Origin of the sequence: Alcanivorax sp. 24 (assembly GCF_004360225.1) — a bacterium.
Taxonomy (GTDB): domain Bacteria; phylum Pseudomonadota; class Gammaproteobacteria; order Pseudomonadales; family Alcanivoracaceae; genus Alloalcanivorax; species Alloalcanivorax xiamenensis.
The window spans coordinates 115,343-173,013 of the sequence record NZ_SNUA01000010.1 but is presented as its reverse complement, the minus strand read 5'-3'; the positions used below and the strand labels follow the sequence as shown (position 1 = coordinate 173,013).

Below are 57,671 nucleotides of genomic sequence, written 5' to 3'. Positions count from 1 at the left end.
ACCAGTTGCTGCTTTTTCACCGGCATCAGGCCTTCGAAGGCATCGGACACCACGCGGATCAGGAAGCGGTCACCGCCGCCGTCCACCGCCACCTCGGCATCGTCGAAGCCGGCTTCCACCAGCGCCTTCACGTCTTCCGGATTCATGGGAGCTCCTCATTCGAATGAACCGGCAATAATACGCGACGGCGCGGGGCCTTGCCATGCCGGCCCCGCGGCGGAAGACAATCAGAAAGGCGGGAATCAGTTGACGTTGGCCTTGTTCTCGACCTCGTCGGCCACATCGGCGGCGGACCAGTTGGCGATGACCGTGTCCATATCCTTGTGCTGTTGCATGGACTGGGCGAACTGCTGCTTGTAGACCTGGCTCAGATCAAGCCCATTGACATAAACATTGACCACACGCCACTGGCCACCGTCCAGGAACAGGGTAAAGAAGATCGGCACCACCTGGCCTGAGTTGGTGGAGAACTCCATGCGCACGCGCGCATAGTTGCCACGGCGGTCTTCCTCGCGCAAAGGCAGGACTTTCATCTTCTGGCCGTCGTACAGTGTTACCCCGGAGGCGTAAGTGTTCACCAGACTGTTCTCGAACACCTCCAGGAAACGGTACTTCTGATCCCGGGAGGCCTGGTCGAAATAATCCCCCATCACCACTCGGGTAATCCGCTTGAAGTCCACCAGATCGCCCAGTTCCTCGCGCACCAGTTCGCGGGCGTACTGGGGGTCGTTGTTGAGCTTCTGGCGCTCCCCATCGATGCGCTTGGTCATGCGCTCGACGGTCTGTTCCACCAGCTGGCGCGGATCCTGTTCCGCTTGCGCGAGACCGGCGGTCAACAGCAGCAATACGGCCGCCATGAAGGAAAACAGCTGTTTCGGATAAGTCATGCACTCGCTCCCTGGTCGTTCGATGATCCGGTGTTGATGGTTCCGGCAAACTCACCGCATCCTACACGCGCGGGTTCCGCGCGCGCCACGGCTCTTGCACGATTTGACGGCTTTTGACAACGGAGGTTCCATGCTTGCTGCCCTTCTGGCCAGCCTGATCGCCCTGGCAGTACTTTCCTGGAGCGCCGACCGTTTTGTCACCGGCGCCGCCGGCCTGGCCCAGGATTTCGGGCTGTCCCGGGCACTGGTGGGTCTGACGCTGGTCGCCTTCGGCACCTCGGCGCCGGAAGTCCTGGTCTCCGCCACCGCCGCCCTGAGCGGAAGTTCCGCCCTTGGCGTGGCCAATGCGCTGGGTTCAAACATCGCCAATCTGGGACTGGTGCTCGCACTGACTCTGCTGTGGCGCCCCGTGCCCTGCCCCGACCACAGCCGCCGGCAGGTGCTGAGCGCTTGCTTGCTGGTCACGGCCCTGGCCGGAGTGGTGCTGATCGACGGCCACCTGACCCGCACCGACGGCGTGGTCCTGCTCCTTGGCCTGGCGACGCTGGCACTGATAACGTGGCACCGCAAAACATCACCACCACAGCCGCCACCGTCACAACGGGATCGGAGCCGGCGTCACGACCTGCTGCTGTTTCTTGGTGGTTTGGTGCTGCTTCTGATCAGCGCCCGGACACTGGTCTGGGGCGCCACGGAAGTAGCCCGGCATATGGGTGTCGGCGAAGCCCTGATCGGCCTGACCCTGGTGGCGCTTGGCACCAGCCTGCCGGAACTGGCCACCTGCCTGGCGGCCACCCGTCGCGGGCACGGCGATCTGGCCCTGGGCAATGTGCTCGGCTCCAACATTCTCAATTTGCTGATGGTACTGCCGATGCCCGCCCTGCTTGGCCCCGGCGCACTGGCCGATCCCGCTCTGCTGGATCGCGACTACACGACACTGGTACTGCTGACCCTGATCATGGCCTTCGGCATGGCGCTGGCGGTGCGCCGCCCTCTGGGGCGTGGCACCGGTCTGGCACTGTTCGGCGGATACGCGGTCTATTTGACGGTGCTCTGGCGCAGCCTGATGGATGCCGGTGTATAATCGGCGGCTTCATCAGGCTCCGCCGACAAATCCTGGCAGCGGACCGGGCCGCGACCGTGAAGGGAGATTCCATGCCTTACAACTTCATCGCCACCGCGCGCCGTGTACTGGACGAGGAAGCCCAGGCGGTGGCCGCGCTCAGTGCGCGCGTGGATAAGGATTTCGAAAACGCCTGCGAGCGCCTGCTCGCCTGCACCGGTCGCATCATCGTCACCGGCATGGGCAAAAGTGGCCATATCGGCACCAAGCTGGCGGCCACCCTGGCCAGCACTGGCAGCCCGTCGTTTTTCGTGCATCCGGGCGAAGCATCCCATGGCGATCTGGGCATGATCACCAGTGAAGACGTGGTGCTGGCACTCTCCAACTCCGGCGAGACCCAGGAAGTGCTGACCATCATCCCGGTGATCAAGCGCAAAGGCAGCGGGCTGATCAGCATGACCGGCCGCCCGGAATCCTCCCTGGCCCAGTTATCCGATGTTCATTTGAACGTGGCGGTTAAGGAAGAGGCCTGCCCGCACAATCTGGCGCCCACCTCCTCCACCACCGCCGCTCTTGCCATGGGCGATGCCCTGGCCATAGCGCTGCTGGAGGCGCGCGGGTTCACCCCGGAGGATTTCGCCCTCAGCCATCCCGGCGGCAGCCTGGGACGCCGGTTGCTGCTCAAAGTGGACGATGTCATGCACGGCGAGGAACAGTTGCCGGTGGTCAACGCCAGCACCCCACTGACCGATGCGCTGCTGGAAATGACCCGCAAGGGCCTGGGCATGACCACGGTGGTGAACGACGACGGCAAACTGATTGGCATCTTTACCGATGGCGATCTGCGCCGCACTCTGGAGAATGGCGTCGATGTCCGTGTCGCCGGCATTCGCGACGTCATGTCACCACGCCCGGTCACCATCCAGCCTGGCCGTCTGGCGGCGGAGGCATTGCAACTGATGGAGACGCGCAAGGTGAACGGTCTGATCATTTGTGATGACCAGCAGCGTCCGATCGGCGCACTCAACACCCAGGATCTGCTGCGCGCGGGGGTAATGTAATGACGCTCGGGGTAAAACCGGAACAGGCTCTGCGCCTGCGCCTGATGGCTTTCGACGTGGATGGCGTGATGACCGATGGCCGCCTCTATTACGGTCCGGATGGCGAGATACTGAAAACCTTCAGCACCCTGGATGGCCATGGGCTGAAAAAACTGGCGGCCAGTGGCGTGACCCTGGCCATCATCACCGGCCGCGACTCCGCCATGGTGGCCCGCCGCGCCCGGGACCTGGGCATCAAGCACGTGATCCAGGGCCGCGAGGACAAAGGCGTGGCCCTGTCCGCGCTGGCACAACAGCTCGGCCTGAGCGCCGCCGAGATCGGTTACATGGGCGACGATGAACCCGACGTGCCGGCACTGGAATGGGCCGGACTGGGCTTCGCCCCGGCCAACGCCCACGCGGTGGCCCGCAGCGCCGCCGGCCATGTCACCGAAGCCCGTGGTGGCGAAGGGGCGGTGCGGGAAGTGTGTGACAGCCTGCTGCGGCTGCGGGAGGGGCAGTGAGACGGCCCGGCCTGCTCAGCGCCAGCGGCGTCATTCTGCTGGGATTGATCGTGATGATGACGCTGCATGAGTGGGGCAACCCGCTGGAGGGCGACAACGAAGCGTTCCTCAGCGCGCCGGCCATCACCGCCGAAAACATCGTTGCCCGCCAGTTCAATCGCGACAGCGGCGAGGTGGAATACCGGCTTCTCGCCGACAACCTGGAACAATACGAACGTGAAGCGCTGACGCTGCTCACCGGCCCGGACCTGAGTCTGAACAACGGCAACAACCAGTGGACCATCCAGGCGGACAATGGTGAAGTACGCGACAACGGTGACCTGATCGTGTTCGAAAACAATGTCGAGGCGGTCAGCAAGAACAACGGCGTCACCCTCGACACCCGGGAGCTGCACTACCTGAGCCGCGATCGCCAGGTTTCCGCCCCGGACACCGTCACCATGCGACACAGCGAAGGCAGCACCCGGGCGGGCAGCATGGACGCGGATCTGGATACCGGGCGCATGACTCTCAAGCAAGGAGTAGTAAGTGAATTCAAAGGACCCAAGCCCTAACGGTCCGGTGCACGGCCCACTGCGCCGCCTGCGCGTGGTCATGGCCGCCGCCCTCCTGGTCCCGGCACTGGCCGTGGCCCAGTCCGGCGCCGAAGGCCCGGTGGAGGTCAGTGCCAACCAGGCCGTGTTCGAACGGGACGCCGGCACTGGCGTATACCGGGGCGACGCCGAACTGATTCAGGGCAACCGCAAACTCAACGCCGACGTCTTGCGCCTGTTCACCGAGAATGAGCAACTGGTGCGAGTGGAAGCCACCGGCAGTCCAGTGCGCATGCGCGAAGGCAAGGACCTGAACGCCCACGCCGACAAGCTGGTTTACGACCTCAAACGCCGCCGCCTGATCCTCACTGGCAACGCCTATGTGCAGCATCAGGGCAATACCTTCGAGGGCGCACGGGTGGAATACGACCTCAACTCCCGGCGCATGGACGCCAGCAGCGAGGGCGACAAACGGGTGCGGCTGGTGATTCCGGCCACGAACGCCTCCCAGGCACAGAATGGCGACGACGAAACGTCGCAAAGCAAGCAGACCGGCCAGGATCAGGGCGATGACAATACCCAATCGCCCACCAGCGAAACCCCGGCCTCCACGCCGGCGAGCCCCCCCAGCAACACGGAGAGCCCCTGACCATGGCGAAACTGAATGCCCGCCAACTGGCCAAAAGCTACAAGGGGCGCCGGGTCATCGAGGACGTCTCCCTGGAGGTGGAAGCGGGCCAGATCGTCGGCCTGCTGGGCCCAAACGGTGCCGGCAAGACTACCTGTTTCTATATGATCGTCGGGCTGGTGGAAGCGGACGCCGGGCGCATCGAGATCAATGGTGAGGACATCACCCACCTGCCCATGCACGGACGCGCCAAGCGTGGCATCGGCTATCTGCCCCAGGAGGCGAGCATCTTCCGCCGCCTGACCGTCGAGCAGAACATCATGGCGATCCTCGAAACCCGCAAGGAACTGAGCAAAACCGAGCGCGAGCAGGAACTGAACAACCTGCTCGAGGAATTTCACATTACCCATATCCGCGACAGCATGGGCATGAGCCTGTCCGGCGGTGAGCGGCGGCGGGCGGAAATCGCCCGTGGCCTGGCCACGGACCCGGCGTTCATTTTGCTGGATGAGCCGTTCGCCGGGGTGGACCCGATCTCGGTGAATGACATCAAGGGCATTATCCGCCACCTCAAGGATCGCGGCATCGGCGTGCTGATCACCGACCACAACGTGCGCGAAACGCTGGATATCTGTGATACCGCCTACATCTGCAGCGCCGGCCACATCATCGCCGAGGGCGATTCCCAGACCATCCTCGGCAACCAGCAGGTCCGCGACGTCTATCTGGGTGCGGACTTCCGGCTTTGACTTATCAGGAGAGCCGCTGGCGCCCCATAAATTGCTGGCACGCTTACACGCAACACGCTGGCACGCCAAGTCCAAGACCTGAAAATGTCATGCCGGACTTGATCCGGCATCGCCCTCCGGCAACACCCGGCATTTGGAGCCGCCATCCATGGCGGCCGCCCCCACAATCGCGGGACACCAGTGACTCTCTTCATACTGGAAGGAACCACGATTCTCCTTACTCTTTTTCAATTGCAATTTCAACATTGGCATACATATTGCTTAAATGGATTGCTAAGCGTTGAAAGACGCTGCTATTCTGCCGCCTTGGCGATTCACCAGACCACCAAGGCAGTATGAAACCGAGTCTACAACTCCAGATCGGCCAGCAACTCACCATGACGCCGCAGCTGCAACAGGCGATTCGCTTGCTGCAGCTGTCGACGCTGGACCTGCGCCAGGAAATCCAGCAGGCCGTGGAAACCAACCCCCTGCTGGAACTCGAGGAGGGAGGCGAAACCTATACCGAGGATGACTCCCCCGCCGACGAGGATTGGGAAGCGGAGGAAATGGACCTCGAACGGGACCAGGCCCTGGACGATCTGGTGGAAGGGCCGGTGGAGAGCGACAGCGAATGGGACGACCTCTATGTGGGGCAGTCCGGTTCCGGCTCGGGCAGCGGCGAAGACGATGACGCCGACGCCTGGCAGCAGCGCCACGTCGCTCCGGTCACCCTGCAGGACCATCTGCTCTGGCAACTCAATCTCAGCCCGATGAGCGACCGGGACCGCGTCATCGCCGGTATCCTCATCGACGCCCTCGACCACCGCGGCTACCTGTCCCTGCCCCTGGATGATGTGATCGGCACCGCCGAGCGGCAAATCGCCGACGCCGATGATCCGGTGGAGGAAGACGAAGTGATGGCGGTCCTGCATCGGCTGCAACAATTCGACCCGGTCGGTGTGGCCTGCCGTGACCTGGCCGAGTGCCTGGGCGTGCAACTGCGACAGCAGGCCGCCGACACGCCACACCTGGACACCGCCACTGCCCTGCTTGAGCACCTCACGCTATTGGAGAAGCACGACTATGCCGGGCTACGCCGGGCCATGGGGGTGACGGAAGGCGAACTCCTCGATGCCCTGGCGCTGCTGCGCACCCTGGACCCCGCCCCGGGCGAACACATCGGCGGCGAAGTGGCGGAATACGCGGTGCCCGACGTGGTGGTGCGCCCTTTCCGTGGCGGCTGGCGGGTGGAACTGAACGAGGAGGTACTGCCCAAGGTCAACCTGAACGCCCAATACGCCCGTCTGGCCCGCCGCACCGAGGGCGAGGACGGCCAGTACCTGCGCAACTGCATGCAGGAGGCACGCTGGTTCCTGAAAAGCCTGCAGAGCCGTAACGACACTTTGCTGAAGGTGGCGCGCCGCATCGTCGAGGTGCAGCAGGACTTCTTCCACTATGGCGAGGAAGCCATGAAACCGCTGGTGCTGGCCGATATCGCCGAGGCGGTGGAAATGCACGAATCCACCATCAGCCGGGTCACCAATCAGAAGTTCATGCTCACCCCCCGCGGGGTGTTCGAGCTTAAATATTTCTTTTCCAGTCACGTGGACACGGAAGGCGGCGGTGAATGTTCTTCCACCGCCATTCGTGCCATCATTAAGAAGCTGGTCGCCGCCGAGAACCCTCGCAAGCCGCTCAGTGACAATAAGCTGGCCAGTTTGCTTAATGAGCAAGGGATCAAGGTGGCGCGCCGGACCGTCGCCAAGTATCGAGAGGCGATGCGAATCCCGTCTTCCAGCGCTCGCAAACGCCTGGTTTGACGACGCGGGAAACGGCTTGTAACCCGGGCCTGGGGCCAGGGTTAAATAACGAGGCAAAGGAGCCAGCTATGCAAATCAACATCAGTGGCCATCACCTGGATATCACCGAAGCCCTTCGTGACTATGTGGACGACAAGTTTTCCAAGTTGGAACGGCACTTCGACCAGATCACCAGTATTCAGGTGATTCTGTCTCCGGAGCCGAAGACCCACAAGGCGGAATCCACCATCCACATTTCCGGCGCCGAAGTCTTCGCCACCGCCGAGGCTGGTGACATGTACGCGGCTATTGATGCCCTGACCAGCAAGCTGGATCGTCAGATTCTCAAACACAAGGAGAAGACCGTGAGCCGCAAGCACGGTCACTAAGCGGATCTATGCGAGTACGAGAACTCCTCACCGAGGACCGCACCCATAACGGTATCGAGGTGGGTAGCAAAAAACGTCTTCTGGATCAGGTTGCCGAACTGGCCGCGGCCAGTTGCGGCGACCTCGGAGCCCAGGAGGTGTTCGATGCACTGGTGGCCCGGGAGCGCCTGGGCTCCACCGGTATCGGTGAAGGTATCGCCATTCCCCACTGCCGACTCGGACGCTGCGAGCAGGCGGTGGGCCTGCTGCTGAAACTGGCCGAACCGGTGGACTTCGATGCCGTGGACGGCCGACCGGTGGATCTGGTGTTCGTTCTGCTGGTGCCTGAACAAAATCCCGAGCAGCACCTCAAGACCCTGAGCCACCTGGCCAACCTGTTCAACGACGAGGATTATCGGCGTGAACTGCGCCAGGCACTGGACGATCACCAGCTTTACATTACCGCCGTGGAGTCCGAGGCCGAATTGCGCCTGGCTTCATAAGCTACGACAGGGCCCGCGCGGCCGGTTTTCCCCGGCCCGGGCGTCTTTTGGGGGGAAGAAAGCGGCAATCGCCATGAAACTGACCATTCTCAGCGGCCGGTCCGGATCCGGTAAAACCACAGCCCTACAGGCACTGGAAGACCATGGCTATTATTGCGTGGACAATCTGCCATTGGGTCTGCTGCCGCAACTGGCCGGGCAGTTGGATGATGAAGACCGGGTACTGGAGCGGGTCGCCGTCGGGGTCGATGCCCGCAACCTGCCGAGACAACTGCTGGCGTTCCCCTCCACCCTGGCGGAGTTACGCAAGCTGCAGGTGGAAACGGAAATCATCTTTCTCGACGCCGATCACGGCACCCTGCTCAAACGCTTCAGCGCCACTCGCCGCCCCCACCCGCTCAGCGGCGATGATCGCACCCTGGCCGACGCCATCGCCTATGAAGCCGAACTGCTCGCCGACATCCGTATGCGCGCGGACCTGGTGATCGACACCAGCACCCTGGATGTCCATTCCCTGCGCAACCAGATCCGTCAGCGGGTCGCCGGCCGCAATGTCCGCCTCTCGTTGCTGATCCAGTCGTTCGGTTTTAAGAATGGCTTACCCAACGACGCCGATTTGGTCTATGACGTGCGCATGCTGCCCAATCCCCACTGGCACGGTGATCTGCGCGCTCTGACCGGTCGCGACGACGAGGTGGCGGCCTTCCTGCAATCTCATCAGGAAACCGAAGATTTGATCGACGATATTTTCCAGTTCCTGGTTCGCTGGCTGCCCAGCTACGCCGCCAACGACCGCAGTTACGTTACCGTTGCCATCGGCTGCACCGGTGGCCGCCATCGCTCCGTGTATCTGGCCGAACAGCTGGCCCAGCGCCTGCGCAATAAAGCCATTCCCTTGCATGTGCGGCATCGGGAGTTGGAGGGATGATCGAGAAGGAACTCACCATCATCAACAAACTGGGGCTGCATGCGCGCGCCGCCGCCAAGGTGGTCAGTGTGGCGTCACGTTACAGCTGCACCATTCAAGTGCTTCATAACGAACGCCGGATCGATGCCAAGAGCATCATGGGCCTGCTCACCCTCGGCGCCGCCAAGGGCACCAGCCTCAGGGTGCGGGTGGACGGCGATGATGAACAGCCGGCCATGGAGGAACTGACCGACCTGTTCGCCCGCCGCTTTGACGAAGCGGAATAAGTTCGCGGGAGCGGTCCACAGACCAGTGGCGTGCCATCTATTGGTCTTGGAGATATGAAATCGCGCTGTATTCGCTGCCAAGGCAGCTTCCCACAGAGAGCGCGACGGAGTTGCTGTGGGAAGCTGCCTTGGCAGCGAACAGGACGTCATTTCGCGTCTTTCTCCTCCCTCTGACTGCGCGCCCAGTTGATGACATAACTGCGGCTGACGCGATCGTGCAGAAGGTATCCTTTCAGGAACAGGTTCACCAGGATCACCACCTTGCTGGTCAGCGCATTGACCACCACGAACGCTATGACCCGCCATAAATTGTGCAGGAAGGGCAGCCGCTGAAACTCCCGATTCGTCACCCTGAGCCCGAGCATCCGTTTCCCCGGCGTCGCCTGCCTGGGCCCGGCCTCCATTACCAGCGCCATCAGCAAATAGGCCGGCACGGCGAGCACCAGAAAGAAGCTCATGAACGACTCAATACGGATATCACCACCTGTTCCGTTGAAATCCGCCACCATGATGCTCACCACCCATATCGGCATGACCAGAAGCGCCGCCAGGACCAGCAGGTCGATGACGAGGGCGACCATGCGTAAGGTCATGCCGGTGAAATAAAGGGTTTCGGGTTTCGGCTCGGCGTTTGCCTGACGCGCCGGCGGCACCGTCTCCTTGCCGCCACGCAGCCCCCGCAATAACGCCTGATCGCCGGAAGAGCTCGCGTCCAGGGGCGCCAACACCCGCTCCATGGCGGCATCACCAAAACGGGCCGCCAACAAACCACGACGCCCCTCCCAATCGAACAGGCTGTTCAAATAACCGAGAGTGGCCGCATCCAGAGGAGGTGTGCCCTCTTGCTGCCGCGACCGCTCCACCAGCCGGGCCATCAGGGCATCGCCCAAACCATGATGAAAGGCGCTGTCCAACATCCAGGGATTGCTGGCCAGAAAACGCCATTCCGTTTCCGCCGCCGGCTGCCCCTCCCGGTCCAGAAGAGCCTGGCACTGAATCAGCAGCCGTTCGTGCTCACGACTGGCCGCCAGCCGCTCGTCTTCTTCCGGCTCCCGTTCTTCCAGCTCCCGTGCCGCGGTCCAGGCCGGCTCCGGGTCCCGCGCCGGCGGGGGAGGCTGATCCAGGAACGCCGGCTCGGATTCCTCCGGTGCCACCAGCGGATCATCTGGAACCACCGACGCTGGCCATTCCGGCCTCTCTGGCGAAGGCGGCAGAGTCTCGGCGGCGGTGGCAACGGGCTTCCTTTCCGCTTGCTCCCCGGTTGCCGTTTCCGGCCCCGCATCAGCGGCACGGGCATGTTGCTCGGCAAGGCTCAGGGCACGTTTGTAGGCGGCGTGCAAAGCCTGGAATTGCCGTGGATGCTCATCCGGGCGCGTACTTTTCAGCAAGCGCGCGTAGGCACGCTTGATCGCCCGGGTATCCCCGGTGGCCTCGAGCCCCAGGACATGCCAGGGACCCATCAGAACCAGTCCTCACCTTCCAGACTGTCCAAGGCCTCCCTGAACTTCTTTTGAGCCCGGGCAATGTCCAGCGGATTCTGCCGATCCAGCACCTGCTCGAATCGGCCCATCAAGTCGGCGACCCACTCCCTGCGCTCCCCGAGGCTGGACTCATAAAGCCGCTCGCCACGGGCCAGCAGCGCCCGGTTCTCCTCACCGTCTCGAGGGTGGAACTTCAAGGCGGCCAGACGTTCCAGGGATCTCGCCTTGTCGTCCTCGCTCAAGGCTCCGGGCGTATGTTCGATCAACTGATAATAGGTCTTGCCGGTGGATTCAACTTTCACGTCCACCTCCAGAAGACCATTCATGTCGTAGCTGTAGCGGACGGTCACGCTTTCCTGTCCTCGTGGTCCTTTCGGCACGGCGACGCCCAACTCTCCCAGGTAGACATTCTTCTCCACCAGACGATTTTCGCCTTGATAGATGAGAATCTTCATCTTGGTCTGGTTGTCGGATGCGGTGGACAACTGCCGCTCGACGCTGATCGGTACCACGCTATTGCGTTCGATGATCGGCAGAAAGTAATCCCCCAGCTTGGGGTTGTCCTCGTTGACCACCCCCGTGCCGAGCGTGTAGGGGCAGACATCGGTAAGCACCACGTCATCCAGGCCCTCTCCCCGCTCCAGCAGACCGGCCTGAATAGCCGCCCCCATCGCCACGACCGTATCCGGGTCCAGATGACAGGATGGCAGCCGGCCGAACATCTTGCCGACGGTGGAGCGGAACAGGGCCAGGCGGGTGGACCCGCCCACCAGGACCACATCATCCACCTTGTCCGGGTGCAGACTGGCATCACGCAACGCCCGCTCAATCGGGTGCTTCACCCTCAGCAGCAGTGGCGTGACCACACCGGCGAACCATTCCGGCGTGACCTCATGAATCACTTCCCGGTCCCCCAGCTTGAGAGTGAGCGTCTGGGTATTACCCAGCCGGCGCTTGGCGCCTTCCATCTGCAAATACAGATTCTGCATGACACTGGCGGGCAGGCTGTCCCGACTCAGTTCATGCCGGGCCAGCACATCGTCGATCATGGCATCGACGAAATCCTCTCCGCCGAGAAAGTTGTCACCGGCGCTGGCGTGCACTTCCATCACACCATCGAAGAATTCCAGCAACGATACATCGAAAGTGCCGCCGCCCAGGTCGAGAATCAAAAACAGGCCTTCCTGCTTCTCGTGCAGGCCATAGGCCATGGCCGCGGCGGTGGGCTCATTGATCAGCCGTCGCACCGTCAACCCCGCCAGCTCCGCCGCCTGTTTGGTGGCGTGGCGCTGATTGTCGTTGAAATAGGCCGGCACACTGATCACTGCTTCCGTCACCGGCTCCCCCAAGTGCGCCTCGGCGTCTTCCTTGAGCGAACGCAATACCAGGGAAGACAGCTCCGTCGCACTGAAACGCTGATTGCCGAGAGTCACCTTGTGGTCGGTGCCCATGAGGCGTTTGAACGCGGCCACCGTTCGGTCGCTATGATGAATCAGCCGCTGACGGGCGGTGCGACCAACCATGATCTCTCCACTGGCATCCACGCCCACCACGGACGGTGTCAGCACGTCCCCCAGCCGATTGGATATCAACTCCACGCCTTGTCCGGTCCACACACCGCAGGCGCTGTTGGTGGTACCCAGATCAATTCCGACGATCGCCATGGCTGCTCCTTTCGCCATTCACGGCCTCAAACGAACGCCGGGCGGTATCAAACCGCCCGGCGAGAATCCCGATGGCCAGCACCGGGCAATGTCATGCAGAGCGAATCAGACAGCGTCAGGCTGCCGCGGCGTGGCTTCGCCCAGTTCGAAGATATCGCGGAACGAACAGTAGATGGTGGCGGAATACAGCGCCATCAGTACCAACATCACCAACAGCATCACCACACCAAAGACGAACATCAGGATACCGCTGATCACGCCTTGTCCGAGCACTCCGGTAATCACTCCGACAATAATCGCCACCGCGATACCCAGCACCAGGAAAATCAGGAAGCCGATGATGCCGTACCACAGCAGGGGCAAAAAGTTGCGGAATACCGCGGTGAAGCTTTCCACCATGGCCGCGAACGCATTGCGGTGCCCGAAGAACACCAAAGGCACCTGGAACCAGATCGCCGCCATGTAGGGGATGATCAACAACAGAGAGACCAGGCCGAACAGAATCATCTTGGCGAAGCCAAAGGCCGGGTTCATCATGGGCGCGGCGTAGGGGTCGGAGAAGGAACTGAACATCATCATCAGTTCACTGCCATAGAACAGTGCGCCAAGAATGCCAATCAAAACAACGAAGACCAGCATCGCCACGATCTGCGCCAGACCGGCCATGAACAGCGGCCCGGTCTGATTGGAAAAGCCGACGAAAAGATCGCCGAAGGAAAACGTGTTTTGCTCAAGTACCCTGTGGGCAATGAAATACAAACCGACGATGAATACCGGCGCGAACAGGGTGGGAATGAACGTGCCGATAAACGGAATGAACGCGGTAATCAGACCAATGGCCATGAAAATCAGCATGAAGACAAAGGTGGCCAGTGCCCACATCAGCTTGTTCTGACTCACGATCCCCCAAGCCTGCGCCCACCAGGCGCCGCCGTTCCCCACCGGCCGCTTCCGTGCCTGCCCTACCGTTCCCGATCCCGCCTGCGTCACCAGCACGTCCGCGCTGGGTCCCTGGTATGGATTATTGGATTCCATAATGTATGCTCCTTGTCCTTGGTTAAGCCAAACAGTCAATAGTCATTCTGAAAGACGAAAAACTAGCGCCCGGCAACTTTCATGGGCGACAACAGTAACGAACCACAGTGGATATTCCCCCTTCGATCCACATCCGTGCCACTGCCCAGAATACCTCCGAACATGTCCTTCAGATTTCCGGCAATAGTAAACTCTTGCAGTGGTCTCTGTATAACACCGTTTTCCACCCAAAAACCCGCGGCGCCACGAGAATAGTCTCCTGTGACGAGGTTCACACCTTGTCCCATCACCTCGGTGATCAGAATTCCCGTTCCCAAACGGCGCAACAAGGCTTCCCGGCTTTCCCCGGTGTCGCTCAGAATGACGTTATGTACTCCTCCTCCGTTACCGGTAGGTGACATTCCCAGCCGGCGGGCCGCATACAGCCCCAGCGCATAGCCTTTAAGCTCACCGTCCTCGATGAAATCCTGATCCCGGGTGGGCAGACCGTCGCCGTCGAAGGGGGTGGAACCATTACCCGCCGGCATCAACGGCCGTTCTCCCAAACGGAATCCTTCCGGCAGCACCCGGGAACCGAGCGCGTCACACAGAAAAGAGGCGCGCCGATACAGCGAGCCTCCGCTGATAGCGCCAATTAAATGGCTGATCAGGCCACTGGCCATTTCCGGAGAGAACAGCAGCGGGAATTCCCCGGTGGCGGGCACATCGGCTCCCAGACGGGCCAGCGTGCGCTCACGGGCCTTTGCCCCCACTTGCTCCGGGCTTGCCAGCAACTCCGCCCGGCGGCCGCTATCGTACCAGAATTGCCGCTGCATGCCGGCCTCGTCCTGAGCCACCACCGCGCAGCTGCGGCTGTGATGGGTGCCGGCGAACCCATCCAGAAAGCCCGCGCTGGTCCCCAATACATACAAGCTGGCGCCGGTATTGAGCGAAGCGCCCTCTGAATTGACGATACGCGCGTCGTCGCGAGCCACCGCCTCACACTGCTGAGCCTGTTCAATGGCCTGGTCGGTGGTCAGCGCCCAGGGATGATACAGGTCCAGATCCGGCACCCGCGGCGCCAACAAACCGGCATCGGCGATCCCGGCATGAGGATCCTCCTCGGTATGACGGGCAATGGCGCAGGCCGCGCGTACCGCGTCGCGGAGGCTTTCGCGGCGGTCATCCGAAGTGCTGGCCTGCCCCTTGCGCTGGCCGAAGTACACCGTCACCGAGACACCCCGGTCACGGTGGAACTCGACTGTTTCCACCTCGCCAAGGCGCACATCCACCGACAACCCCTGGGACAGGGACAAGCCGACTTCCGCATTGCTGGCGCCCTGCCGGCGCGCTTCTTCCAGTACAAAAGCCACGGTGTCCTTGGCCGCATTCAGCTGGTTTGGGCCGAGATCGGCTGACGGACGGGGGTGATCGGACATAAACTAGGGTTTCCTTCAGCTTGATGGCGGAGCGTTCGTGTCGTGGCGGACCGGCTCCCATAAACAATGACCGAGTATAACGAGCCCTTACCTCCCAGCAAAACGCAGCTCAAACAGGAAATGACGGACCTGCAGCAGACCGGGCTGGACATCATGGCGTTGAAACCGGCGCAACAGGCGCGGCTGCCGCTCAACGATCCATTGCGGCGGGCGCTGGAAGAAGCCCGCCGCATCACCAATGCCGACGCTCAACGCCGCCACGCCCTGTACGTCGGACGTTTGATTCGCGATGCCGAAACCGATGCCATTCTCTCCGCCCTGGCCGCGCTCAAGGATCCGTTACGCCAGCAGCGCCTGCAGCAGTGGACCGAACGGATCGTGACCGCCGCTTCAGCCAAGGAAGTGGAGCCTGTGATTCAGCAAATTCTTGAGTTCTATCCGCAGGCGGATCGTCAGGCCCTGCGTAATCAGGCGCGCAATCTGATCAAGGCTCGCCTGGACGATCCCGGCGCCGCTGAACAGGAGCAACGTGAACGCTTCAAGCGCGAGCGCAAGCGCTTTCTCGGCGTGCTCAACGATCTGGAAAGAAACGCGCCTTTGTATTGATTGGCTACACTGATTCGCTGCCAAGGCAGCTTCCCACAGCGGCTGCGTAGCTACTTTTGTGGGAAGCTGCCTTGGCAGCGAACGGTTGAGGCCAACGCTAGCCGATCGGATCGCCGTCAGCGGACAGCACACCGGCAATAAACTGCACCAGCAGCAAGGCCGACAACAGCGCCAGCGGTATTCGCCAGTTACCGGCGGCATCATGAAGCAGTCCCAGGGTCACCGGCCCCAGGGCCGCCAGCAGATAGCCGACGGACTGGCACAATCCCGAAAGGCCAGCAGCGGCCCGGGCATCCGCGCCACGCAGGGCAATCAGCGTCAAACCGGTACTGATCATCGAACCTTGCCCGAGGCCGAGCAGCACCACCCACAGTACCGACTGGCTGGTTGGCGCGATCATTAACGCCGGAACACTGATCAGCAGCGGCACGTGTAATAACATCATGGCCAGACGCCGGTTAGGCATCCGGGCAAAAAACAGCGGCGCGCAAAAATTGGCGGGCATGCCGGACAGATTGAACAGCGTCAGCAGTTCCCCCGCCCGGGCCTCGCTCATGCCGGCATCGACGAACACCGTCGCCAGCCACGCGGTGAGGCTGTAATACAACAGGCTTTGCAAACCGAAGAAGACACTGAACACCCAGGCGCGGGGATTGCGCCACAATCCCAATGACGGCGCTTTGCCGGATGCGGCGGGAGTCCGGTATGGCAGCATGAAGCACCAGCCGATGCCACCGGCCAGGGCCACCAGAGCGCAGCCCGCCAATGGATAACGCCAGTCGCCGCCGAAGGCATCCCGTACCGGCACCGCCATGCCAGCGGCGGAAGCCGCCCCCAGAGTCATGGTGACCGAATAGAGCGCGGTCAGCGCCGCCACTTTGTGGGGAAACCGGCCGCGCACCAGGCTCGGAATCAGCACATTCATCACCGCGATGGCGGCACCCAGTAACACCGTGCCCGCCAGCAGCCAGAAGTAGCTGCCGAACAGCCGCAACACCAACCCCAGGAACAGCAGCCACAGCGCGGTCAGCAGCACCGTCTCCAGCCCCCAGCGCTCGGCAAAACGAGGCGAGAAGATCGACAGCACGCCAAAGCACAGCAACGGCAACGTGGTCAGTAGTCCCAAAGCACCACCACTGAGCGCCAGGTCTTCCCCCATGCCATTGGCCAGGGGCCCGATCACGACGATGCCCACGCGCAGATTCAGCGCGATCAGCAACAGGGCGATGAGAAACAACGGTAACGGCAAACGCCGCGCCTGCGGGGTATTCAGCACGCTCCTAACCCAATGGCGGCATGAAGCGCGCCAGCCGGGACGAGGTCTGACGCAGATGAGTGCACAGCACCAAGGCGATGTTCTCCATGACCACCGCCGCCGCCCGGGGGCGTCGGCGGCGCAGTTGTTCAAACCCTTTGCGGGTCAGCACCACCAAAGCGGCGTTCTCCACCGCCCGCACGGTGGCGGAGCGGGGTTGTTGATCCACCAGGGCCATCTCACCCAGCGAATCACCGGGCTTGAGCCGTGCGATGACCACCTCGCCCTGCTCCGCGTGATGCTTGATGATGTCGAGATGACCGCTGGCGACGAAGCAGACAAAGTCGCTGTGATCTCCTTCCCGGCAGGCGGTTTCCCCCGCCTTGACCCGATTCACGAACACCAGTTTTTCCACCACGGCCAGTTCTTCGGCTTCCAGACCATCGAACAGCCGCATATGAGACAGCAATTGCGACAACGGAATGCTCCGCATTCCCGTCCTCCCTGCAATACAACTCCACCAGCCCGGACGGGCTTCCCCCTCGTTTTTTCTCTCAGGCGGTCCCGCCGACCGTCAGGGAGTCCACCCGCAAGGTCGGCTGCCCCACGCCCACCGGCACCGACTGGCCCTCCTTGCCACAAACGCCGATGCCCGTGTCCAGAGCCAGATCGTTGCCCACCATGGAAATCCGGCTCATGACCTCCGCGCCACTGCCAATCAACGTGGCCCCCTTCACCGGGCAAACGATTTTTCCTTTTTCCACCAGGTACGCCTCGCTGGTGGAGAACACAAACCGGCCGGAAGTGATGTCCACCTGACCGCCGCCGAAGTTCACCGCGTAAATGCCGCGGTCCAGGCTGGCCAGTATTTCCTCGGGATCGGATTCACCCGGCAGCATATAGGTGTTGGTCATGCGCGGCATCGGCAGATGAGCGTAGGATTCCCGGCGGCCGTTGCCGGTGGGCGCCACACCCATCAGACGGGCGTTGGTTTTATCCTGCATGTAGCCGGTGAGCACCCCTTTCTCGATCAGTACGTTATAGCCGCTGGGCGTGCCTTCGTCGTCCACGGTGAGCGAGCCGCGGCGATCCGGCAAAGTACCATCATCCACCACCGTACACAGATCCGACGCCACTTTTTGTCCCATTTGGCTGGCGAACATGGACGTTCCCTTACGGTTGAAATCCCCTTCCAAACCGTGCCCCACCGCCTCGTGCAGCAACACTCCGGGCCAGCCAGGACCCAGCACCACCGGCATGGCGCCAGCCGGCGCCGGCGCCGCTTCCAAATTGACCAGCGCCTGCCGTACCGCGTCACGAGTCCAGGACTCCATACGACCGTCCTGTTCCAGCCATTGGTAGGACACCCGGCCACCGCCGCCGGCGCTGCCCCGTTCGCGCCGGCCGTTGCGCTCGGCAATCACGGAAATATTGAAACGTACCAGCGGCCGGACATCGGCAGCCAGGGTGCCATCGGTGGCGGCCACCAGAATCACATCCTGAACACCGCTGAGACTGACCGTGACTTCCTTCACCGCCGGGTCCAGCGACCGCGCCAGCCGATCCATCTCCTGCAATACCGCCACCTTGCGTTCACTGCTCCATACCGGCAACGGATCCAGCGGTGCGTAACGTTCAGGCATGGCCCGGCCGCCTTGCACACGCACCGCCTTGCTGCTGCCTTGGCGTCCTATCGCGGCGGCGGCGTTGCCCGCCTGGGTCAGGGTATCCAGGGAAATGTCGTCGCTATAGGCGAAGCCGGTTTTATCGCCACTGACGATACGCACGCCAGCACCACGCTCCAGGTTGAAACTGGCGTCGCGTACCAGCCCGTCCTCCAGCACCCAAGCCTCATGACGGCTGTGCTGAAAGTAGATGTCGGCGTAATCCGCCTGTCCGGCCAGCTTGCCGCCCAACAGGGTCTGCAACTGGTCCGGGGCCAGCTCCGCCGGCGTCAGCAGAATATCCGCCGCCAGAGTAAAGCGCTCATCGGAGATCATAGAAACTGTCCACTGTGAATCGTTGATGCTGGTGCACCGGCAACGCGGAACGCACCTGCGTAAGGGTCGCGCGGTCCACGTCACCGAGAACCACCGAAGGCTCGCCGCCAGCCTGGGCGACCACCCTACCCCATGGGTCCACCAGCATGGAATGACCAAAACTCGCCCGTTTCTCGCTGTGTTGTCCGCATTGATTAGCGCCCAGCACGTAGCAACCGTTTTGCACCGCGCAAGCGCGCATCAGCAATTCCCAGTGCGCGGCACCGGTGGTGGCGGTGAACGCACTGGGGTAAATCAATAATTCGGCGCCGCGTGCCACCAGGGCACGGGCCAGAAGCGGGAAGCGCAGGTCGTAACAGATCGCCATGCCCAGGGTCAGACCGGCCGCTGGCGCGGTGACCACGGCATCGCCGGGCTCGAATACCGCCGACTCCCGATACCGTCCCTGGCTGTCCTGCACATCCACATCGAAAAGGTGCAGCTTGTCGTAACCGGCGAGCACCTCGCCCTCCGGATCCAGCAACACGCTGCGGGTGCGCACCCGCGGTGCCGGCACTTCACTGCCGTCCGGGCGGTAACGCGCCGGTAGACTGCCGGCCACCAGATACAATTGATACCGCCGCGCCTGATCCGCCAGCCACGCCAGCAGGTCATCATATCGTGCCGCCAGTTCACGGTAATCCACGCCATAACCAGCGAAGTTTTCCGGCAGCAGCGCCAGCCGGGCGCCGCCCGCGGCGGCCCGCTCCAGGCCGGCTTCCGCTTCACGCAGGTTGTCCGCCAACACCTTGCCGCTGGTCATCTGTACCGCGGCCACGGTGATCAGGTCGCTCATCACCTCACTCCGCTTCCGTCACCCGGGGTTCCTTCCACGGCCCCGAGACCTGGTATTCCATGGTGGTGGTCTTGTCCAGCTTATCACCCCATAGCCGCTCCACCACGAAAACCCCGGCACAAACCGCCGGACCGGCCAGGCAACCGGCATACAGATTGCTGGAAATAGGCAAGGTCATGGCGACCCGGTTGTTCAACGTCTGCTCAGCCAGGTTCACCTGACCGGATACCTGAAACGCGGCTGATGGAGAATCGATATGCAAATTCTGGGTTGTAACCCGGGCCCCCTGGAACTGGAAGTCGCCCGTCAGGGCGTCGCAGCTGAGGCCCTTTTTATAGAGGTCGGAGAAATCCAGCCGCAGACGGCGCTGCAGCGTACCGATATTCAGAATACCCAGCACACGCAAAATAGAGGTGCGCGAATCGGTGTCCGGGATCCGGCATTCACCGATATCGAGGTTCACCTGGCCTTGCAGCCCCAGCAGCGGCGGAGCCAACGGCCAGCCGTTCCAGGACAGGTTCAGCGAAGCGCGGGCGTCCTTACTCTCCACCAGTGGCGGCAGCCCCCAGGCGGACAACGCCTTACCCAGGTCCTCTGAAGCCAACGCACCCTGGAAGCGCGTGTGCTGAGTACGGTCATCGCCGGTCCAGGTCAGGGCACCGTCCAGGCTGATACGGCGCCAACCGCCGCGCAAACCGCTGATGTGCACGCCGCCGTCCACCGGGCGCAGGTTGCCGCTCCATTCGCCCAGTTGCTGATCCCCGAGCCGCAAATCGCTGATCGTGGCGTCCAGCGGTGGCAGCACGGAAGGAACAATCGGGGCCTTGTCCGTGCCCCCCTCACTTCCACCGGCGGCGCCCTCGGGAAGGTACAGACGGGATACCGTCAGCAGCAGCGGTCTCTGCCCGCGCGCCTGAAAGCCGCCGGGAACCTGCAGCGATGCCGCCACCTGATCCCCCAGTAACCCCAGTTCCCAGCCGGAACCCGCGGGCATGGCGGAAAAACGTACCCGCTGGAAGCGCTGCCCCGCCAACGTCAACTCGCCCACATTGAACACCGCCCGGTTGACCAGAGCATTCTGATCACCGCCGGAGCCATTACCCGAGAGGCCACCGATGAACGCCATCCAGGCATTGGCGTCCGCCCGGTCCACATGCCCGAGAAACGTCAGCCCCCTGGATGGCATGTTGGGCAGATCCCCCTCGCCCAGCCGGATCACGCCGGCCACCGGATCACCGATGCGGACCCGCCCTCGACCAACACCGGCGTATTCCAGGCGCAGGTCCTGCCGGTCCGGATCCAGACTCAGCCATAGCCGGCGGCGGCTATCCGCCGATTTACCCAACGGCGCCGGTGCGTTCACGGCCACCCCCTGCAACGACGACGACGCCTCCAGGTGGAAACTCCGCCCGCGCCAGGGCATGCTCATGGTGATATCCACCGGCACGGTTCCGGATACCGGAGAGAGCCAGTCGAATCCGAGCCATTGTCGTAACCGCGACGCCGGTACCCCGCCACTCAATACCAGACGGCTGTCGGCATCACGGGTGGTCCAGGCGCCAGTGAAGCGCCCCCCCAACCCTTCTCCCTTGAGGTCCGGCAGATTCAAGCCATTGCGGCTGTGAAAATGCACCGGCGAGGCCACCCCGGTCAGGGTCAGCCGGCGCGCCTCATTGGCCACGGTGACGCCACTCGCACTGCCATCCGCGACCACCGTTACCTGCCGCCCTTTGTCTTTTCCGAGCGGCACATCCAGCAGCAGATGCCCTTGCATCCGGCCCTCACGGAAACGCCAATCCAGCAGTTCCTTCGGCAGGGTTCCGGCCAGCGGCGTGTCATGAAAAATGCGATCCACATCCGCGGCCGGCCCGCTGACCTTGCCCTGCACCACCAGTTGACCGCCCTGCTCGGGAATATCCACCGCGACCTGGCTGATCTGGCTGTCGAGCAGAGTACCGCTGCCGGCGGTGGCCACGAGGCGCCGCCCGTCCACCAGCACATCCGCGTCCGCGGCGGTGGCCACCGGCCAGTCAGGCAGGAATGACAGAGCCACATCGTGAGCCTGATAGCGCATTTGGAAGGTGCGGTCCTGTTGGCGTTCGCGATCGATTTTCACCGGCCCCTGATAAAGGAACTGCCCATGATCCAGATGGCCGCCCTGGAACGCCTGGCCCAGCCAGTCACCAAGACCGTCGGGCAGGCGCCTGAGCGGTATATAATGACTGGCGCGCGCACCGTCCCCATCGAATAGATCCGCCAGCAGACGCAACTCCGGGATTTGCTCCGCCCCGCCCCGCACCCGGGCCATGGCCACGCCCCGGGCATCCGGATTGCGGGCACGTATCGCGCCGCTATCCAGCGTCCAGGACTGACCGTCCAGCGACCAGCGCACCGCGCCGGTAAAAGCCGCTTCCAGGGCATGGTCGTAGAATTCCGGCAGCACCAGGGCAAGCGTCTCTCCCCGCAAGTCCGCCAGCCCACCCTCCGGCGTGGCCGCCAGCCAACCGTTGAGGCCCGAGACACCCGGCAGCTTGCCCTCCGGCTGAACCGCCAGATCACTGAAACGGGCCTGGAGCGAACGCCAGTCCGCCCCCTCGCCGGTCAGATACAGGCTCCGTAACTGGCCGTGGGGTTGAAATACCTCGAGCTTCTGCTGAATCGGCGAGATCGATGCCGGCCACGCGAATGGCCATTGCGCCAGTTGCCGGGCCAACGCCTGTAAACGCAGCCGCTCGCCCCGGGCCGCCCACAACAGCGCCTGGCCCTCTCCGGGCTCGTGCCAGGACGCCGCCAGAGGCCCCGGGGCCAGATCGCCGGCCGGCGTTTGCCCCCGCACATTGGACAGCACCACCTCCCCGCCCTTTTCCGGGTCATAACGGAAGCGCGCGTCCAGATTCAGGTCACTGATCGCCCAGGGCGTTTCCCCATCTGTGAGCACCACCCGTGGCGCCGTCAGGCGGGCGCTACCGCTGGTGGGGCGGCCGTCCCTGACATCCAGCCACAGTTGTGTCCTGCCCTTCAGGTTCTCCAGGTCCAGCGGCCATTCACGGGTATCCGGCAGCCACTCTTCCAGTCGCTCTCCATCCAGTGACACATAGGCACCGGCATTCACCTGCTCCCAGCGCAACGGGTTGCCGTCCAGACGCAGCCGTCCGTCCACGGAAAACGGCCGGTCGCGGGCTTCCAGCTTCACCGCCAGACGATGCTGGTCGCCGTGATTCACCAGCGCCAACCGCAAGGACGACGCCAGCGGCGGCAAATCCGGCCATTCCAGGGAGAAGCGGGCGTCGTCAATGACGATACGGTATTGGTGATAGAGCAAGGACAGCCAGCGATCCCATTGCGGTTCGCCACCCTCAAACGCCTCCAGGCCGCGCAGGTGAATCCGCCCCTGCTCGTCGCGAACCAGATGCAGATCCACGCCTTCGACACGCAGTTCGTTGAGGCGGGGTTCACGGGTCAGTAGCGAAGCCAGGACCCGAACGCTGACTTCCACCCGACCCAGGGTCAGCGGGGAGTCACCCTCCACCGTGGGCAGACTCAGCCCGGACAGGCGGATGCGCGGCGACAGCCCCTCCATCTCGCCTTCGAGCCGGTCAATCTCGATGTCGGTGCCGAAGCGCTCCGCCACCAGCGTTTCCAGTTGTGCCCGGTATTCCGGCAGTACCGCCATGAACTGCCGCATGGCGACCACGTACACCGCCAGCAATACCAATGGGATGGCCACCAGCCACCATAACCGGTCGCGCCAGAAGGCATGTCCGTGCCTGTCGTTTTTTCTGCTCACCTTGGCCTCGTCACCCACCTGCGCACCCTATTCAGCGGGCACGAAGATACCGTAGGGAACCCCTGCCCATTCCAGCAGAGGAAGGGTCTGCTCCAGGGGCAGCCCCACCACCCCACTGTAACTGCCGGCCAGGGACGCCACCAGAGCGGCGCCCAGGCCTTGTATGCCATAAGCGCCGGCCTTGTCCCGGCCTTCTCCACAAGCCACATAGGCACGCCGCTGGGCCGCGGTGAGTGCCCGGAACCTTACCCGGGTCGTCGACATGGCTGTGCGTGCCTCCTGCTGATACAAGACGCAGACCCCGCTGAGCACCCGGTGTTCCCGAGCGCACAGGGCATCGATCATGGCCAGGGCATCCTCATCGTCCACCGGCTTGCCAAGAATGCGCCCCTCCAGCACCACCGCGGTATCCGCTCCCAGGACGGCGCCGGGAGAGGGCCGCTGACCCTCACCGGCGGCGGCCTTGGCGCGGGCCAGGCGGATCACGTATTGCTCGGGGGATTCCCCAGACAAAGGCGTTTCATCCACGCCAGGAGCCGGCAGGCGGGTGAAGCCAGCGCCCACCTGGGTCAAAAGTTCGGCCCGCCGGGGTGAACCGGAAGCGAGAAACAGCGGCGTCCCCCGCTGAGGTAAAACAACGTCCGTCATGTCGTTCCGCCATCGGTCTGATCGGTCAGAGTGCCGTTTTCATGAGGTCCCGGACAGGGTCCGGAACCTCAACCGCTTTCAGCGCACCAGAAAACGCAATTGCACCCAACGCAGCGCCGCCACAACCGGGCGCCATAGCACCGCGCTGGCCAGCGTGCCGTAAAGGATCGTATAGGGAGGATAGTAAGTGCGCCCCACGGATTCCTGCACCAGATAGGCTAGCAGATTCGAGGAACCGACCAACAGGAACACCACCGCGGTTTGCTGCAATGCCGGAAAAACACGCATGCGTTTGTAGGCGGCCAGCATGAAGTAAGCCCCCAGGCTATAGGCCAGTGCCCATTGTCCCAGCGTGGTCCCCACCAGCACGTCATGATACAAACCGACCACGAAGCCCCACAGCACACCAACCCGATGCGGCAACGCCAGCACCCAGTACATCAGCACCAGCAGCAGCCAGTCCGGACGCAACCAGTTGAGGTCCTCGGGCAGCGGCACCACTTCCAGCAGACCGGCAAGGAACAACGTCACCAGAATCACGCCGGTGCCAGCCGGTTTTTCCTTGCTCATTGGCCGTCCTCCTCCGTCACATCCGGCGACGCTTGCCCTGTTTCGCCCTCATCGACGGCGGCGGACTCCACCGATTCGGATTCCACCAGCAGCACGTGACTGGCACGATCGATCTGCGCCTTGGGTCGGGCCACGATATCGGCGAAGGCGGCGCCGGACCGGTGATCCACACTGACCACCTCGGCCACCGGGTAGCCACGGGGATAGAGCTGGCCCAGGCCGGTACTCACCAACAGGTCTCCCTGCTGCACGTCGGCGGTATCCGGCACGTACAGCAGGCGCAGGGTGTTACCCTGGCCGGTACCAGCCAGAATCGCGCGCACCCCGTTGCGGTTGACCTGCACACTCATGGCGTGGCTGGCGTCGGTGATCAGCAGCACCCGGGAAGCCAGCGGCCCCACTTCCACCACCTGGCCGATCAGGCCCTGGGCCTCCAGCACGCCCTGACCTCGGCGCACGCCCTCGCGAGCCCCCTTGTTGATCACGATTTCCTGGCGGTTGGGGTCCGGATCCAGACCGATGATCTCCGCCACCAGCACCGATCCTTCCAGGCTCGCCGAGGAGTTCAGCAGCTCACGCAAGCGGGTGTTTTCCGCCTCCAGCACCGCCAGCTTCTGCACCCGCTGTTCCAGGATCAGCACCTGGCGGTTGAGACGTTCCTGATCTTCCAGCAACTCACCGCGGCTCTGGGTCTGGCGCGAAACAAAACGGGCGGTGTCCACTGGCAAGTGGGCCAGATACTGAGCCGGCGCGGTGAGGTAGCCGAACACATAACGGATCGGCTGCGCCCAGGGGGTGCGCTGGTCGAGCACCATCAGCACCACGGCGAGGACCAGCGCGATGAGAAGACGGTAAGTGGGATTGGAAGATGACATGGCCGTCGGTTACCAGGACACTGGCGCCTTGGCGGCGCCGGTCGATTAACCCATGGCCAGCATATCAAGCCCGTGGGTATCCATCATTTCCAGGGCCTTGCCGCCGCCACGCGCCACGCAGGTCAGCGGATCGTCGGCGATGATCACCGGAAGGCCGGTTTCCTCGCTCAGCAGCCGGTCAATGTCACGCAGCAGCGCACCGCCGCCGGTGATCACCAGGCCCCGTTCAGCGATATCGGAAGCCAGTTCAGGAGGCGACGCCTCCAGGGCATTGCGCACCACATTGACGATGGCGGCCAGCGGTTCCTTGAGCGCTTCCAGGATTTCCTCGGAGTTGAGGGTGAACTGTCGCGGCACCCCTTCCGCCAGATTGCGCCCGCGAACGTCAATTTCCAGCACTTCGCCACCGGGGTAGGCGGTGCCGATTTCGTGCTTGATGCGTTCCGCGGTGGATTCGCCGATCAGGGACCCGTATTCCTTGCGCACGTAGGCGACGATGGCTTCGTCGAAGCGGTCACCGCCAATACGCACGGACTCGGAATAAACCACACCATTCAGGGAGATAAGAGCGATTTCGGTGGTGCCCCCGCCGATATCCACCACCATGGAACCACGCGCTTCTTCCACCGGCAGGCCGGCACCGATGGCGGCGGCCATCGGCTCTTCGATCAGGAACACGTCGCGGGCCCCGGCGCCATAGGCGGAATCCTGGATTGCCCGGCGTTCCACTTGCGTGGATTTGCAAGGCACACACACCAGTACCCGGGGCGCCGGCGGGAAAAAGCCGGTGTCATGTACCTTCTTGATAAAGTACTGGAGCATTTTCTCGGTGACGTCGAAATCGGCGATCACCCCGTCCTTCATCGGACGAATAGCGGTAATGTTGCCGGGAGTACGACCCAACATCCGTTTTGCGTCGGCGCCAACCGCGGCCACGCTCTTTTGGGCACCGTGATGGCGGATCGCCACCACCGAGGGCTCATCGAGGACAATACCCCGACCACGCACATAGATCAGCGTGTTGGCGGTCCCCAAATCAATGGAAAGATCGGTGGAAAACATCCCCCGAATACGTTTGATAACGGACATCCTGGCCAGTTTCCTGAAGTCTCGTCGAGAGGAAGGCGCCGTCCTGATCCCGTTTTCACAGGCGACGGCAAGATGGCGCAACTCTAGCAACGGCGGGCCCATCCGGCAAGGCCGGCGGAGCAGCGGCAACGCTCCCGGAGCCTCTCTTTTTCCCGTACCGGGAAGCGATCCTTCATAATCCCCCGGGGAAGCGCCCGGATTTGCCCATCTCCGATGCTGGTTCAGTGGCTCCCGGAGGCCGGTCTGTGGTACTTTTTGCGCCTTCCTGAAGCCGATTTCCGATCCCGTGCCGACGCCACGGCGTACTGACGTCACGGGGCGTGCCGATTCTTGCGGAGAGAACTACGGAGAGAACCATGGCTATTGATTCCAAGGTGGTCGCTCAAGTCGCCCACCTGGCGTGTCTGCAAGTGGACGACAACGAGACCGCGGCGTTGAGCGAACGGCTCAACGATATTCTCGCCATGGTGGACCAGTTGCAGCAGGCCGATGTGGACGGCGTAGCGCCCCTGGCCCATCCCCTGGATGTGAGTCAGCCGCTACGCGACGACCAAGTTACCGAACCGGACGTGCGTGAACGGGTCATGCCCATCGCCCCGGCCACCGAAGCGGGCTGTTTCCTGGTCCCCCGAGTCATTGAATAAGACGCCATGCATACCAAGACCCTGACCGAACTCAGAGCCGGCCTGGCCGCCCGGGAATTCTCCTCCCGCGAGCTGACCGAGCACTTTCTGCGCCGCATCCGGCAATTCGACGGCGAGATCAACAGCCTGATCACCGTTACCGAGGAGCAGGCCCTGGCCCAGGCCGATGCCGCCGACGCCACCCTCGCCCGGGGCGAGGGCGGCCTGCTTACCGGCCTGCCCGTGGCCCACAAGGACATCTTCTGTACCGAAGGCGTCCGCACCAGTTGCGGTTCACGCATGCTGGACAACTTCATCGCCCCCTACACCGCCACCGTGGTGGAAAAGATGGCGGCGCAAGGCGCGGTGATGCTGGGCAAGACCAATATGGACGAGTTCGCCATGGGCTCCTCCAACGAAACCAGCTTTTATGGCCCGGTGAAGAACCCCTGGGACCAGGAGCGGGTGCCCGGCGGTTCCTCCGGCGGCGCCGCCGCCACTCTGGCCGCGCGCCTGGCTCCGGCCGCTACCGGTACCGACACCGGCGGTTCCATCCGCCAGCCGGCGGCACTGAACGGCGTCACCGGTCTGAAGCCCACTTATGGCCGGGTATCGCGCTGGGGCATGATCGCTTTCGCCTCCAGCCTCGACCAGGCCGGCCCGATGGGGCTGAGCGCCGCCGACTGCGCGCTGATGCTGGCCGCCATGGCTGGCCATGACGACAAGGATTCCACCAGCCTGGACGAGCCGGTGGGCGACTATCTCAGCGACCTGAACCAGAATCTGGAGGGTCTCAGGATCGGCGTTCCGGAAGAATTTTTCCCGGACACCCTGGATGGCGCCATCGCCGACAGCAGCCGCGACGCGCTGCGTGAGCTGGAAAAGCAAGGCGCTAAGCTGGTGCCGCTATCGCTGCCGAGTATCAACCTGTCGGTGCCGGCCTACTACGTGATCGCACCGGCGGAGGCCAGTTCCAACCTGTCCCGCTTTGATGGCGTGCGCTACGGCCACCGCTGCGATGATCCGGTGGATCTGCTGGATCTGTACAAACGTTCCCGTTCCGAAGGCTTTGGTGAGGAGGTCAAACGCCGCATTCTGGTCGGCACTTACGCCCTGTCCGCCGGCTACTACGACGCCTATTACCGCCGCGCCCAGCAGGTCCGCCGCCTGATCCGTGACGATTTCGCCCGTGCCTTCGCCGAGGTGGACGTGATCATGGGGCCGACCAGCCCGGAAACCGCGTTCAAGATCGGCGCCAAGGTGGATGACCCGATCAACATGTACATGGCCGACGTCTTCACCATCGCCGTCAACCTGGCGGGACTGCCGGCGCTGTCCATGCCCAGCGGTTTCGTTAACGGCTTGCCGGTGGGCACTCAGGTTATCGGTAACTACTTCCAGGAGGGCCGCATCCTCAACGTGGCCCATCGTTATCAACTGGCCACCGACTGGCATCAACGGATTCCGGGAGCGTTCGCATGAGTTGGGAAACCGTTATCGGCCTGGAAGTGCACGTGCAACTGGCCACCGCCTCCAAACTGTTCTCCGCCAGCAGCACCCGCACCGGCGACGAACCGAACAGCAACGCCAGTCTGATTGATCTGGCCATGCCCGGCACTCTGCCGGTGGTTAACCGTGAAGCCATCCGTCACGCAATCCGTTTCGGTCTGGCTATCGATGCGGAAATCGGCCGCCGTTCCGTGTTCGAGCGGAAGAATTATTTTTACCCGGATTTGCCCAAGGGCTATCAGACCACCCAACTGGCCGAGCCCATCGTCGGCGCTGGCGTGGTCGAGCTGCAACTGGAGGACGGTACTCGCAAGAGCGTGCGCATCCACCACGCTCACCTGGAGGAAGACGCCGGCAAATCCCTGCATGAAGCGTTCTCCGACGACATGGGACGGGCCATGACCGGCATCGACCTGAACCGGGCCGGCACGCCGCTGATCGAAATCGTCTCCGAACCGGACATGAGCAACGCGGAAGAGGCCGTGGCCTTCGCCCGCAAGCTGCATGCCATCGTCACCTCCCTGGGCATCAGCGACGGTGATATGTCCCAGGGCAACATGCGCTTTGATGTGAACATCTCCGTGCGTCGCCCGGGCGAGCCGTTGGGCACGCGCACCGAAACCAAGAACCTGAACTCGTTCCGGTTCATGGAAAAAGCCATCAAGCTGGAAGTGGAACGGCAGATCGATGTGCTTGAGGACGGCGGCGAAGTGGTACAGGAAACCCGCCTGTTCAACGGCGACACCAACACCGCCCGCGCCATGCGCAGCAAGGAAGACGCCAACGATTACCGCTACTTCCCCTGCCCCGACCTGCTGCCGGTACTGGTCAGTGAAGAGGAAATCAACGAACTGCGCGATGCGCTGCCGGAGCTGCCGGACGCCCGCAAGGCGCGCTTCGTTGAGGCCTATGCTCTGTCCGAGTACGACGCCGACCTGCTCTCCGCCGACCTCGCCACCGCCGCCTACTTCGAAGCGGCGGCCAAACAGGGCAGCGATGCCAAGCTGGCGGCCAACTGGGTCATGGGCGAACTGACCGCGCGCCTCAACGCGGACGATATCGGTATCGCGCGAAGCCCGGTGAGCGCCGAACATCTTGGCGAGTTGATCCTGCGCATCAAGGACGGCACCATCAGTTCCAAGATCGCCAAACAGGTCTTCGACGCCTGCTGGGCCGGCGAGGGCAGTCCGGATCAAATCATCCAGAGCAAGGGTCTCAAGCAGATGAGCGACACCGGCGAGCTGGAAAAGATCGTCGACGACATCATCGCCAACCACCCGGCTCAGGTAGAGGACTATCGCGGCTCCGATGACGCCAAACGGAAGAAAAAGATTGGTTTCTTTGTCGGCCAGGCGATGAAGGCCACCCAGGGCAAGGCCAATCCGCAGCAACTGAACCAACTGCTGCAACAAAAGCTGAACGGCTAGGGAACCGCTGAAAAACGTCATGCCGGACTCGATCCGGCATCTCCCTCCACGAAGCCATGCACCCTGTAGAGGGAAATCCCGGGGTAGAGAGTTCCATGGTCTTAAGCCATGGAACTCTCTACCCCGGGATGACGGAGTGTTTTTCAGAGGTTCCTTAATCAAACCGTCACGGGAACCGGCTTACGCTGCGGCCTGGGAAGGACCGCCCCGGCGCCCGAACAACAACGCGATAACAAGGAAATTACCATGGATGGTTTTCGCCACACCCTGCTCCTGTCCGCCCTCGCCCTTCTCTGCGCATGCGGTGGGGGCGGGGGTGGCGGCTCAAGTACTCCCGCGCCCACCTGGCAAGCCGGGCAGTTCGCCGACGCCGGGCAATTCGCCAATCAGTGCCTGAGACCACGCACTGGCAGCCAGTACCCCGATGTGGCGGGCTCGGTGCTGGATGAAAACAACTGGCTACGCTCCTGGAGCCACGAAACCTACCTCTGGTACGACGAGATCCAGGATCGCAATCCCGCCAACCATGATGAGTCGCTCGCTTACTTCGACCTGCTGAAAACCGAAGCCATCACCGCCAGCGGTGCGCCGAAGGACCAATTCCATTTCGCCATGCCCAGCGGCGAATGGAACGCGCAATCCCAATCCGGCGTGGCCGTGGGTTACGGCCTGCAATGGGTGATCATCGAGTCTCTCCCGCCCCGGGACGTGCGGGTGGCCTATCATGACCAGCAAGACCGCTCCGATTTGCCACCACGTGGCACCCGGCTTTTGTCCGTCGACGGCGTCAGCATGGTGTCGAGCAACGACATCGATACGCTGAACGCCGGGCTTTACCCTGGCGAGAACGGCGAGCAACACAGGTTGGAGTTCGAATATCCGGGTGGCACGCGGCAGACCCTCACTCTCAGCGCGGGAACCGTCACCTCCGAACCGGTGCAGCGGGTACGGGTCCTGACCAGCACTGGCGGCACACAGGTGGGCTACATGCTGTTCAACGACCATATCGCCACCGCGGAGGGGGCCCTGCGGGACGCCGTGGCGCAGCTCAGCCAAGGCAATGGTATCGACGACCTGGTTTTGGATCTGCGCTACAACGGCGGTGGTTACCTGGCGCTGGCCAGTCAACTGGCTTACATGATCGCCGGCCCTGAACGGACCGCCGGTCAGAGCTTCGAGATCGCCCGGTTTAACGATCAGCACCCGACGACCAACCCGGTCACCGGTCAGCCCCTGGCTCCGACGCCATTCTACAACACCACGCTGGGCTTCTCGGTTCCGGCCAACGAACCGTTGCCCAATCTGAACCTTTCTCGGGTGTTTGTGCTTACCGGCGCCACCACCTGCTCCGCCAGTGAGTCCATCATCAACGGGTTACGCGGCATCGGTGTGGAAGTGATCCAGATTGGCAACCGCACCTGTGGCAAGCCCTACGGCTTCTATCCCACGGACAATTGCGGCACCACCTATTTCACAATCCAGTTCCAGGGCGTCAATGCCCAGGGGTTCGGCGATTACCCGGACGGCTTCGTTCCCGGCACCGACGACGGCCAGGCCGGCGTGCGGGGCTGTCAGGTGGCGGACGATTACGATCATGATCTGGGCGACGTCGATGAAGCACGCTTGTCCTCGGCTCTGCACTACATCGACAATGGATACTGCCCACCGTCGACAAGCCGCCATACCTTACACCGCCGATCGTTGGCCGCGCCGCCCGCCGTTGATGGCCGCGTCCACAAAGCCCCATGGCGGGAAAACCGCATAATGACCCCGACCCGGTGACACCATGAGCCCGGCAAAAACAGCAGCAACGCTCGGCCTTCTGGTACTGCTCGGCGCCTGCCAGTCGCAACCGGCGGACGGCGATACCCCGGCGCTGCTGTCCGGCACGGAAGCGGGCCGGCTGGAACTGCGGGAAAAAATCCGTACCGCCCTGTCCGCCAACGGCCCCGTTCTGCTGGCCGATGACGCGCTCACGCGGGACAGTCTGCTGGTGATCGAGCGCGCCCAACACCGGGACCTGAGACGTCCACCGCTCAATGGCCGGGACCCGCGACGGCCGGAGACTTTCCGGCTGTTGCTCAATAACCAACGCTGCTGGTTGGAACGGCTTGGCGATGGCAAACGATGGGAGATGATGGAAGCCTCCTGCATCCCTGCCCCCGGCCACTGACCCGCGACAGGAGAGCACTATCATGACTGACACTTTTCGGGATCGTCTGACCCTTGATATCGCCGATCACATCGCCACCGTCACCCTGACACGGGCGGAAAAATACAACGGCCTGGATCTGGAAATGCTTCAGGCGCTGGTCGATTGCGCGAAAAAACTGAGGAAGAACCGCCAGGTGCGGGTGGTGATTCTGAAGGGGGATGGCAAAGCGTTCTGCGCCGGCCTGGATTTTGGCCGCGTCACCAAGACCCCGATGAAGATGCTGCTTGCCTTCACCCGCTTCGGCATCAAGAAAACCAATCTGTTCCAGCAAGCCTGCTGGGCCTGGCGGCAATTACCCATGCCGGTCATCGCGGTAACGCATGGCTACTGCTACGGCGGCGGCCTGCAACTGGCGCTGGCCGCGGACTTCCGTATCGCCACGCCGGATTGCGAATTCTCGGTAATGGAAATCAAATGGGGACTGATCCCGGACATGACCGGCACCGTTACGCTGCGCGAATTGCTACCTCTGGACGTGGCCAAGGAACTGACCATGACCGGCCGCCGCTTCGACGCCCGTGAAGCGGAACGTTTGCACCTGGTCACCCGGGTGTCCGAAACGCCCGAGCAAGCCGCCCGGGAACTGGCTGGCTCACTGCTGGAACGCTCCCCGGACGCCATCAGTGCCGCCAAGGCCTTGTTCCATGACACCTGGAATGCTCCGGAAGAGCAGGCCTTTCTGCGCGAATCCCGGCTGCAGTTCAAACTGTTGCGCAGCCGTAACCAACGCACGGCGATGAACGCCAATTTCAAAAAGGAAGCACCGCGGTTCGGGCCGCGGCAGCGGGATTACTGAGTTTTATATACCATAAAAACCAACAACAAATGTCGGGTCGGCTAGGATTCATCCTTTTGCTGGCCCATGACCGTGCCCACCACAAACGATCCCACAGCCATGAACATCGCAAAGAAAGCCATGAGCTTTTCACCGCTGAGCAGGCTCAATGTCGCGACCACCAAGAAGATCACGGAGTTGATCAAGTTCTTTTTCGCCACTTCGTCACGAGAGAGCTCCGCCGGCCGATACGCCTCACCCGAGTCGTATTCCCGCGATAATCCCTCCCCCGCAAAGATCCACTTCACATAATGCCAGGCCACCAGATCACGGTATGCGAACCATCCAATGCCCCCGACCAGAGCGGGCACTAGGAACAACAGCCAAGCCCCTTCGCCGCCTCGGCTCATAGCATACAATCCCAGAGCAGAAAGCGACGCCAACGAGATCCAGGCCGTCACGAACAGCCATCGCCAGCCCCGCTGGGTTGCCCGAGACCCCAGAATCATTCCCGCACTCATCAATACGCCACTCAATCCAAAGACAGCATAAAGAAGCAGGAAATCTTTGCTCGAAGTGGCTATACCGAGAAATCGCACCAGAAAAAAAAGTGTTCCCACCACAAACGCCACTGCCCACTGGGGAGGACTGGGGAAACGAGTGGCGGCATTGCGGTCAAGTGTTATGAGAATTCCTTTAAGCAGCGCCCTGGTCGAGGGAGAGACGTGCACATATAAACACTCCCCCTGATACTCGAGCAGTGGCTTCTCTTTCCAGGTAAACAAATTCACGTTGTCACCATCACCGCTACGCTGCCAATCCTCCCCATGTCGCGATAACACTTCTTCGATGAGAGGAAGACTGCTCTCTTTTACTTTATTCAGTTTAAAAGTGTAATTTTTCACAAACACTCCAAGAGAAAGTCGGACTAACCTGCTCCCCCCCAATCATCTTTGATAGGCTTCGTTTTCTCTGAAGGCCATTCTTTGGCCTCAGCCATCAGCTCATCAACACCATGACTTCCAGAAATCGGCCGACCATGGTTATCAACGTATTCATAACCATTAAAGCCGGCAAATCGATAGTACATATCTGTACGCGCTGATATAGGTTGGTGGTCGAATGCCGCAACATCAGCACCCGAAGCACACAGCTCTTCCACCTCTTCGGGCCATTCAAACCCATCCCGTGCCTTCTCTACGGCAGCAGCCTTGCGATCCAGCCAGGCCCCAAAAGTCAGTATGTACCCCAAACGTTCCAAGGGATGAAATACAAGGGCATAGATAGGCCCCAGCTCTCTGGTAGGAGCCGGTTCCGCACCTGGCAAATACAGCAAGCCGTCTCGTTCCAGATCTGGATCTGGTTGAATCGCCTCCAGCCCCTTTTCCATATAACGTCTAATGAATTCCCAACGACGCAGTATTCCGGGAATACTCCGATCACCTCCGGTCCAGAATCCATAGGGTAAGGAGAACAGTACCTTGCGTGGTTTTCCTTGCGGCGAGAGACGATCCAGTTCATCCAACACCCACGGGCGCGGAGCTGTCAGAACCAACCCAGTGCCACCTAAACCACCCGGCATCACACTGAATTCGACCAACGCTCTTACGTGACGCCAAGGCACATGCAGGACCTTACTCCCCCCGCAAGAAATATGAACAAGCTGGGCTTGTCGATTATAGCGGGCGGACCCTTTCTTCTCTGCATAGCGCATCAGCGGCGAGAAGGGAGACAGGAAATAAAAGAACAAAAAGGGAATTCCGCCAGCACAAAGATAACCTGCAAACAGCCCTAGCGCCGACCACGCATCAAGTTTCTCATCCACGAAAGCTGCCACATAAAGCCCAAGAAACAAAAGCAACGACAGGTTATGGAACAACAGGAAAAGGCGCGGCAACCAGTGCAGCTTTCCGTTTCCCCCAACGGTTTCAACAGTCGGCAGCTCAATGTAGCGCTCGTTAAACAAACGCGGGTTTTTAATATCCAAATCGTTTGGTTTCAAGGCATCCCCTGACCAAAGAGCCATATCCAACGGGGGAAGCGCCGCGAAGGTCTTTTTCTTCTTTTCCTCTTTCAACAACACGAAAAACTCAGCCAGTCCATAATCAGGCTGTCGGCGGACCCGCTCAAGCGACTGTTCCCAGATAGACCTCCGTTGATCTGGGGATGCATCCAACTCCTGCTTGGATCGGGCCATTAACTTTCCACTTCGTACATCAGTTCCGGATCACTAAAGCCGTTAATGTAATACCGCACTTTCACACTGACGTAGGGATTATTGGTATCAATCATCATAATACCCAAACCTCGCTCCACCGATACCGAAGCATTCTCTTCGGTGTAGATTTGATCTTCCGCCGGAGGAATTGTCTGTGGCGCCGATACGGTAACACGAACACTGCTAACCTGCGCCTGCCAACCTGGCAGAAGAATAGCGATCTGTTCAACACCCTCTGGATATGGACTTCCCGTCGTCCAACGGCGATAGGAGCTGACTAGTGGCAGATTCCCTGACAACCACTTCAAAGTATCCGTATTGGTCTCGATGGAAGGCTCACGGAACATCCGGTAGAACTCCTTCAATTCAGCAGCGGCATCCAACGTGGTCACTTCCTCGTCACTGAGGCCAAACCAGGCGGGGATAGTGCCATTTCCCCATACACTACCGGCCATCCAGCGTAAAACCTTGTTCTCCTCCACGGTTGTGTCGTGCCAATGGCGCACCGCCACATAACTGGCTTCAACCGCTAGCATAACCCAACCCACCCAATTGCTTGCCCGGGCAAATCGGCCAAGCCCACGTAATGCCGCACCTCCAGATTCCAAACGGGACATGACCTGAGTCGCGCTTTGAGCGATTCTGCCACGGGCCGCGGTGGCCCCCATTTTCTCTGCCTGATCCGCCAGACGGGCGGTCAAATGCAGCATGCCCAGAGAGGCGTTACCCAGCTGCAATATCCCCCCCGTCATGCTGATTGCTGCTTCGTTGCCATCTTCGTTGAAGATAGGAGTAACCACGGCATCTTTGATAAATGTTACCAGCGCCGCGCCCGCGGCGAGACCTAGAGCCCAATTACCAAGCAGATCAACTTGCTTATCCATCGACTGTTCCAAGGCTTGGTCAGCCGCTATCTTCGCCTGGTTACGTCGGATATCGAGTACTGCTTGCACACCACCAGTCACACCAGCACTAGTCGCCAGCATGGCGCTGCCTAGATTAAGCGAGTTCGCCAACACCATACCGTCGTCACGGCCTAGCTTCTTTATCGTCGTGGCTGCGTTCTCCAGAGACCACCATATCCCAAGCCCGGAAATTCCCAGCTTGGTGCCGTGCCAGAAATGCATTCTCTGTGACAATCCACGCTGATCCGCCTCTATTTGGGCCTGAACTTGCCGGCTCTCATACAGTTCCACCACCTCATTGGCCGCACGGGCCACAGTGATCGGCCGGAAGCCATTCACCCCACGACCTCCGGTGCGGTCCCGCAACCATGCTCCAGCCTCGCTCAGCGGCACTTGGTGTTTAACGCCGGTCTCGCCACTGAGAATCTCTAAAGCTGGTCCATATGGAGTGCGCCACAGCTCATTGATACTACCCAAACGCCCCTTCGCCACCAGAGCTCCAACCACTAGACTCAACTGTCGAGAGGCACTATCCGCCGGGAACGAGGATATTACTGTATTCAGCTTCTCAATCACTTCACCCACCACATTTCGGGCAAAACGAGCCGCACTACTACGCCAACGCACGTACTCCGATACCTGAGGGTGACCGAGCAGAGCTCGCCCCATGATCCCGGTAGGACCACTCTCGGCAAGCTCACCGGAAACCTCATTGACACCTTCATCATCCAAGGTCAAAACCCCAAGACTGAAAGTGACGACACGACGTAATGCCAGGTAGTTTTCCCGGTCCGTCTCGTCGTAAAGCATCAAAGTGGCATTATGGCGAGCTTTTATCGAACGATAGACCTGTGTAGCTGCTGATGCCGCTTGGGCTACCGCCTCGCCAAGTCGTTCCATATTATTTGGATGATCACTGACAAATTGGTGGCGCTCCTCATTACGCACCATTGCCAACCTTCCGGCTTCCGCATCCAATCCTTCCTGGTAGGCCCGATCTCGGGCAGCATTTGCAGCACCTCCAGCAACACCGCCCGGCAAAGCACTTCCCACCGGATCGTTGCGAAAAGTTTCCATCTCTACTTCCCGCCGTTTCATCTCCCCAAGCAAATCGATCCACTCCGAGATTCTCAGCTTCCGGGCAGCATCCGCGCTGTAACTCTGCAACGCCTCCAATTCGATACCGGCCAGATGCCCCAGCTCACTCATCACACCGGTGGTGTCATGCACTGCCACAACCTTCGCCGGAAGCTGTTGCATAACACCGCAACGGGGGCTGACACCAGCGTCCAGTAAGGTTAGTAACTGGTTAGCCGGGGTGACAGGAGCGTTGCTCTCGCTCCATACAAGAGCATCCATGTCACCATTTAGTCCCGGCAAGTCAGCCAGAGGGGCGGTATCTCCCAAATGTGGTTGTGGAGCATCATCGGTGAGGCGAATTTCCGTGGCCAGTTGACTCCGCAAGCCATCCTGATCCGACGTCAGAGCGTCCAGAACGCCCCGAGTAAGACGAGAATCACTGACAAGCAACCATGCACTCTCTCCGACTTCCAGTTCAGTAGTGGGTAGTGGTGCGGTGATGTAAGGCAGTGCCGCCGTAACTTCCGGTAGAGTTGGCATATCCTGCCAAGGGGGTTGCGCTTCCTCTTCAGTGGAAACAGAGGAAATCGGATTGAAATAACCATCTTCCGCTACTTGCCAGACACGGATACGCCATTCTTCATTCACCTGCGCAAGCAAATAGACGTAGGTCAAAGGGCGTAAGGTACGCAAGCCAAAATGCCAGCCCTCATCCAGCCCTCGATAACCAGACACGTCCATATTCGGGAAATCCGAAGAAGAGAGTGCTTCGCGGGTAATACCATAGCGCATGGGATAGAGCACGAGGGCTTGCTGAGGCTCCGGCAAACACACTTGCACTTTGTCGCTTTGGTCTGGAGGCGTCAGATTCCATTGAATCGCGGGGTAACCGGACACCGGGTCGATTCGGACCGGGGCCCGGCGGGCCGAGGAAGTATCGCTCATCAGGAAACCCCTCCCTGGTTCGCCGGCCCCAGCAGGGTCAGCGAAGCGGCTTCCGCCCCCATCCCCTGCTGCAAATCAATTTCACCGTCACCGTTGGTCACGCCTTCGATGACCGCGCCGTCCTTGCGGGTCAGGCGGTAACGCTGGTTGGCCGCTGCCTGGCCATTCGGAAAGTGTACTTTGAATGCTTCGTTATATTGGTTAGGCGACAGGTTCGACGAAGGCCAGCTGTTCATCTCCCGGCTCAATTGAGTACCGCCGAGGAACGACTTCTTGCCGGCTTCCACCTTGATTTCGCCGGGGCAACTGACGATCAGGTCGCCGCCTTCCAGGGTCAGCCGGGCACCGGCGCTGGTGGCCAGGTGCAGGGACTCACCGGCGGCCAGTTCCAACGGGCCGTTGGCGCTGGTGATGTTGAGGTCGTCGCGGCTTTGCACGCGCAGGCGTTCATGCTGGGCTTCGAAGCGGACCTCCCCTTCGGCGCTGACCAGGGTCAGGGCGTCACCATCGGTGTTCTCGGCGGCGGCCAGCAGCCCCAGGGACTGGCCGCTGTGCAGGCGCAAATCACCGCCCACCGCCAGATTGCTGTCCTGGCCGCTGGCCAGGGCGAGGGTTTCGGCGCTACTCCAGGTCAGGCTCTGGCCCGCCAGCAACCCGATGCCGGCGGGGGCCGTCAATCCCAGCAAGGCGTGGCTGCTGTGAGGCACCCGGTCATTACCGCCATCGGTATTGTGCTGGGACGCTTCTCCCAGAGCCGCGCCGCAATCGGCGCCGGTCACCCGGGTTGAAGTGCTTGTGTAGAAGGCGTTCAGAGGCGCTTCCTGATCGATCAGCCAGGAGGCGCCGGATCGGTCGGAGCCTTCGGCGGCGGCCAGCACCGGCGTGCCGTGACGGGCACAGGCCTGGGACAGGGTTTGTCCGAGTTGCCGCAGATGATCGAGCAGAGCGGCGGCTTCTTCCATATCACCGGCGGGCGCGTCGGGATCATCCCGCCCCCAGGCACTGAGCCACAATCCCTGCTCGGCCCGGACCGCCCCCCATTCATCGGTCCTCAATTCCACCCCTTCACCCCGGAAGCTGCCGCGATAGTTCCCAGCCTGGTGGATCAGGTGGCCGAGATTGAGCTGACTGTCGCCATGGCTGCTGGCCAGTTGCAACCGCAGCTGGTCGTCACTGTCGTCGAACACCAGCCGGTTGTAGCCGTCTCCGCCCCACTCCTTGGACTGCACACCCCACAAGGCGGCGGCGTTACCGTGGCCGGCGGTATCGGGACTGGCGCCATGCCAGGGCGGCGCGGCACCGCCGCCGCGATTGGCACGGGCGCTGGCGGCCTGATCGTGGGCGTGGGCGAAAACCTCCGTGCTGCTCTCTCCCGCCCCGGTTCCGCCAGGTGTCGGCGCGATACCGCCTTCGCCCTGGCCGTTATAAAGCGCGCCGAGAATCACCGGCCGATCGATGTCACCGCCAATGAAACCCACCATCACTTCCTGGCCAATGCGCGGCACGAACTGTACGCCGGCGCCGGGGCCTGCCTGCCATTGGCCCACCCGGAGCCAACAGCTACCGCGATCATCCACGCTATCACCACGCTGCCAATGGAAACGCACTTTGACCCGCCCGAGGCCGTCACTGAACACCTCTTCGCCGCCGCTCACCCGGGGCTCACCTTCCGGTCCCACTACCAGGGCGGTCTGATACCCCCGCGCCACCGGGCGGCCACGCCAGCGGCCCTGCTTATCGGTGGCCTGGGGCCGCCAGGGACGTCGCTGATCCTGGGCCTCAAAAAGGTTCGCGTAACCCAGGTGCGCGGCCCGTTCCGCCAGACGCTCGCTGGCCTCTTCGGCCTGGGCGTCGGGCCAGGGAGGTGCGTCTCCCAGGGTGTGCGCCACCTGCTCCTGGGCCGTGGCCGGCAGATTGTTGATGCCCAGGTGCCGGACCCGGGTCAGCAGCAAGGCCTCCGGCACCGCCAGCCCTTGCGGCGGCTGCCGTAACCGCAGGAAGGTCCCGGCGCGGCAGGTGCGCACGGCGCCTTCGCCTTGCCAGTAGTCACGCACGCTTTCGGCGTGGGCCGCACGTAATTCGGCGTAATGGCGGGCTTCGTCCGTGTCTTTCCAGGCGTACTGCCCCACGCTGTCGTATTGTTCCACCGGCCGGTCGCGCTCACCACCGGCGGCGAGCGTCACTTGTACCGGGGTGGCCTGACGGGTTTTGTAGTCCTCGCTGAGCAGTGTCAGTCGCTGAGCCCCGGCGCGGCGGCGGCGGCCCAGACGGTGCAAGCCATCGCCTTCCTCGCTGGCATCGCCGCGATGGACCAGCACGCCGCCCTGGGCCTCGGAGGTGGCATCTTCCGGTAACAGGCGGCTGTCGGCGAACAGTTCCAGGTGATGGCCGGCGGCCGCATCCTGGGCTTCGACCAGACGGAACCCCAGACCTTCCTCAGCGAGCAGACGCCGAACAAAGTCGCCGTCCATTTCCCGGTACTGAGTGCAGTAGCTGCGCGGCCTGACGGTCCGCAGGAAAGGCGCCACGTCATCCCGTTGCCGCCAACTGGCCCGCTCACCGTAACGCTCGAATACGGCGCCGATGATATCGACCACGCTCCTGTCCTGGAATACTTGACTATGACGGCCGTGGCTGAGCTGCCAGCTCCAGGGCCTCAGGGTGAAGCGGTAGCGGGCCAGACCGCCATCGGCACCGAGCAGGGCCACTTCTTCCACCAGGCCAGTGCGGGGCGTTTCACTGCCATTGCCGAGACGGGTGAACAGGGTTGCCTTACGGCCCAACCACTCGCCCAGCGGGCACTGGGCATTACCGGTGAGGACATCCACCCACCACACCGGATGCGCGGACAGGGCTTCATCACCGCACCAGCGTTCCACCAGCAAGGGGGTAGCGTCGTCGTCGAGGACAAAGCGATAAAGACGGCGATGGTCTTTCAGCGACAGCGTGGACGCCAACAGGTCCCGCAGCTCGTCAAAGGGGGGCATGGTCTGACTCCATTCAGTCTCAGAGCCTGTCCTGGGGCTCTTACATCCTTGATGACGGCCAAAATCATGGCACAGGCACGGTTTCAATGCCAGACAGGCCCCTGCATGGGGCCGCCGGGTGCGTATAATGTCAGGCTGGTTACCGGGGGAACGTTATCCGTGAAATCGCAATCCATCGCCATTATCGGCGCCGGCACCGCCGGACTGGCCAGCGCCCGGGTATTGGCCGCCCAGGGGCATCAGGTCACCTTGCTGGAGCAGGCGCCGGCACTGGCGCCGGTGGGAGCCGGCATTTTACTGCAGCCCACCGGCCTGTCGGTTCTTCGGCAACTGGGTTGTTATCAGGCCCTTGCCGAACTGGGGGCCCCGATGGATGGGCTCCATGGGGTGACCCGATCCGGACGGGTGCTGATGGATACCCGCTATCACTTGCTGGGTTCGGGAATGCAAGGCCTCGGTGTACACCGGGCCAGCCTGTGCCACGTTCTGAGCGACAGTCTGAACGCCTACGCCCATCAACGCTGGCTGGGCAGCCGGGTGGACGCCCTGCGCCACGATCCTCAGGGCGTCACGGTGGTCGTGGGCGCCGGCGTCCACCAGGGCGAGCACCGCTTCGACGCGGCGTTGATCGCCAATGGCAGCAACAGCCATTTGCGCCCCGCCGACTGGGTGCGCTATGACCGCCAATACCCGTGGGGCGCACTGTGGGCGATTATGCCAATGGAGGCCGGCTTCGACGGCGCCTGGCTGCGCCAGTGCTACGAGGGCGCCCACCGCATGGCCGGGGTTTTGCCTACCGGCCGCACTCCTGACGCCCCCGGCACCCCGCTGCTGAGCTTTTTCTGGAGCCTGCCGGTGGCCGATATGCCCCACTGGCGCGATGGCGCCCATCCGTTCGAGCAGTGGAAACAAGAGACCGCCGCGTTCTGGCCGGACCTGACGCCACTGCTGGCCCATTTGTCTTCTTCCAGGGACCTGCTCCAGGCCACCTATCGTGATGTGATTCTGAGCCATTGGGGCGAGGGCCGGCTGGGCATCATTGGTGACGCCGCCCATGCCATGAGCCCGCAACTGGGTCAGGGCGGCACCATGGCGCTGCTGGATGCCCAGGCTCTGGGCCAGGCGATGGCGGAGGCGGATCAATGGCCCCAGGTGTGGTCCGGTTTCCAGCGGCGCCGGGCCGGCTCAATCCGCTTCTACCAGAACATGAGTCGCTGGCTGACGCCGTTCTTCCAATCCCATGGGAAGTGGATTCCGGCGTTACGTGACGTTGCCTTTCCGTTGATGTGTCGCATGCCCTGGCTGCCGCGACAGATGGCGCTGACCGTGGCCGGCGCCAAGCGAGGGCTGTTGCGTTGACCACCTGTCCCCAGGCCACGGTTTTTGCGGGTTAAACCAGGACTGCCTATACTTTGACCAAGCATGGAGGGATCACCATGCCAATAAAACTGCAAAGGATGTACTCATGAGTATCAACGGAGACCTGCTCCGGCCCGTGTGCTTTTATCTGGGGTCGATACTGGCAATGAGCGGCTGCGCGGATCGTGCCCCCCGGCTGGATCTGGCTGAACTGGACAGCGGCACCGCCATCGCCCAGGCCCTCGATAAAACCAGCATCCCCTACACGCAGATCCCCTCCGACAAGATCAGAAATTTTGAGGTTCTTCTGTTCGGCGAGAAATATCAGGCCCGGGATGTTCTGCAAACCGCCTTCACCATTGACTGGGAAGCGGAAACGGCCCTCCCCAATGTCTACTTCCACGATATTCCACTGCGGGCGCCGTCCTTTCTGACCGATGAAGACAACACCTTGTATATCGTTACCTCCCGCATCGGCAACGCCGATGGTGTAAAAGGGGAAGTGGCGATGGGCGCCTTCGACGACGATCAGATCATGGCCCTCAAGGCCAGATTCGAGGACGACTACGGCCCCGCCACCGCAAGCAAAGAGGATTTCCGCGGCAAGGTTTATTTCTGGCGTGTACCGGATGGCGCCGTGCGACTGGCCATTGAGAACGAGTGTCTGTGCGCCCCCGCGGCCCGATGGTCGGGCGATGAGCGCCCCGAAGGCGGGCGGGGTGGCACCCTCGCACGGTACTACGACCCCGCATTGCCGAGTTTCCATGATGACGACCACGAATACTGAAACCGCGACCCGTCTCTGTCTGCTGGCGGCATTAATCACGGCACCGGGCATCGTCCTGGCGGAAAAAAGCTATTGGCAAGTGCGAGGCCCCGACGACACCAAGTTCGTCCTCGAAACCGCCATGCTATCCCCCCTCTCCCTGGCGGGACTCGGCAAGTCCAGCTTCTTCGTCCATGACGACGAAGACGGAAGTCTGGTTGCCTATGACGCCAAAGAACCGGACAAGCCACTCGCCCTGCTGCCCGAGCCGGACGACAAGCGCATGAAGCGTTTGAAAACGAAACTGACGGCGAAGCTGCTGGACGGCCAACTAAAGCTGCTGATGTCCGATGGCCGTGAGAACATTTTCTTCGTAAAACCCCAACCGTTGGCTGACGAAGCGGCGTTCCAAAGTGCCTTGAACGAGCGCCACCAGCATATCGAGACGATGAAACGGGAGGTGGCGAAAAAACACGCCGACATAGACATTCCCACTCAGGATGACGACAACGAGACCGTTGTTTTCCCCGACGCCTTTAGTCTGGACTTGCCACCGGGGAATAGCGGCTTTTATATCCACCAGGAGAGCCCGACGCGCTGGTTCTTGTTCAGTCTGGCCGACCCCGGGGCCGACCAACCCTTGTTCAATCAGGTGAATCCGGACTTGACGTTGACGATCAAGGGCGCGCCTCCGGAGGAGTTCGCGGAAGAAAACCGCTGGCCCGGAACCCATCGCCTCCATGAACAGGACGGCCTGTTTGTCGACGCCTTCATCGAGTACGACGAAGCCGGGGATGAGGTCTATCTCGCCGGCTATGACCTGTACCGAACCGTGCCATTAAACCAGGGGCGGACCCTGCTGATCACCACCCGCACCCTGAAAAGCTCCGATGAAACCAAACGATTCGCTGTTCTCGCCAACAGCGCCCGCCCCACCAACCCCGGCGATACCGCCAACGTTGATGATTACATGAACAACACCCTCGGACTGTTCTCGCCGGCGCAATCGGTCTCCTTGTTCGAGGGCGCGAAAATGAATCTGCCTCTGAATTACACGGCCGAACGCTGGTCCGGAGGTGGCTATTTCGTGCTTTCCCTCGGGCCAAACATGATTTTCGAAAGCGGCGATGGGGAAAGCGACTACATTGGAGTGGAAGGCGCCCTGAAACCAGGGGAATCGGAGTTCGAACGTCCATCCGGCGGCATTTATATGCGCGATGACGACGGCTTCGTATTCGATGCCGACAAAGTGGCCGGAGATCAAAGCATCCTGGTCGCCGACGACAGCGGGCTGGTGTTTGAGTCCAAACAAAACTGGCATCTGGCACGCTACGTCCGGCTAGGCCAAACCCACGTGGTCTACTATATGAACTACAGAGAGAAGCGCACCGAAGCACTGGAAGACTTCTATAGCTCCCGCCATGCTATCCGTTTTGAGCCATGACCCCTGGTCACCCGGCCTCCAAAGCGTGCCCTGAGTTTTCCTGGTATTACGCGGGCTTCTGGCGGCTGGTTTTTTTTGTCGCATTGGGCGGTTGCGGCGGCTTTATTCTGAGCGCCATCATTGTTATCGGCTTGGCGCTCTATAACGACACATCCCTCAACGGCTTGGATCTGTTCCTGGCCTGGCCGCTCCCCGTTGTCACGGCACTGCTCTGGCTTGCGCACCGCCTCTTTGACGACGGCAAGCTGCTACTTTGCAAGAACGGCCGCCTGACGCTGTCATCCGACCGCAATGGGTTGCTCTACGACATTCCCGTTGCGCGGATAGAGCGAATCACCGTTCAGGACAATACCCTCAGCTACAGAGCGCTGCCCATCCGGCCCAACAAGCTGATCGTGACCACCCGTGACCGCGAGCATGTGATGAATATGTGGGGCGACTTCGTCTGGAACTTCGCCAAACTGAGCAGGCACGCTCAAAGTCTGAATACCTTTTTACTGGAATCTTCTCGGAAGCGTCGGCGCTGATCTCCGCGACAGCGCCTCAATGCAATCGAACAAGGACCGAAGACATGGTCATTCGCCCCAAGAAAGTCACAAGGACGACTTACCACCTCGGGCCTCTCTGGTGCTTGAGCCTGACGTGGCTGATGCTCGCCATCTTCCAGCCTCCGGAAGCCATGGCGGACACACCGCGCCCTCTGGAACCCGGAGAAGGCATTGAGGACACCTTGACCGCCGATGCCCCGAGAAACTTCAACGACGGCAGTTATTACCATCTCTATCGTGTCGACCTGGAAGCGGATCAGGTGGCCCGGTTCGATATCACCGGTGAGCCGAACAGTTATCTCTCTTTGTTCGCTCCCAACGGCAAACTGCTCAGGCATGAAAAGAACGACCAGAGCGAAACCGCCCAGCACAGCTACCATGGACAGCTGAGTTACAAAATTGAAGAAAGCGGTTCTTATCTCCTGGCGGTGGGTAGCAATTCAAGCCGCGCGCTGGGACGATACCACGTGAGCCTCAAGACCATCGAACTGGAGATCGTTGATCCGCTGGTGCCCGGCGCCGCCATCAAGGGCTGGCTGCAGGGGTTCAAAACAACTCATACGCTTCGTGTCGATACCATCGGCCAATACCGAATCCGATTCGGTTCCGACGATTTCAGCGCGTATCTTATGGTCGATCAGGGCAGCCACTACCAGTCGATCGACAGTGGTGACGATACCAACGAAAAATTGGACGTCTTTTTCAGAGCCCCCGGTGACTATGAGCTTATCATTCGCGACTCGGATGACAGGTGGAAAATGGCTTGTACACCCTTGAAGTCGAAGCGCTTGCCTGCTGTCAGATCAAAACGCCCTGACCAACGCCGCGCCGCGCGTTTCGAGATTTCGCGGGGGCTGATTCTGACCCTTGTCCTGGCTACCGCATCCACTCTTTCCGCCGCTCCGGAAGCGCCTTGGCGGCCACGGTTGTCCGTTGCGACGATCACCGCCACCCATCCTGATCTCGAGACGCCCTTTCGTTTCCCCTGGATCACGGGCTCTTCCTGCGGACCGACCGCGCGCTGCAATATCTGGCAGGTCACATGGCGGATCAACACCTGGCTCCAGGCCACCGCTCTCAATCAGCTGCCGGTTCAGGACCGCATCTTGTTCGAAAAAGTCTGGCCCACCCCGGGCGACTCCCACGGTATCACCAGCCTGGATTACACCGTCCTCGCCAATACTTCCGCCTTTGTTTCACTCACTCTCCATGGCAACCATTCCGGCGGCTATCCCACCCCCTTTACCTGGGCCTACAGCTTCGACAGCGCCACTGGCCTGCCGTTGACCCTGGATGATCTGTTCAGCAACGAAGGACGGCAAGCACTGAATCAGGACGTGCGCCGACAATGGAAGCCCATGCTCATGGCCGCGCTGGCGAACGAGACAATGGACTTTCTCAATGATGACGAGAAGGCATCGCGACGCGACTATTACTCTCAGTGTCTGGAAGCAATACTCAACGATGAAAACGCCGCGGACACCATGGTCCTGGAACCAGGGCGGTTGACACTGACACGCGATTGCCCGTTTCCCAGGGTGGTCCGCGCCCTGAACGATTTGGGACAGCTGTCCGTGAGTTACTCCGGCGAAGCGCTGAAGCCCTGGCTGAACGACTACGGCCACTGTCTGTTTGAACATGAACCGGATTCGTTCTGTCCCCTCCCCCAACGAACCTCCCCTCATCCCGGCGCCTATCGGGGACGAGTTCATCAGGGGGAAATGATCAGCCTGATTATCGGCATGGGCCCCGATGCCGACCAGGCCGCCTACTCGATATCCGATAACCGCTCTCTACTGCCCCTTGAAGGGCAGCTGACAACTCCCCTGGAGTTGATCGGGCCGGGCGGCCAGGGGCGCTTTCTGCTGGAACCGGATCACAACGGCACCCTCCGGGGCTCCTGGAAGAATCCGCGGGGGGGCACCCGTCCCGTGCACTTCAGCAATTGACCCGCGCCGCGCCGGAGGCATAAGTGATATCGCGGTTAACGGTTATCCAATTTGCGCAGCAAACCCACCGCCATGACGACCACCAGGACCGCACCGAGGATCAGGACGCCCCACAACACGATACGCCGTGCGGGTATCGGTTCCGGCAGTGGTTGCAAGACCGCCTTCCCGCCCAGTTCTCGCCGCTGCTCCATCTCCGCCCGCGCCGGTGCCGGCTCCACCCCCAGCGCGTCACAGTCCAACACCTGAGCGGGAGGCACCCGGCGGCTGCCGTAGGCGAGCAGGAAAGGCCCTTCACCCTGGGCCAGGAAGCCCAGTTGTAGCGGCGGGTACCCCAGGTGCAACGATACCGGCTCTCCCGCCAACGACTCACCTCCGGACAACACTTGCACCCGCCATAACGGGTCCGTGGTCGGTGTCATGTTCCGCGCTTCGATTTCACCGCTGCCGGCAGCGGAAGCAACGGAGCCCAGATAGCGCTCGCGCCAGGCGGCGGTGTCATCGGCACGGGAACTGAGGCGGACGCTGAGAACCCGGTTCGGCCCCGGCAAAGTCAGACGCCACTGTCGGGCAAACGCCGGACGGGCGCTACGGAACACGCTTTCAAGCGGTCCTTCCCCTGAGCCTGTCCGCTCCACTTCGCTCCATATCAACGGCACCGCATCCACTTCGGTATGTGTGGTCAACACTCGCGCCTGCCGCAACCAGTCCCTGGCGCGTTCATCCTCGGGAATCAGGCGCAAGAAACGATAACGCTGTTCCGGCAAGGCGACGGCGGCGGTTTCCAGCTTTTCGCCATCCAGCCGTAATAGCGTGGTGCGCGTCACCACTGTATGCCATTGATCCAGATCCTCGCTGGCGGCGATCCGTATTGGCAATTCTTCCCGCCCTTCCGGAGAGCGCCATTGCCAGTCCAGCCGGATGCCGCTCAACGGTTGCTCCACCTCGCGCGCATCCACTATGTACTCGAAAGCGCCGGAGGCGGGTATGTCCTGGTTCGGATCCGATCGTTGCCAGCGCATGCTGAGGCCGTCCGCGGTATCGATGGCCAACTGCCCGCCAAGCTGCTCATCGGGCCGACGCCCCGGAGGCAGGCCATGCAGCACCACCGGATGGGACACCGTATTCTCCTGATGCTGATCCCGAGGGTGGCAGAACGCATGTTGCACCACGTCACCGGCGCGGCTGAACAGTCTCAAGTCGCCAAAATCGGCGCGGGTACTGACACCATACACCGGCTCCGGCAACGGCAGTTGATAGGCACGCCCTTCGCGTACCGGCACGATGGGAATCCCTTCGGCGAAATCATCCGGCACCGGTGCCGCGCCGGACCCGAGACTGAATCCCAAGGCCATGATAAAACAGGCCGCTCTCCAAGCAGGACTCCACACAAGCTTCCATACAGGATTCCATGCACGCATCAGGCAGACTCCTTTGCTCGAGGTGGCAACGGCGAAAAATAGCCCACCACCAGCAGTATCAATCCCACGCCCAGGAAGGACACGATACGGGCCAGGGTTTCCGTGCCCGCCATATCGATGAGAAACAGTTTCACCACCACAACCCCCAGCAACGCCACGCCAAGAATCCAGACGGAGCGCCAGCCACGACGGGTAGCGGAGATCATGGCGGCCAGCCCCAGCAAGGCCCAGAACAGGGACAGCGCCATCTGCACGGTAGTCGATTGCACCATCCCGGCAGCGTCCAACGGCGTCCCCAGCTCGTGGTGCAAAGCGCGTACCAGAGCGGCACTCAACCACAGGAAAGTCAACGCCACCAGCACCGGAACACCACGGAGCCGATACCGCTCCGCCGTGGCCCACCACCAGCCGATGCCGCACAACATGACCAGGGCCACGCTGATATCCAGCGGATTGAGCAGAGGCCAATAAGGCAGCGGAGCAGCGTTTCCATCACTGGCAAGGTTGACCCAGACCAGCCAACACGCCGCCACCACCCCCAGCGGCACGCCTCCTTGCCAACGATAGGCCCGCGCATGTCCTCGCCAGGGCCAGTATTCCGGTGCGCGAGCCGCCAGCACCAACAACGCCGCCGGGACCAATCCCCAACCGAGCACCGGCCAGACGCCATCAAGCGCCCCGTCAATACGCCAGGCAAGCTCCGGCATCAGCACCAGGGCCAGAGCCCACATACCCAGCGCATGCAACCAGGGCGTCAGACCTGGAAGCAACACGTCATCCTCACGATCACGCCACCACAGGGTTCCGTGGAACGTCAGCCACAGAACCGGCCATCCCCACCAGGCGCCCCGATCCAGCGGGTGAGGGAATGCCAGCAACGACCCGCTGGCGATGGCGACAAAAACCGCCCCCAGCAAGGGCGCGACCAGATAGCTCGCGTTCCAGCGCAGCCGCTTTCCCAGCACCGCCAACAGCATGATGATCAGGGTCGGCACCAACAGCAGCCAACCCGCCTCGCCATGGGCGGGAGCGTATTCGCCGGTATCGGCGAAACCGGCGAACAGCGCCCAGAATATGGCCCAGGCCAGCATCACCTGGGCAGCGCCCCGCTCGTAGGAGGCCCGTGCCTGCCCCAGGCGGAATAAAAACAAGCCGCTCGAATAACCGGCCACGGCCAATCCGAACGCTGCCATGAACAAACTATTGAAGACCGGTATGGTGGGAGTGAGGTAGTCCGGCATGGCGTGAAGCAATTGCCCCGCCGCCAGCACTTGTAGCAGCACGCCGAAGGCACGGGCCAGACGCCGGCTCTGGCGAGCGCCCAACCACAACAGCCCGGCCCCTTCCACGGCCCAGATCGCGGCCGTGGCGCCTCCGGACAAGGCCAGGGGTACCGTCAAGCTCGCAAAAATAACCCCCAGGGCGGCAAACGCCTCCGCCAACAAACGCCAGGTCTGCCCCTTCAGACGGAACAGAAGCAACGCCAGCGCCAGATAGAAAACGGCGAACGCCAGCGCGCTCCAGGCCAGCCCGTATTCAATATCCGCCACCAGCGAGCCATGCAGTGTAAACACCACCACCGGCAAACCGAATACCAGGGTACCGGACACATAATCCATTCGCCTGGTGTTCTGACGCCGGGCGAACAACAGCGCCACCGCCACGTACATCAGGAAGAACAGGATCAGAAAGCCGTCGGTGCTGACCAGATCAGCCGGCGAATAGCCGCCTCCGCGCCATAGCGCACTGACGCCGAAAGTAAACAGAAAGCCCACAAGATTGAGCGGCCGCCAGGCACGGAACCAGGCCACCGCGAACACCCCCAGGTTGAGAACCGTGTAGTAGCTGAACAAAGCAATGTGGCTGCCCCCACCGCTGGATGTCAGTAGCGGCGCCACGAAACCGCCGGCGAACCCGATCACCGCCAACACCAAAGCGTTCTGCGCCACCGCCAATACCGCCGCGGCCAGCGCCACCACCACCATCAACATGAAGGCCAGACCGGCGGGCAGCAGTCCGAACAGGCGGAAAGCGGCGTACAGGGTCAGATACAGTATGGCCACGCCGCCGCCTTGCAGGCTCAATGCGTAACCAAGGTGCCGCTCGCGCAGCCACCAGCCCAATCCCAGCAAGCCGATTCCGAGCAGCCCCACCGCGGCCAGCCGCACTTCCAGGGGAAACAGCCCGCTTTCCGCGGCGTATTTGGCCAGCAGCGCGGCACCAATGAACAGCACCAGAACACCAACACGGGCGATGGTGTTGCCTCCTTTCAGCCAGGCCCTGGCGCGTCGCAAGAAGCGGAAAAATGGCGAGGGCGCGGCCGGAGCCCGGGGCGGCGGCGTAATCGCCTGCTCAGGCGCCGCTACCCTGTGAGGCGGGTCGGCGGTGGCACCAGACGTCCGCACCTGCGCTGGTGGCGGAGGGGCGGGTCGCGAGAGGGGCGGAGCGCTGTCCTCGGCCATGGACTCTGCGGGCGGCGATCCTTGCTCCACGGACGCCAGCAATGCCCGGATTCGTTGTTCGCTGGCCGTCACCCGGTCCCGGATCAGCACTAAAAGAACAATGGCGAATCCGGTCAGAGCTCCCAGTGTCCCCAATACCGCCAACAGAATACCCACCGCTATCCAGGAGCCACTCAAGGCCCCCAGTAACATCGCCACGAAGGCCATCACGGCGCCACCCGCCAGCGCTCCGGCCAGTGCCATGAGCACCATCGAAGCAAGCGGCCAGCGGGGTACGGGGTTCAGGCTCATGGCATCCTCATCCTTTGTGGTCATTCCGTTTACGAGCTTCAGCCCTTAGACCCCACCTCCGGGGCACTACGGGAATTTTTGTCCGCATTCGTCGAGGATGTCACCGACCAAAGCCTCCGCCGTCACATCCTCGCCCTCACCGGTCAGATATTCAGGATTGGCGGGCAGTTCGTAAACCCGGCGGACCATCTTCTCGAACAGCCCGCGCTCCTCCGGCAACTCCGTATTTTCCTTGTCGAGTTCCTTCAACACCCATTCCAGCGACCGATCTTCCTCATAACGTAGCGAGGCCACAATAAAGAAACTCATTTCCAGCCGATCACACACTGGCCACGCGCCGCCCCCGGGAGGCGGTCTGGTGGCCTGAACAGGCGAACTCAGAAGCGCGATTACCGAGAAAAGAAGTGCTGTTTTCACCATCACATCCCTGCTCCCTGGTTTTCTGTTCCATCCGTCAGCTCCATCGTACTGGACCAGGGCGCTTTCCGCCGGGCCACACGGCATCACGCCCACAGTCCCCGGGAGAGCCTCTGCCGACGATTCTACAAAACCACGACCATGCCAAGACCGCACAATATGAGGTTACAAACTATTGCCTCCGGGTTCTCTCTTTACCCACCGGCCCGCGACACCTCACCACCTCATTCTTCCCACTGATTGCCGGGCAAACGTTGCAGATGCATATGGCCGCACAGGCGGATCGTGGGCCGGATCAGGAACTGGAAACTGCCTACCAAGGACAACCAGGCCGCCGGTGTTTCCATGCTGGGATACAGAAAGAAGATACTGCCCAGTAGAAACCAGATAGCGATAAGGCAGTCGTTGGCGATACTGAGCGTTTCATAACGACGGCGGCTCACCAGTTCCTCATGCCCAAGATGTTTGGCCGCGCCGCTGAGGGTCAGCCCGCCACGAAGAAAACCATCAGCAACAACGGCAACAGCAGTGGCGTCAGCGCCCACCAGGAGGGCCAGCGCCAAAGCCACAGCGCGGTGACCAGCAACGCCAGTGACGTGGGCAACCAGATGATAACGCCCAGCATCCGCCAGGCCAGACAATCGGAACGGGACGGGCAATCGTCCATTGTCGCCATCCCCACTACAACCAACCCCAGCCCCAGCAGGCCCAGGATGGCCAGTAACACCACGGTCATCATGCGGATCCCGTATCCCACGGTACTCCTCCCTGACTTTTTTTGTCACTTTGCACAGTATTGTGCCTGTGTTCACGTCTATCCATAGCGCCCAGAGGCGATGATTAAAGACGCCCGGGAATGGCACGACCCCTGCTTGGTCAACGCCACCTTACTTTTCGGCTACCGCGGACGACAAAACACCATGATGACACTTGGCGACCCTCTCCCCGGCTTTGCCGCGCTGGCACGGGACTACAAGCGACTGGGCAGTGAACTGACCGTGGCTCTGGCGGACCTGGCCATCTCTCGCCCACAGCCGCCGGCGGACAGGCTACCGCTCCACGAAGACTGTCTGCACGTGGTACGGGGCGGCATGGTGGTGGCCCGTCACGGCGAAAGCCCCCTGTTTCTGTGTGATGAAGGGGATGTACTGCCACAGTATACGGAACTGAGCTACAAGGCGGATAGCGCCGTGCTGCTGGCCGCCTATCCGTGGAAAATTGTGCTTCAGAGAGTGCGAAAAGAGCCTCATCTCACTGCTCTATGGGAGCACCTGCGGAACCAGAGGGAGCGCTTGCTGTTGCACATGCTGGCGGCCAGGGCCGGCGAGGATCATCACGCTCACTCCGCCTTTGTCTACTTTCAGCCCGGTGAAATACTGATCCGTCAGGGAGAATACGCAACCGATGTCTATCATTTATTCGAAGGCGAAGCGGATGTACTGGTGGATGAGGTGGCCGTCGGCCAGGTCGGCGAGGGTGAGGTGCTGGGCGCCATTGCCGTGCTAACCGGCGCCCCACGCAGCGCCACGGTGAGGGCGCGGACACGCTGTTCCGCGGTGCGGGTGCCCGGCAGCCAGTTCCATCAGCTGATCCGGGCTCATCCCACTCTGATTCAAAGGCTGATGACCGACATGGCACGGCAAATCACCCGGCTCAATCATCGTGTGGTGGCTCTATCCGGCTGACCCGGAGCGATCACTTTCGGCGGCCGCCTCCGTCGGTTCCAGCCATTGTGACAATACCGCGTGCAGTTGTGGCGGCTGCAAAGGTTTACGCAACACCAGATAACCGTCCCGTTCCGCCTGCTCCAGTACAGGGGAATGAAATTCACCGCTGACCATCGCACCACCGGACTCCGGGCACGCCTCCAACAGCGCCTGGAAGACTTCAAAGCCACTCTCCCCGGAGCGCAGCCTTTGGTCGCAAAGAATCGCCTGAGGCTGAAACCCTCCCCGTAACACCTCAAATGCCTCGGCACCGGAAGCGGCGCAATGGACCTCCACTCCCCAGGCTTCCATCAAACTTTGCCAGGCCTTGGCCACCAGAGGATCATCATCGATGACCAGACAGCTCCCACTCAGCGGCACCAGCCGGGTCAACGACATAGTCGTGGCGTTATTCGAGCCTGTGTGACCGGTTTTCAAGTGTTTCATGGCCGGCAATGATAACCAGAACCGGGAGCCACGCCCTTCCACCGAGTCCAGACCATAGCCGGCCTCCATGATCTTGGCGCTGCGAGCCACCATCGCCAGCCCGAGGCCATGGCCGGCACTGTCGATCCCCCAGGAATAAGCATTGCGGTAAAACGGAGTATAAATATTTTTCTGTTCTTCCAGCGCCACTCCGATTCCGGTATCCCAGACTTCCAGCAGCCAGCTTCCCCGACGGCGGCGTACCGACAGCAGGACACCGCCATGGGGGGTATACCGCAGAGCATTGTGAGTGAGGTTGATCAAGCAACGGCGAATCAGGCTGGCGTCCCCCAGAACCACCGCCTCCCGCCGGGCGATACGGATACGCAAATCCAGACCACGACTGTTGGCTTCCTCGCGAAACATAGTCGCCACATCCTCGATGATCGCGTCCAACAGCACCGGGGTGCGCTGCGCGATCACCGCACCGGCTTCCATCTTGGAAAGATCCAGCAACGAGTTGAACATCAGGTCCACCGAACGCACGCTCTGCTGCAAATCCCGCAACGGGCCATTCAGCGTTTCATCACGATTACGGTGGGCGATGGCCTGAATCAAAAAACCCATGGCATGCACCGGTTGGCGCAGATCATGACTGGCGGTGGTCAGAAACCGGTTCTTGTCCTGCAGGGCCTGCTCCGCTTCTTCCTTGGCGGCACGGAAACGTTTAGCCAAAGCAGCACTGTCCTCTTCCAGTTTCATTTGCTGCACAAAGAAGCGGTGGGAGGTAATGCCATGGCGATACATGGCAACGCCGAACAATACCCCCATCAGCAACACGAAATGCCAATGCTCGGGAACCGTCCAGGGCATCATTAAAACCACCGGCCCCCAGCAACACAGGAAAAAGCGCAGAAACACACCCCACACCGGGGTCTGATGTGTTGCGTTGGCGGCGATGGTACCCGCGTAGGTAATGTGCAGCACGGCGGCAAACTCGAACGTCACCTTGCCCGCCGTCAGAAACACGACCAGGGCCAGTCCAAAACCATGCAGAACGGCGATGCGCTTGACGATCGGCAGCCATTTTTCAAGCACCGTCTCACTATCGAGGGACGCCCTGTCCGCCAGGTAACGCCGGCGCAGAACGAACAGCCGCCAGACGCCCAGCAGGTACGCGGCCAGTTCCACGAGCAACCAGGAAATATCCTGCCCCTGAAGATAAAACCAGACGATGAAGGCCATGCCCGCGAATGGCGTTACCGAAGCGCTATAAAACAGCCTGACACGAGTAATGTCCAACAAGCGGGCGCGACCATCGGCGCTCAGATCGGCCATGGCGGGCGCCGCGGCGTTACCTCTGGCAGGGGGAGAGTTCATAGCCGCAGGCGCCGCCCGTGCAGTAACGCGATCACTTCCACCCGATTACTGGCGCCGAGTTTCTGCAGGATGGACGACACGTGTTCCTTCACCGTCTGCTCCGTGACGTTGAGAGCGGTGGCGATCCGTTTATTCGGCAACCCTTTAAGCATCATCGCCAATACCTCGCCCTGGCGCCGGGTCAATCCCAGATCCGCCGGGCTGATCAGCAGTTCCCGGCGGGACCGGAGTATTGCCGCCGACGCCGGGTCGGCATCCGCGAACCAGGTTTTCCCCCGGCGCAAAGCCGCCACCGCCCGGGCAAACGTCTCCGGTGATTCATTCTTATGAATAAAGCCGTGGGCACCGGCGTCCCGTGCCTGGGCGTCGATACCAACGCCATCATCACCGCTCATGACCAGCAGACGGGTTGAGGGGCAATGATCGGACAAGGCCTTCACCAACGGCGGCGCGGCACCATCGGCAAGCCAGAAATCGATAATGACCAGGTTGGGCGCTCCGTTATCGGTGATAAATGCCATGCAGGCGTCACCATCCGCAACGCTGTGCACTGAACGGTAACCGCAGTGTGACACCAGGTACTCCACCACACCGCGTACTACCAAAGGATGGTCGTCCACCACCAGGGCATACTCAGCGTTTCCCTTCCTTTCTTCCGGTTTCCCGTGAAGCCCCGCTTCCTCATTCATTCGCCATTCCATCCTAGGTCGTTGGCGACGGCTGAAAACCCTACCACGGTAGGGTGGTTCAGACCGGGCACCGGCGATAACTTTCATTTAACCGGGTGACAACACTCCGGAAGCTGCGCCGGGAACACATCGATACCCGTGTTCCCCTCCCAAGAGCCATGGCTATGCACTCCGGCATTATTGTCCCCTATTTTACGACACCCGACGTCGGAGTCGGTATGGGTTCTCCACGTCGGTGACTACTTTTGCCAATTGTCCGGAGGGCGCGACCATTCCGGGCCTCTTCCATGAACAACGGTTAACCGTACGGAGACCGACAATGACACTTAAACCCCTGCTCATCGCCTCCTCCGCCGCCTGCGCACTGGCTTTCTCCGTGAACGCCCAGGCCGGCTTCCTCGACAAGATGAATGACGCCCTGGACAAGACCTCCAACGCCATCAACAAGGTGCAGGAAACTTCCGACAAGGCCACCAACGCCGTGAACGGCACGGTTAAATCCGTGCAGGACACCGGCCAGGCGGTCCAGGACACAAAGGATGACATGACTTCCATCGGCAAGAACGACGACTGATTGCCAAATCCGGCAAATCGCTATTCGACCGACCCTCCCGGGAGCGCCGGATCGGGGAGCATCGTTGATTACTGATTCTTTACCTGGCGCCCCTGGTTTGACGACAGGGGGTGCCCAACACGATGCATGAACAAGGATGCTGTTATGTTCAAACGTACCTTTACATTCCTTTTCGTTTCGTTGTTTTCCATCACCCTGGTCGCCTGTGGTGGCGGAGGCGGAAGCAGCGGTGGCGGCGACAATAACGGTGGAGGGGACAACGGTGGGGGAGATGGTGACGGCGGTGGCGATGGCGACGCCAGCACATACCACTATGAATTTCTGCCTGGAACCCAGTTCAGCGAAACGCAATTCATCAATATGGGCGCCGAAGGCTATGTTTTCCTGGGGCCAGTGAAATTTGGTTCCGACGTGGATGTGGGGGGGCTGCTGTTCGGCCGCCAACAGGATGCCACCCATGAGTACCGGATCAGTCCGCAACAACCCACGCTGGATCAGTTGGTGGCCGAGGCCAATGCTCAAGGGCAAGAGGGTTTCTCCCTGAACGCTCCTTACATCAGCCTGCATGGCGACACGACCATTCAAACCGTTTACATGCGCCAGCAGGGCACCAGTGCCACTTACGAAACCAAGGTGACGCCGGGTCTTGCAACCAGCGCCTCGGCACTCATTGACGCGGCCAATGAGGAAGGAGAGGACGGTTACCTGCTCCTGGGACCGATCACGGATGGCAGCGGCAATGCCGGTTACCTTTGGCAGCGCTCCGTTAATGGCACGGCCCGTTACAGCTACCGTTCCACTCCAGCCGACCTTGAAGAGACCGAGGAAGAGTTCCTTACCGCCGTCTCTGAGCAAGGCAATCAGGGTTACCTGTGGATTTACCCCTTCGCGTTCGTCAATACCAACGGTGCGGCGGAATACGCCAATCTCTACATCAAGGATGAAAACAGCCAGGCTACTTTCAGCTATGAACTGGCGGAGTCGGCGGGCACCTACACGGAAGTGGTGGCGGATGCCAATGC

The 57,671-nt window shown here is 61.7% G+C and carries 52 protein-coding genes (2 of these 52 running past the window's edge); 26 read left to right on the top strand and 26 right to left on the bottom strand.

The features are described 5' to 3' along the window. A protein-coding gene (locus tag E0L37_RS14570; RefSeq protein ID WP_014995896.1) for a BolA family protein crosses the window boundary here: on the bottom strand, positions 1-146 show its 5' portion. It extends 109 nt beyond the left edge of the window; 146 of the gene's 255 nt are visible here — the first part of the coding sequence; its start codon is at positions 144-146; its stop codon lies beyond the left edge, outside the window. A gap of 96 nt (positions 147-242) precedes the next feature. Further along, positions 243-887: a phospholipid-binding protein MlaC gene (locus E0L37_RS14565; RefSeq protein ID WP_133492444.1), complete on the bottom strand. Its 645-nt coding sequence runs from the start codon at positions 885-887 to the stop codon at positions 243-245. 130 nt (positions 888-1,017) lie between these two features. Between E0L37_RS14565 and E0L37_RS14560 the strand changes: the two genes are divergently transcribed. The 11 genes from E0L37_RS14560 to E0L37_RS14510 all read left to right on the top strand — a co-directional run bounded on the left by E0L37_RS14560 (position 1,018) and on the right by E0L37_RS14510 (position 9,270). After that, on the top strand, positions 1,018-1,971 hold the full coding sequence (locus tag E0L37_RS14560; protein ID WP_133492443.1) for a calcium/sodium antiporter: 954 nt from the start codon (positions 1,018-1,020) through the stop codon (positions 1,969-1,971). 71 nt (positions 1,972-2,042) lie between these two features. Further along, positions 2,043-3,011, top strand: a complete 969-nt coding sequence (locus E0L37_RS14555; RefSeq protein ID WP_133492442.1) for a KpsF/GutQ family sugar-phosphate isomerase — start codon at positions 2,043-2,045, stop codon at positions 3,009-3,011. Then, the gene (locus E0L37_RS14550) at positions 3,011-3,514 is read left to right on the top strand and encodes an HAD family hydrolase (protein ID WP_133492441.1); all 504 of its coding nucleotides are present in this window, start codon (positions 3,011-3,013) and stop codon (positions 3,512-3,514) included. The genes E0L37_RS14555 and E0L37_RS14550 overlap by 1 nt, the downstream gene beginning before the upstream one ends. Continuing rightward, the gene (lptC, locus tag E0L37_RS14545; protein WP_133492440.1) at positions 3,511-4,068 is read left to right on the top strand and encodes an LPS export ABC transporter periplasmic protein LptC; all 558 of its coding nucleotides are present in this window, start codon (positions 3,511-3,513) and stop codon (positions 4,066-4,068) included. The genes E0L37_RS14550 and lptC overlap by 4 nt, the downstream gene beginning before the upstream one ends. Then, positions 4,043-4,696, top strand: a complete 654-nt coding sequence (lptA, locus tag E0L37_RS14540) for a lipopolysaccharide transport periplasmic protein LptA (protein ID WP_236563948.1) — start codon at positions 4,043-4,045, stop codon at positions 4,694-4,696. The genes lptC and lptA overlap by 26 nt, the downstream gene beginning before the upstream one ends. 2 nt (positions 4,697-4,698) lie before the next feature. Then, positions 4,699-5,424, top strand: coding sequence for an LPS export ABC transporter ATP-binding protein (gene lptB / locus E0L37_RS14535; RefSeq protein WP_133492439.1), 726 nt, complete (start codon positions 4,699-4,701; stop codon positions 5,422-5,424). A 335-nt stretch (positions 5,425-5,759) separates the two neighbouring features. Further along, a complete protein-coding gene (locus E0L37_RS14530; protein WP_133492438.1) occupies positions 5,760-7,226 on the top strand; it encodes an RNA polymerase factor sigma-54 in 1,467 nt (488 codons plus the stop codon). Between the two features lie 68 nt (positions 7,227-7,294). Further along, the gene (hpf, locus tag E0L37_RS14525) at positions 7,295-7,594 is read left to right on the top strand and encodes a ribosome hibernation-promoting factor, HPF/YfiA family (protein WP_133492437.1); all 300 of its coding nucleotides are present in this window, start codon (positions 7,295-7,297) and stop codon (positions 7,592-7,594) included. 8 nt (positions 7,595-7,602) lie between these two features. Beyond that, positions 7,603-8,076: a PTS IIA-like nitrogen regulatory protein PtsN gene (ptsN, locus tag E0L37_RS14520; protein ID WP_133492436.1), complete on the top strand. Its 474-nt coding sequence runs from the start codon at positions 7,603-7,605 to the stop codon at positions 8,074-8,076. 73 nt (positions 8,077-8,149) lie between these two features. Continuing rightward, positions 8,150-9,004, top strand: coding sequence for an RNase adapter RapZ (gene rapZ, locus E0L37_RS14515; RefSeq protein WP_133492435.1), 855 nt, complete (start codon positions 8,150-8,152; stop codon positions 9,002-9,004). Next, positions 9,001-9,270, top strand: a complete 270-nt coding sequence (locus tag E0L37_RS14510; protein ID WP_133492434.1) for an HPr family phosphocarrier protein — start codon at positions 9,001-9,003, stop codon at positions 9,268-9,270. Before rapZ ends, E0L37_RS14510 begins: the two co-directional genes overlap by 4 nt. Before the next feature lie 146 nt (positions 9,271-9,416). Here E0L37_RS14510 and E0L37_RS14505 read toward each other — a convergent pair whose 3' ends face one another. The 4 genes from E0L37_RS14505 to pmbA all read right to left on the bottom strand — a co-directional run bounded on the left by E0L37_RS14505 (position 9,417) and on the right by pmbA (position 14,868). Continuing rightward, entirely contained in the window at positions 9,417-10,730 is a 1,314-nt protein-coding gene (locus E0L37_RS14505) for an RDD family protein (RefSeq protein WP_133492433.1), read from the bottom strand. After that, positions 10,730-12,415 (bottom strand): molecular chaperone HscC, encoded by a 1,686-nt coding sequence (locus E0L37_RS14500; RefSeq protein WP_133492432.1) that lies wholly within the window; start codon positions 12,413-12,415, stop codon positions 10,730-10,732. The genes E0L37_RS14505 and E0L37_RS14500 overlap by 1 nt, the downstream gene beginning before the upstream one ends. 105 nt (positions 12,416-12,520) lie before the next feature. Beyond that, positions 12,521-13,450, bottom strand: a complete 930-nt coding sequence (locus E0L37_RS14495) for a BPSS1780 family membrane protein (RefSeq protein ID WP_133492431.1) — start codon at positions 13,448-13,450, stop codon at positions 12,521-12,523. Between the two features lie 62 nt (positions 13,451-13,512). Then, complete coding sequence (gene pmbA / locus E0L37_RS14490; RefSeq protein ID WP_133492430.1) at positions 13,513-14,868, bottom strand: metalloprotease PmbA; 1,356 nt, start codon at positions 14,866-14,868, stop codon at positions 13,513-13,515. A 66-nt stretch (positions 14,869-14,934) separates the two neighbouring features. Between pmbA and yjgA the strand changes: the two genes are divergently transcribed. Next, positions 14,935-15,474 (top strand): ribosome biogenesis factor YjgA, encoded by a 540-nt coding sequence (gene yjgA / locus E0L37_RS14485; RefSeq protein ID WP_133492429.1) that lies wholly within the window; start codon positions 14,935-14,937, stop codon positions 15,472-15,474. A 97-nt stretch (positions 15,475-15,571) separates the two neighbouring features. On the opposite strand, the gene E0L37_RS14480 is transcribed toward yjgA, so the two are convergent. The 9 genes from E0L37_RS14480 to E0L37_RS14440 all read right to left on the bottom strand — a co-directional run bounded on the left by E0L37_RS14480 (position 15,572) and on the right by E0L37_RS14440 (position 26,533). Beyond that, complete coding sequence (locus E0L37_RS14480) at positions 15,572-16,750, bottom strand: MFS transporter (protein WP_133492428.1); 1,179 nt, start codon at positions 16,748-16,750, stop codon at positions 15,572-15,574. Positions 16,751-16,754: 4 nt separating this feature from the next. Then, positions 16,755-17,222 carry a cyclic nucleotide-binding domain-containing protein gene (locus E0L37_RS14475; RefSeq protein WP_201303683.1) on the bottom strand — a complete coding sequence of 156 codons (468 nt, stop codon included), beginning with the start codon at positions 17,220-17,222 and terminating at the stop codon, positions 16,755-16,757. Between the two features lie 61 nt (positions 17,223-17,283). Further along, positions 17,284-18,729, bottom strand: coding sequence for a metalloprotease TldD (gene tldD, locus E0L37_RS14470; protein WP_133492427.1), 1,446 nt, complete (start codon positions 18,727-18,729; stop codon positions 17,284-17,286). Beyond that, entirely contained in the window at positions 18,716-19,564 is an 849-nt protein-coding gene (locus tag E0L37_RS14465; RefSeq protein WP_133492426.1) for a carbon-nitrogen hydrolase family protein, read from the bottom strand. Before E0L37_RS14465 ends, tldD begins: the two co-directional genes overlap by 14 nt. Positions 19,565-19,568: 4 nt before the next feature. Beyond that, positions 19,569-23,351, bottom strand: a complete 3,783-nt coding sequence (locus tag E0L37_RS14460) for a YhdP family protein (protein ID WP_166643076.1) — start codon at positions 23,349-23,351, stop codon at positions 19,569-19,571. A gap of 27 nt (positions 23,352-23,378) precedes the next feature. Then, a complete protein-coding gene (locus E0L37_RS14455) occupies positions 23,379-23,999 on the bottom strand; it encodes a nucleoside triphosphate pyrophosphatase (protein WP_133492424.1) in 621 nt (206 codons plus the stop codon). Between the two features lie 78 nt (positions 24,000-24,077). After that, on the bottom strand, positions 24,078-24,569 hold the full coding sequence (gene mreD / locus E0L37_RS14450) for a rod shape-determining protein MreD (protein WP_133492423.1): 492 nt from the start codon (positions 24,567-24,569) through the stop codon (positions 24,078-24,080). Beyond that, complete coding sequence (gene mreC / locus E0L37_RS14445) at positions 24,566-25,444, bottom strand: rod shape-determining protein MreC (protein WP_133492422.1); 879 nt, start codon at positions 25,442-25,444, stop codon at positions 24,566-24,568. The genes mreD and mreC overlap by 4 nt, the downstream gene beginning before the upstream one ends. Before the next feature lie 45 nt (positions 25,445-25,489). Continuing rightward, complete coding sequence (locus E0L37_RS14440; protein WP_014995922.1) at positions 25,490-26,533, bottom strand: rod shape-determining protein; 1,044 nt, start codon at positions 26,531-26,533, stop codon at positions 25,490-25,492. A gap of 356 nt (positions 26,534-26,889) precedes the next feature. Between E0L37_RS14440 and gatC the strand changes: the two genes are divergently transcribed. The 6 genes from gatC (at position 26,890) to E0L37_RS14410 (ending at position 33,103) form a co-directional block, all read left to right on the top strand. After that, entirely contained in the window at positions 26,890-27,177 is a 288-nt protein-coding gene (gatC, locus tag E0L37_RS14435) for an Asp-tRNA(Asn)/Glu-tRNA(Gln) amidotransferase subunit GatC (protein WP_133492421.1), read from the top strand. 6 nt (positions 27,178-27,183) lie between these two features. Next, on the top strand, positions 27,184-28,638 hold the full coding sequence (gene gatA, locus E0L37_RS14430) for an Asp-tRNA(Asn)/Glu-tRNA(Gln) amidotransferase subunit GatA (RefSeq protein ID WP_133492420.1): 1,455 nt from the start codon (positions 27,184-27,186) through the stop codon (positions 28,636-28,638). Further along, the gene (gene gatB / locus E0L37_RS14425) at positions 28,635-30,092 is read left to right on the top strand and encodes an Asp-tRNA(Asn)/Glu-tRNA(Gln) amidotransferase subunit GatB (RefSeq protein WP_133492419.1); all 1,458 of its coding nucleotides are present in this window, start codon (positions 28,635-28,637) and stop codon (positions 30,090-30,092) included. Before gatA ends, gatB begins: the two co-directional genes overlap by 4 nt. Before the next feature lie 246 nt (positions 30,093-30,338). Beyond that, on the top strand, positions 30,339-31,874 hold the full coding sequence (locus tag E0L37_RS14420; RefSeq protein WP_133492418.1) for a S41 family peptidase: 1,536 nt from the start codon (positions 30,339-30,341) through the stop codon (positions 31,872-31,874). A gap of 4 nt (positions 31,875-31,878) precedes the next feature. Then, entirely contained in the window at positions 31,879-32,265 is a 387-nt protein-coding gene (locus tag E0L37_RS14415) for a hypothetical protein (protein ID WP_133492417.1), read from the top strand. A gap of 22 nt (positions 32,266-32,287) precedes the next feature. Beyond that, positions 32,288-33,103: a crotonase/enoyl-CoA hydratase family protein gene (locus E0L37_RS14410; RefSeq protein ID WP_133492416.1), complete on the top strand. Its 816-nt coding sequence runs from the start codon at positions 32,288-32,290 to the stop codon at positions 33,101-33,103. Positions 33,104-33,144: 41 nt separating this feature from the next. Here the strand turns inward: E0L37_RS14410 and E0L37_RS14405 are convergent, their stop codons facing one another. The 4 genes from E0L37_RS14405 to E0L37_RS14390 are packed head-to-tail and all read right to left on the bottom strand — an operon-like array spanning position 33,145 to position 41,217. Next, the gene (locus E0L37_RS14405; protein ID WP_133492415.1) at positions 33,145-33,987 is read right to left on the bottom strand and encodes a hypothetical protein; all 843 of its coding nucleotides are present in this window, start codon (positions 33,985-33,987) and stop codon (positions 33,145-33,147) included. Positions 33,988-34,010: 23 nt separating this feature from the next. Next, positions 34,011-35,279 carry a hypothetical protein gene (locus E0L37_RS14400; RefSeq protein WP_133492414.1) on the bottom strand — a complete coding sequence of 423 codons (1,269 nt, stop codon included), beginning with the start codon at positions 35,277-35,279 and terminating at the stop codon, positions 34,011-34,013. After that, positions 35,279-38,230, bottom strand: coding sequence for a toxin VasX (locus E0L37_RS14395; RefSeq protein WP_133492413.1), 2,952 nt, complete (start codon positions 38,228-38,230; stop codon positions 35,279-35,281). The genes E0L37_RS14400 and E0L37_RS14395 overlap by 1 nt, the downstream gene beginning before the upstream one ends. Then, a complete protein-coding gene (locus E0L37_RS14390; protein WP_133492412.1) occupies positions 38,230-41,217 on the bottom strand; it encodes a type VI secretion system Vgr family protein in 2,988 nt (995 codons plus the stop codon). Before E0L37_RS14390 ends, E0L37_RS14395 begins: the two co-directional genes overlap by 1 nt. Positions 41,218-41,376: 159 nt before the next feature. On the opposite strand from E0L37_RS14390, the gene E0L37_RS14385 reads away from it, so the two are divergent. The 5 genes from E0L37_RS14385 (at position 41,377) to E0L37_RS14365 (ending at position 47,283) form a co-directional block, all read left to right on the top strand. Further along, the gene (locus tag E0L37_RS14385; protein WP_133492411.1) at positions 41,377-42,576 is read left to right on the top strand and encodes an NAD(P)/FAD-dependent oxidoreductase; all 1,200 of its coding nucleotides are present in this window, start codon (positions 41,377-41,379) and stop codon (positions 42,574-42,576) included. A gap of 106 nt (positions 42,577-42,682) precedes the next feature. Then, positions 42,683-43,363, top strand: a complete 681-nt coding sequence (locus E0L37_RS14380) for a hypothetical protein (RefSeq protein WP_133492410.1) — start codon at positions 42,683-42,685, stop codon at positions 43,361-43,363. Continuing rightward, positions 43,341-44,786, top strand: coding sequence for a hypothetical protein (locus E0L37_RS14375; protein WP_133492409.1), 1,446 nt, complete (start codon positions 43,341-43,343; stop codon positions 44,784-44,786). Before E0L37_RS14380 ends, E0L37_RS14375 begins: the two co-directional genes overlap by 23 nt. Further along, positions 44,783-45,313, top strand: a complete 531-nt coding sequence (locus E0L37_RS14370; RefSeq protein WP_133492408.1) for a hypothetical protein — start codon at positions 44,783-44,785, stop codon at positions 45,311-45,313. The genes E0L37_RS14375 and E0L37_RS14370 overlap by 4 nt, the downstream gene beginning before the upstream one ends. A gap of 104 nt (positions 45,314-45,417) precedes the next feature. Continuing rightward, a complete protein-coding gene (locus tag E0L37_RS14365; RefSeq protein WP_133492407.1) occupies positions 45,418-47,283 on the top strand; it encodes a hypothetical protein in 1,866 nt (621 codons plus the stop codon). Between the two features lie 35 nt (positions 47,284-47,318). Here the strand turns inward: E0L37_RS14365 and E0L37_RS14360 are convergent, their stop codons facing one another. From E0L37_RS14360 to E0L37_RS14340, 5 genes are all read right to left on the bottom strand, one after another. Then, the gene (locus E0L37_RS14360) at positions 47,319-48,638 is read right to left on the bottom strand and encodes a DUF3999 domain-containing protein (protein WP_166643075.1); all 1,320 of its coding nucleotides are present in this window, start codon (positions 48,636-48,638) and stop codon (positions 47,319-47,321) included. Positions 48,639-48,703: 65 nt separating this feature from the next. Then, a complete protein-coding gene (locus E0L37_RS14355; protein ID WP_166643074.1) occupies positions 48,704-51,457 on the bottom strand; it encodes a DUF2339 domain-containing protein in 2,754 nt (917 codons plus the stop codon). 66 nt (positions 51,458-51,523) lie between these two features. Further along, positions 51,524-51,880, bottom strand: coding sequence for a hypothetical protein (locus E0L37_RS14350; RefSeq protein WP_133492404.1), 357 nt, complete (start codon positions 51,878-51,880; stop codon positions 51,524-51,526). 218 nt (positions 51,881-52,098) lie between these two features. Then, entirely contained in the window at positions 52,099-52,317 is a 219-nt protein-coding gene (locus E0L37_RS14345; protein ID WP_236563949.1) for a YrhK family protein, read from the bottom strand. 41 nt (positions 52,318-52,358) lie between these two features. Continuing rightward, complete coding sequence (locus E0L37_RS14340; RefSeq protein WP_133492403.1) at positions 52,359-52,631, bottom strand: hypothetical protein; 273 nt, start codon at positions 52,629-52,631, stop codon at positions 52,359-52,361. A 163-nt stretch (positions 52,632-52,794) separates the two neighbouring features. Here E0L37_RS14340 and E0L37_RS14335 point away from each other — a divergent pair, with 163 nt between their 5' ends. Continuing rightward, entirely contained in the window at positions 52,795-53,559 is a 765-nt protein-coding gene (locus tag E0L37_RS14335; RefSeq protein WP_133492402.1) for a Crp/Fnr family transcriptional regulator, read from the top strand. Here E0L37_RS14335 and E0L37_RS14330 read toward each other — a convergent pair. After that, entirely contained in the window at positions 53,548-55,386 is a 1,839-nt protein-coding gene (locus tag E0L37_RS14330) for a hybrid sensor histidine kinase/response regulator (RefSeq protein WP_205655624.1), read from the bottom strand. The genes E0L37_RS14335 and E0L37_RS14330 overlap by 12 nt on opposite strands. After that, a complete protein-coding gene (locus E0L37_RS14325; RefSeq protein ID WP_133492401.1) occupies positions 55,383-56,075 on the bottom strand; it encodes a response regulator transcription factor in 693 nt (230 codons plus the stop codon). The genes E0L37_RS14330 and E0L37_RS14325 overlap by 4 nt, the downstream gene beginning before the upstream one ends. 319 nt (positions 56,076-56,394) lie before the next feature. On the opposite strand from E0L37_RS14325, the gene E0L37_RS14320 reads away from it, so the two are divergent. Both E0L37_RS14320 and E0L37_RS14310 read left to right on the top strand, forming a co-directional pair. Continuing rightward, the gene (locus E0L37_RS14320) at positions 56,395-56,649 is read left to right on the top strand and encodes a hypothetical protein (protein WP_133492400.1); all 255 of its coding nucleotides are present in this window, start codon (positions 56,395-56,397) and stop codon (positions 56,647-56,649) included. Positions 56,650-56,793: 144 nt separating this feature from the next. Next, a protein-coding gene (locus E0L37_RS14310; RefSeq protein WP_166643071.1) for a hypothetical protein crosses the window boundary here: on the top strand, positions 56,794-57,671 show its 5' portion. The gene runs 151 nt beyond the window's last position; only the first 878 of its 1,029 coding nucleotides appear in the window; the start codon lies at positions 56,794-56,796; its stop codon lies off the right edge, out of view.

Bases quoted from the DNA above. Each gene is read 5' to 3' on its own strand.
- yjgA (WP_133492429.1), top strand. From the start codon at position 14,935: ATGACCGAGTATAACGAGCCCTTACCTCCCAGCAAAACGCAGCTCAAA.
- tldD (WP_133492427.1), bottom strand. From the start codon at position 18,729: ATGATCTCCGATGAGCGCTTTACTCTGGCGGCGGATATTCTGCTGACG.
- E0L37_RS14355 (WP_166643074.1), bottom strand. From the start codon at position 51,457: ATGAGCCTGAACCCCGTACCCCGCTGGCCGCTTGCTTCGATGGTGCTC.
- E0L37_RS14415 (WP_133492417.1), top strand. From the start codon at position 31,879: ATGAGCCCGGCAAAAACAGCAGCAACGCTCGGCCTTCTGGTACTGCTC.
- lptB (WP_133492439.1), top strand. From the start codon at position 4,699: ATGGCGAAACTGAATGCCCGCCAACTGGCCAAAAGCTACAAGGGGCGC.
- E0L37_RS14475 (WP_201303683.1), bottom strand. From the start codon at position 17,222: ATGCGGAGCATTCCGTTGTCGCAATTGCTGTCTCATATGCGGCTGTTC.
- E0L37_RS14555 (WP_133492442.1), top strand. From the start codon at position 2,043: ATGCCTTACAACTTCATCGCCACCGCGCGCCGTGTACTGGACGAGGAA.
- E0L37_RS14325 (WP_133492401.1), bottom strand. From the start codon at position 56,075: ATGAATGAGGAAGCGGGGCTTCACGGGAAACCGGAAGAAAGGAAGGGA.
- E0L37_RS14320 (WP_133492400.1), top strand. From the start codon at position 56,395: ATGACACTTAAACCCCTGCTCATCGCCTCCTCCGCCGCCTGCGCACTG.
- E0L37_RS14465 (WP_133492426.1), bottom strand. From the start codon at position 19,564: ATGAGCGACCTGATCACCGTGGCCGCGGTACAGATGACCAGCGGCAAG.
- ptsN (WP_133492436.1), top strand. From the start codon at position 7,603: ATGCGAGTACGAGAACTCCTCACCGAGGACCGCACCCATAACGGTATC.
- E0L37_RS14565 (WP_133492444.1), bottom strand. From the start codon at position 887: ATGACTTATCCGAAACAGCTGTTTTCCTTCATGGCGGCCGTATTGCTG.
- gatC (WP_133492421.1), top strand. From the start codon at position 26,890: ATGGCTATTGATTCCAAGGTGGTCGCTCAAGTCGCCCACCTGGCGTGT.
- E0L37_RS14375 (WP_133492409.1), top strand. From the start codon at position 43,341: ATGATGACGACCACGAATACTGAAACCGCGACCCGTCTCTGTCTGCTG.
- E0L37_RS14390 (WP_133492412.1), bottom strand. From the start codon at position 41,217: ATGCCCCCCTTTGACGAGCTGCGGGACCTGTTGGCGTCCACGCTGTCG.
- rapZ (WP_133492435.1), top strand. From the start codon at position 8,150: ATGAAACTGACCATTCTCAGCGGCCGGTCCGGATCCGGTAAAACCACA.
- E0L37_RS14380 (WP_133492410.1), top strand. From the start codon at position 42,683: ATGAGTATCAACGGAGACCTGCTCCGGCCCGTGTGCTTTTATCTGGGG.
- E0L37_RS14500 (WP_133492432.1), bottom strand. From the start codon at position 12,415: ATGGCGATCGTCGGAATTGATCTGGGTACCACCAACAGCGCCTGCGGT.
- E0L37_RS14530 (WP_133492438.1), top strand. From the start codon at position 5,760: ATGAAACCGAGTCTACAACTCCAGATCGGCCAGCAACTCACCATGACG.
- gatB (WP_133492419.1), top strand. From the start codon at position 28,635: ATGAGTTGGGAAACCGTTATCGGCCTGGAAGTGCACGTGCAACTGGCC.
- E0L37_RS14550 (WP_133492441.1), top strand. From the start codon at position 3,011: ATGACGCTCGGGGTAAAACCGGAACAGGCTCTGCGCCTGCGCCTGATG.
- E0L37_RS14370 (WP_133492408.1), top strand. From the start codon at position 44,783: ATGACCCCTGGTCACCCGGCCTCCAAAGCGTGCCCTGAGTTTTCCTGG.
- pmbA (WP_133492430.1), bottom strand. From the start codon at position 14,868: ATGTCCGATCACCCCCGTCCGTCAGCCGATCTCGGCCCAAACCAGCTG.
- E0L37_RS14330 (WP_205655624.1), bottom strand. From the start codon at position 55,386: ATGAACTCTCCCCCTGCCAGAGGTAACGCCGCGGCGCCCGCCATGGCC.
- E0L37_RS14455 (WP_133492424.1), bottom strand. From the start codon at position 23,999: ATGACGGACGTTGTTTTACCTCAGCGGGGGACGCCGCTGTTTCTCGCT.
- E0L37_RS14335 (WP_133492402.1), top strand. From the start codon at position 52,795: ATGATGACACTTGGCGACCCTCTCCCCGGCTTTGCCGCGCTGGCACGG.
- E0L37_RS14420 (WP_133492418.1), top strand. From the start codon at position 30,339: ATGGATGGTTTTCGCCACACCCTGCTCCTGTCCGCCCTCGCCCTTCTC.
- E0L37_RS14395 (WP_133492413.1), bottom strand. From the start codon at position 38,230: ATGAGCGATACTTCCTCGGCCCGCCGGGCCCCGGTCCGAATCGACCCG.
- mreC (WP_133492422.1), bottom strand. From the start codon at position 25,444: ATGTCATCTTCCAATCCCACTTACCGTCTTCTCATCGCGCTGGTCCTC.
- E0L37_RS14560 (WP_133492443.1), top strand. From the start codon at position 1,018: ATGCTTGCTGCCCTTCTGGCCAGCCTGATCGCCCTGGCAGTACTTTCC.
- hpf (WP_133492437.1), top strand. From the start codon at position 7,295: ATGCAAATCAACATCAGTGGCCATCACCTGGATATCACCGAAGCCCTT.
- E0L37_RS14400 (WP_133492414.1), bottom strand. From the start codon at position 35,279: ATGGCCCGATCCAAGCAGGAGTTGGATGCATCCCCAGATCAACGGAGG.
- gatA (WP_133492420.1), top strand. From the start codon at position 27,184: ATGCATACCAAGACCCTGACCGAACTCAGAGCCGGCCTGGCCGCCCGG.
- E0L37_RS14505 (WP_133492433.1), bottom strand. From the start codon at position 10,730: ATGGGTCCCTGGCATGTCCTGGGGCTCGAGGCCACCGGGGATACCCGG.
- E0L37_RS14410 (WP_133492416.1), top strand. From the start codon at position 32,288: ATGACTGACACTTTTCGGGATCGTCTGACCCTTGATATCGCCGATCAC.
- E0L37_RS14495 (WP_133492431.1), bottom strand. From the start codon at position 13,450: ATGGAATCCAATAATCCATACCAGGGACCCAGCGCGGACGTGCTGGTG.
- E0L37_RS14510 (WP_133492434.1), top strand. From the start codon at position 9,001: ATGATCGAGAAGGAACTCACCATCATCAACAAACTGGGGCTGCATGCG.
- E0L37_RS14440 (WP_014995922.1), bottom strand. From the start codon at position 26,533: ATGTCCGTTATCAAACGTATTCGGGGGATGTTTTCCACCGATCTTTCC.
- E0L37_RS14360 (WP_166643075.1), bottom strand. From the start codon at position 48,638: ATGGCCTTGGGATTCAGTCTCGGGTCCGGCGCGGCACCGGTGCCGGAT.
- mreD (WP_133492423.1), bottom strand. From the start codon at position 24,569: ATGAGCAAGGAAAAACCGGCTGGCACCGGCGTGATTCTGGTGACGTTG.